Source organism: Streptacidiphilus melanogenes (assembly GCF_000787835.1).
In the GTDB taxonomy this organism is placed as follows: Bacteria; Actinomycetota; Actinomycetes; order Streptomycetales; family Streptomycetaceae; genus Streptacidiphilus; species Streptacidiphilus melanogenes.
This window is the reverse complement of the sequence record NZ_BBPP01000006.1, coordinates 191,548-249,218: the sequence shown is the minus strand read 5'-3', so window position 1 is coordinate 249,218 and position 57,671 is coordinate 191,548. Positions and strand designations below refer to the sequence as shown.

35 protein-coding genes (1 of these 35 running past the window's edge) are annotated in these 57,671 nt (G+C 71.8%); 16 read left to right on the top strand and 19 right to left on the bottom strand.

Features of this window, described 5'->3' with window-relative positions:
- The 5 genes in view from TR49_RS09770 to drmB are tightly spaced (at most 8 nt apart) and all read left to right on the top strand, a layout consistent with a single transcriptional unit that may run on beyond the window.
- Positions 1 to 827 carry the 3' portion of a hypothetical protein gene (locus TR49_RS09770; RefSeq protein ID WP_152627155.1) on the top strand. 1 nt of this gene lie to the left of the window's left edge, so only the last 827 of its 828 coding nucleotides appear in the window; the start codon is cut by the window's left edge — 2 of its three bases fall inside, at positions 1 to 2; the stop codon is at positions 825 to 827.
- A 4-nt stretch (positions 828 to 831) separates the two neighbouring features.
- On the top strand, positions 832 to 2,394 hold the full coding sequence (locus TR49_RS09765; protein WP_042379436.1) for a DISARM anti-phage system protein DrmE domain-containing protein: 1,563 nt from the start codon (positions 832 to 834) through the stop codon (positions 2,392 to 2,394).
- Positions 2,395 to 2,402: 8 nt separating this feature from the next.
- The gene (locus TR49_RS09760; protein ID WP_042379636.1) at positions 2,403 to 4,124 is read left to right on the top strand and encodes a DEAD/DEAH box helicase family protein; all 1,722 of its coding nucleotides are present in this window, start codon (positions 2,403 to 2,405) and stop codon (positions 4,122 to 4,124) included.
- Positions 4,125 to 4,126: 2 nt separating this feature from the next.
- Positions 4,127 to 7,651 (top strand): helicase-related protein, encoded by a 3,525-nt coding sequence (locus TR49_RS09755; protein ID WP_042379435.1) that lies wholly within the window; start codon positions 4,127 to 4,129, stop codon positions 7,649 to 7,651.
- Entirely contained in the window at positions 7,648 to 9,582 is a 1,935-nt protein-coding gene (gene drmB / locus TR49_RS09750; protein ID WP_042379432.1) for a DUF1998 domain-containing protein, read from the top strand. Before TR49_RS09755 ends, drmB begins: the two co-directional genes overlap by 4 nt.
- 366 nt (positions 9,583 to 9,948) lie before the next feature.
- On the opposite strand, the gene TR49_RS09740 is transcribed toward drmB, so the two are convergent.
- The 3 genes from TR49_RS09740 to TR49_RS46655 all read right to left on the bottom strand — a co-directional run bounded on the left by TR49_RS09740 (position 9,949) and on the right by TR49_RS46655 (position 14,215).
- Positions 9,949 to 11,274, bottom strand: a complete 1,326-nt coding sequence (locus TR49_RS09740; RefSeq protein ID WP_052434150.1) for a tyrosine-type recombinase/integrase — start codon at positions 11,272 to 11,274, stop codon at positions 9,949 to 9,951.
- A gap of 73 nt (positions 11,275 to 11,347) precedes the next feature.
- A complete protein-coding gene (locus tag TR49_RS09735; RefSeq protein ID WP_236653287.1) occupies positions 11,348 to 12,112 on the bottom strand; it encodes a YwqG family protein in 765 nt (254 codons plus the stop codon).
- 195 nt (positions 12,113 to 12,307) lie between these two features.
- The gene (locus TR49_RS46655; RefSeq protein ID WP_084724733.1) at positions 12,308 to 14,215 is read right to left on the bottom strand and encodes a DUF4419 domain-containing protein; all 1,908 of its coding nucleotides are present in this window, start codon (positions 14,213 to 14,215) and stop codon (positions 12,308 to 12,310) included.
- A gap of 239 nt (positions 14,216 to 14,454) precedes the next feature.
- Between TR49_RS46655 and TR49_RS09720 the strand changes: the two genes are divergently transcribed.
- Positions 14,455 to 15,144 (top strand): SMI1/KNR4 family protein, encoded by a 690-nt coding sequence (locus TR49_RS09720; RefSeq protein ID WP_042379431.1) that lies wholly within the window; start codon positions 14,455 to 14,457, stop codon positions 15,142 to 15,144.
- 583 nt (positions 15,145 to 15,727) lie between these two features.
- Complete coding sequence (locus tag TR49_RS09710; protein WP_042379428.1) at positions 15,728 to 16,210, top strand: WapI family immunity protein; 483 nt, start codon at positions 15,728 to 15,730, stop codon at positions 16,208 to 16,210.
- Positions 16,211 to 16,270: 60 nt separating this feature from the next.
- Here the strand turns inward: TR49_RS09710 and TR49_RS09705 are convergent, their stop codons facing one another.
- Entirely contained in the window at positions 16,271 to 17,221 is a 951-nt protein-coding gene (locus TR49_RS09705; RefSeq protein ID WP_439654092.1) for a hypothetical protein, read from the bottom strand.
- Between the two features lie 344 nt (positions 17,222 to 17,565).
- Between TR49_RS09705 and TR49_RS09700 the strand changes: the two genes are divergently transcribed.
- From TR49_RS09700 to TR49_RS42590, 3 genes are all read left to right on the top strand, one after another.
- Positions 17,566 to 18,486: a DUF2199 domain-containing protein gene (locus tag TR49_RS09700; protein ID WP_160311561.1), complete on the top strand. Its 921-nt coding sequence runs from the start codon at positions 17,566 to 17,568 to the stop codon at positions 18,484 to 18,486.
- A 2-nt stretch (positions 18,487 to 18,488) separates the two neighbouring features.
- Positions 18,489 to 19,046, top strand: coding sequence for an SMI1/KNR4 family protein (locus TR49_RS09695; protein ID WP_042379625.1), 558 nt, complete (start codon positions 18,489 to 18,491; stop codon positions 19,044 to 19,046).
- Between the two features lie 216 nt (positions 19,047 to 19,262).
- A complete protein-coding gene (locus tag TR49_RS42590) occupies positions 19,263 to 21,104 on the top strand; it encodes a HEAT repeat domain-containing protein (protein ID WP_152627153.1) in 1,842 nt (613 codons plus the stop codon).
- Here TR49_RS42590 and TR49_RS46350 read toward each other — a convergent pair.
- From TR49_RS46350 to TR49_RS09665, 5 genes are all read right to left on the bottom strand, one after another.
- Positions 21,095 to 21,229, bottom strand: coding sequence for a hypothetical protein (locus TR49_RS46350; RefSeq protein WP_268874060.1), 135 nt, complete (start codon positions 21,227 to 21,229; stop codon positions 21,095 to 21,097). The two genes, TR49_RS42590 and TR49_RS46350, sit on opposite strands and share 10 nt — an antisense overlap.
- 731 nt (positions 21,230 to 21,960) lie before the next feature.
- Entirely contained in the window at positions 21,961 to 22,980 is a 1,020-nt protein-coding gene (locus TR49_RS09685; RefSeq protein WP_042379423.1) for a hypothetical protein, read from the bottom strand.
- 308 nt (positions 22,981 to 23,288) lie between these two features.
- Positions 23,289 to 23,723 carry a PIN domain-containing protein gene (locus TR49_RS09680; RefSeq protein ID WP_042379421.1) on the bottom strand — a complete coding sequence of 145 codons (435 nt, stop codon included), beginning with the start codon at positions 23,721 to 23,723 and terminating at the stop codon, positions 23,289 to 23,291.
- Positions 23,720 to 23,959 (bottom strand): ribbon-helix-helix protein, CopG family, encoded by a 240-nt coding sequence (locus TR49_RS09675; RefSeq protein WP_042379420.1) that lies wholly within the window; start codon positions 23,957 to 23,959, stop codon positions 23,720 to 23,722. The genes TR49_RS09680 and TR49_RS09675 overlap by 4 nt, the downstream gene beginning before the upstream one ends.
- A gap of 842 nt (positions 23,960 to 24,801) precedes the next feature.
- Complete coding sequence (locus TR49_RS09665) at positions 24,802 to 25,737, bottom strand: NADP-dependent oxidoreductase (RefSeq protein WP_042379417.1); 936 nt, start codon at positions 25,735 to 25,737, stop codon at positions 24,802 to 24,804.
- Positions 25,738 to 25,922: 185 nt separating this feature from the next.
- Here TR49_RS09665 and TR49_RS09660 point away from each other — a divergent pair, with 185 nt between their 5' ends.
- Positions 25,923 to 26,546: a TetR/AcrR family transcriptional regulator gene (locus tag TR49_RS09660; RefSeq protein ID WP_042379416.1), complete on the top strand. Its 624-nt coding sequence runs from the start codon at positions 25,923 to 25,925 to the stop codon at positions 26,544 to 26,546.
- 40 nt (positions 26,547 to 26,586) lie between these two features.
- Here the strand turns inward: TR49_RS09660 and TR49_RS09655 are convergent, their stop codons facing one another.
- Positions 26,587 to 27,207 (bottom strand): MerR family transcriptional regulator, encoded by a 621-nt coding sequence (locus TR49_RS09655; RefSeq protein WP_042379414.1) that lies wholly within the window; start codon positions 27,205 to 27,207, stop codon positions 26,587 to 26,589.
- Positions 27,208 to 27,294: 87 nt separating this feature from the next.
- On the opposite strand from TR49_RS09655, the gene TR49_RS09650 reads away from it, so the two are divergent.
- Complete coding sequence (locus tag TR49_RS09650) at positions 27,295 to 27,708, top strand: DUF3291 domain-containing protein (RefSeq protein ID WP_042379413.1); 414 nt, start codon at positions 27,295 to 27,297, stop codon at positions 27,706 to 27,708.
- A 61-nt stretch (positions 27,709 to 27,769) separates the two neighbouring features.
- Here the strand turns inward: TR49_RS09650 and TR49_RS09645 are convergent, their stop codons facing one another.
- Together TR49_RS09645 and TR49_RS09640 are read right to left on the bottom strand one after the other, a co-directional pair.
- Positions 27,770 to 28,627, bottom strand: coding sequence for a hypothetical protein (locus TR49_RS09645; protein ID WP_052434149.1), 858 nt, complete (start codon positions 28,625 to 28,627; stop codon positions 27,770 to 27,772).
- A 2-nt stretch (positions 28,628 to 28,629) separates the two neighbouring features.
- Positions 28,630 to 30,036: a VWA domain-containing protein gene (locus tag TR49_RS09640; RefSeq protein WP_042379412.1), complete on the bottom strand. Its 1,407-nt coding sequence runs from the start codon at positions 30,034 to 30,036 to the stop codon at positions 28,630 to 28,632.
- 536 nt (positions 30,037 to 30,572) lie between these two features.
- Between TR49_RS09640 and TR49_RS41300 the strand changes: the two genes are divergently transcribed.
- Entirely contained in the window at positions 30,573 to 31,898 is a 1,326-nt protein-coding gene (locus TR49_RS41300; RefSeq protein WP_152627151.1) for a glycoside hydrolase family 16 protein, read from the top strand.
- A gap of 125 nt (positions 31,899 to 32,023) precedes the next feature.
- On the opposite strand, the gene ddaH is transcribed toward TR49_RS41300, so the two are convergent.
- From ddaH to TR49_RS09610, 3 genes are all read right to left on the bottom strand, one after another.
- Entirely contained in the window at positions 32,024 to 32,848 is an 825-nt protein-coding gene (gene ddaH / locus TR49_RS09620; RefSeq protein WP_369405302.1) for a dimethylargininase, read from the bottom strand.
- Between the two features lie 63 nt (positions 32,849 to 32,911).
- Complete coding sequence (locus tag TR49_RS41295; RefSeq protein ID WP_084724728.1) at positions 32,912 to 33,217, bottom strand: response regulator transcription factor; 306 nt, start codon at positions 33,215 to 33,217, stop codon at positions 32,912 to 32,914.
- Between the two features lie 38 nt (positions 33,218 to 33,255).
- Positions 33,256 to 33,930 carry a helix-turn-helix transcriptional regulator gene (locus tag TR49_RS09610; RefSeq protein WP_042379618.1) on the bottom strand — a complete coding sequence of 225 codons (675 nt, stop codon included), beginning with the start codon at positions 33,928 to 33,930 and terminating at the stop codon, positions 33,256 to 33,258.
- A 472-nt stretch (positions 33,931 to 34,402) separates the two neighbouring features.
- On the opposite strand from TR49_RS09610, the gene TR49_RS09605 reads away from it, so the two are divergent.
- The 3 genes from TR49_RS09605 to TR49_RS09595 all read left to right on the top strand — a co-directional run bounded on the left by TR49_RS09605 (position 34,403) and on the right by TR49_RS09595 (position 41,081).
- Positions 34,403 to 37,588 carry a type 2 lanthipeptide synthetase LanM family protein gene (locus TR49_RS09605; RefSeq protein WP_042379404.1) on the top strand — a complete coding sequence of 1,062 codons (3,186 nt, stop codon included), beginning with the start codon at positions 34,403 to 34,405 and terminating at the stop codon, positions 37,586 to 37,588.
- Between the two features lie 171 nt (positions 37,589 to 37,759).
- Complete coding sequence (locus tag TR49_RS09600; RefSeq protein WP_042379402.1) at positions 37,760 to 37,975, top strand: hypothetical protein; 216 nt, start codon at positions 37,760 to 37,762, stop codon at positions 37,973 to 37,975.
- Between the two features lie 145 nt (positions 37,976 to 38,120).
- Positions 38,121 to 41,081, top strand: coding sequence for a helix-turn-helix transcriptional regulator (locus TR49_RS09595; protein ID WP_042379400.1), 2,961 nt, complete (start codon positions 38,121 to 38,123; stop codon positions 41,079 to 41,081).
- Positions 41,082 to 41,166: 85 nt separating this feature from the next.
- Here the strand turns inward: TR49_RS09595 and TR49_RS09590 are convergent, their stop codons facing one another.
- The 4 genes from TR49_RS09590 to TR49_RS09575 all read right to left on the bottom strand — a co-directional run bounded on the left by TR49_RS09590 (position 41,167) and on the right by TR49_RS09575 (position 57,498).
- The gene (locus TR49_RS09590) at positions 41,167 to 42,432 is read right to left on the bottom strand and encodes an MFS transporter (protein WP_042379398.1); all 1,266 of its coding nucleotides are present in this window, start codon (positions 42,430 to 42,432) and stop codon (positions 41,167 to 41,169) included.
- A gap of 61 nt (positions 42,433 to 42,493) precedes the next feature.
- The gene (locus tag TR49_RS09585) at positions 42,494 to 43,723 is read right to left on the bottom strand and encodes a cytochrome P450 (protein ID WP_042379396.1); all 1,230 of its coding nucleotides are present in this window, start codon (positions 43,721 to 43,723) and stop codon (positions 42,494 to 42,496) included.
- Complete coding sequence (locus tag TR49_RS09580; RefSeq protein WP_084724749.1) at positions 43,720 to 51,027, bottom strand: non-ribosomal peptide synthetase; 7,308 nt, start codon at positions 51,025 to 51,027, stop codon at positions 43,720 to 43,722. The genes TR49_RS09585 and TR49_RS09580 overlap by 4 nt, the downstream gene beginning before the upstream one ends.
- A 27-nt stretch (positions 51,028 to 51,054) precedes the next feature.
- Positions 51,055 to 57,498 carry a non-ribosomal peptide synthetase gene (locus tag TR49_RS09575; RefSeq protein ID WP_042379395.1) on the bottom strand — a complete coding sequence of 2,148 codons (6,444 nt, stop codon included), beginning with the start codon at positions 57,496 to 57,498 and terminating at the stop codon, positions 51,055 to 51,057.
- Between the last annotated feature and the right edge of the window lie 173 nt (positions 57,499 to 57,671).

Here is a 57,671-nt window from a genome sequence, read left to right as displayed (position 1 = left end):
TGCCCGCCCTTGGATTTGCGGGGTCGCTGGTGGGCTGCGGAGTGGTCTTTGCTGCCTTCCGCCCGCAGCACAACCCACAGGTAGGCGGCTGCCAGTTCGAGCCGGCCTCGCGGCTCCCGGAGCACGAGCATGCGGTCCGCTTGGTGCCGACTGAAGGAACCGCCAGCTTCGTTGGCGTCTTCCAGGGCACGCTATTGGACCGCCAGCGTCAGCTGTTCCACGTCGGCGGATCGAAGTTTCCGGCGGACCGCTACCGGATCGACCTGCTTCGTTGGCCCGACGAAAGGGCCGACCTCGAGGCAAACAGGAAGTACTCGCACCCGCTCGAGATCCCCGACGGACTCGACGGCCTGCTTCCGGGACCTGCCGTAGATTTCTGCGGCTTCAGCGCGCTTCACTGCGTGATCGTCGGCAGCGGCGTGCGCACGGAGCAGGAAGCACAGACCATCGTCGCCGCCTCCTTCTCGTCCCCGGCGGTTCCGCTCGGCTCCTTGCTACGGCCCAGGGCTGTGCGCGATACCGGTCGCCAGTACCGCAGCCTGATCCTTTCCGCGCGGGAGGACCCCGAGGAGTACCGGGCGCTCGTTGCTGGTCGGCACCCGTCCGCCGTAGTGCTGGACGGTGCGGCAGCGGTCTGCCGGTGGCTCGGGGCAAATATGGCCCCGGTAACAGTGGCCTTGGTCGAACGCCTTGGGGCATCAGGCGAAGCTGCCGCTGACCTGCTCGAGAGCCGTCGCGGGCGAAGCCTGTGCGACCTGCCGCTGCCTTCGGACCTCGCCGAAGTGCCCAGCGGCATCGAAGTGCTCGCGTGGCAGGACAGGGGATGAACGAGTGACGGCGATCGACGGCATCGACCAGGTGTACGCCTGCTCTCTGGAATGCGAGATCTGGGACCAACCAGTCGAGCACTCAGGTGCGCGGGCGTATGTGACCGTTGCAACCCGGCTTCTTCGTGGTCTGGGCGAGACGGGAGCTTCCGACCTGTGGCGGCCCAGTGTTCTGGTGCTGCGCCGGACCCGCAGGCTCCTCTGCAACGTCCCGCTTTCGTTCGACGACCCGCATCTGCAGCTCAGCGGCGCAGCAGCCCAGCTCGCCGCCGAGGCGGTCCGGCTGGCCCCAGTCGCGGATGCCGACTCGGTGGACGGTCTGCACCGAGCTGCACAACTCCTCGCCTGGCTCGCCAGCTCCGATGACGATCCACTCGGCGACTGTGTGCGCGACTTCTTGACCCTGGACGACGTTCGGGCCGGCATCGTCGTCGTGCCAGATCGCCGGTTCCTCGAAGCAGTGTCCCAGGCAATGGCGCATCGGGGCGTGGCGGTTCAGGCGGGCACCGAGGCCGACCTGGCAGGAGGCGGGGTCCACGGATCAGCAGCGGTCGTCGGCCCGCCGCGCTGGCTAAAGCCGGGGCTCCTCAACGCGCCCCGGGCTCGCAACCTTGCCCTTGTCCACTACGACTTCTTCCGTGAAGAGCCGGCGGTGGAACCGATGCTCTACGGTCCCGCCGTGAGCACCGGCGTTGTTCGTCCGGTCCAGAGATCCGCCACCTTCTATAGCGGGGCGGGCCAAGAGCACTTGGACGAAGCCGGGGCTGAGCCCGCTGACCGGCTCACAGCCGATGAGTGCTCGCTCGGGGAGGAGATCCGGGCAGTTTTCCCCGCCTCTCGCTCCGAGAGCGGTCACGCCAACGCCCGTGACCAGGTCCGAGCACGTGCCGCTCTGCTTGCTGACGGCTCCCACGTGCTACTGCCCGTGGACGCCGACGCCCGCATCCTCACCCTGCGCACCCAGTTGTTGCCCGAAGTCCGGCTCGAGCAGGTCCCAGCTTCATCCGTCGGCTGCGGTGACTACCTGGTCCTGCGGAGCAAGCCGCACCACCAGGACCTCACGGAGCGTGCAGACGTCCTCCTGGGAGCAGACGCGAACTCATTGCGGGCAACGCAGAACATGTGGAAGGACAAGCTGTGGGAGCGCACTGAGGCGCATCCTCGCGGGATCCGCGGCGTTGCTGACGACCTGCGCCGGGCTGGGGCCGACACTGCCAACGTTAGCTACTGGATCAGCGGCTGGTGTATTCGCCCACGGAGCAAGAGCGACTTTGCCGTCGTCCTGCGCTACCTGCGGATCTTCGCGGACCTCGATGAGACCTGGGAGCACCTCCGTCGTATCGACAGCGCGCACCGCAGCGCCGGACAGCGGTACGCCGAGGACATTCTTCGGGCGGCCACCCCTGAACGGACCAATCGCCTGCTTGCCGCCGGGTGGTGCGCGGTCACACCAGGAGGTGTTGACCGCGAGACCGTGGTCATCACCCGGGTAGAGCACCTCCTCCCTGAGACCCTGGTCGTCCCGCTCAACGTCCTGTGCCGGCTCCGTGCCACGGAGGATTCCTGATGACCCGAATGATCCCGCCGCACTACGACCGCGCGAGCACGCCGCCTGGGGAGCGCGAGGTCTTCGAGCGGCTCCGCGACGACCCGGCCACCGGCGATTGGATCGCGTTGCACTCGCTGGCGGTCGCCGATCACCCGCGGCAGATCCAGGGCGAGGTCGACTTCGTAGTCCTGGTCCCTGGTGTTGGCATGCTCTGCCTGGAGGTGAAGTCGCACCTCAAGGTGGACCGGCTCTCAGATGGGCAGTGGAAGCTCGGCTCCCACCGCCCGGAGGCGCGCGGCCCGTTCGTACAGGCAGACGAGGCGAAGTTCGCCGTCGAGGGGCAACTTCGCAAAGCCAGTCCGCGGCTCCCGCCCCTGCCCGTCACCTCCGCAGTCTGCTTCACCCACGCCCGATTCCAGGTGCCTAACCCCACCGAATGGCACAGTTGGCAGTCGGTCGACGCCGTGGCTTTCCACCGCACCCCGATCTCCGCTCTGGTCCTCGGCATACTGAAGGGCTACCGCGATCACCTAGCTGCCACCCCGAATGCCCGCAGCTGGTTCTCCCCAGGATCTGCTGAGCCCACCGCGGCCACCTGCGCCCGCGCGCTGGACATCCTGCGGCCGTCCTTCGAGTTCGCCGAGCCGCCTAAGCTCCGCCGCTATCGCAGGGAGGAGGAGGCCCAGCAGTTCACTCAGCACCAGTACCGCGTGCTCGACATGCTCGCGGAGAATCCACGCTGCATCATCAAGGGCCCAGCTGGCACCGGCAAGACCTTCCTCGCAGTGGAAGCCGCGCGACGACTCGCCGCCGACGGCGCCCGGGTGCTCCTTTGCTGCTACAACAAGCTTCTAGGCGGATGGCTCAAGGAGGAGACAGCCGCCGAAGAGCTGATCACGGCCGGTACGTTGCACGGCTTCATGACCCAACTCCTCCCCGCATCCGAAAGGCAGCGCATCGTCGGCACCGATCGCGAGAGATGGTTCGACGAGGTGCTGCCGGAACAAGCTCTGGAAGTACTCCTGTCCGACGGCCCGCGCTTCGACGCGCTGGTCGTGGACGAGGCCCAGGACCTCATGCGGGACACCTACCTCGACGTCCTGGACGTCGCGCTACACGGAGGACTCGGCAGCGGCCGGTGGCTGCAGTTCGGCGACTTCACCAACCAAGCGATCTACTACTGCGACGGTGAAGGCATCGATCTCCTGCACCGACGTACCTCCAGCGCCCCAACTTCGATCAGCCTGACGGTGAACTGCCGCAACGTCCCCGCGATCTCCCAGTACGTTGAAGAGACCTCGCGGCTCAAGCCCGGCTACAGCGACACCCTGCGCGCTGAGAACAACCGTGAGACCCGCCGCGACTGGTGGAAGACCCCACAGGAACAGCAGAAGCTTCTGGTGCACCACCTGGACAGGTTGCAGTCAGATGGCTTCGCGGCCGACGAGGTCGTCGTCCTGTCGCCGCGAGGTACCACCGGCGCGGCAGCGGTCTGCACTGATCCGCGCTGGCGCACCCGCCTGGCCCCCCTGGACCAGCCCCGAAAAGGCTGCGTCGGCTTCGGTACCGCACACGCCTTCAAGGGCCTGGACGCCGCGGCCGTCATCGTCACCGACATCGAGTCCGTCAGCGACGAGACCGGCGAAGCCCTGCTCTACATCGCCACCTCACGCGCCCGCGACGACCTGACAGTGCTGGCCCGCGACACCGCGCGCGCCGACTTCCGCCGACTCCTTCTGGGAGAGTGACCGTGTCCGAGGACGACACCAAGCGAACCGCCGGCCGCGAGGACATCCTGGCAGCGCTACGCGCCGAACTGCTCGGACCCGCCCCGGCTGGAAAGCCCCTGGAGAAGACCACCTTCGCGGACAAGGACGAGTCCTACGGGCCGTGGACCGACGCCACCACAGGCGAGGAGATTCTGGACCGCGCCCCCCTGGTCCGCTACGGCGTAGGTGTCCTGTACCCCGCACTGCCGACCGCGACCGGCACCGGAGGAATAGCGGACGCCGACGTTGAGGAAGCGGCCCGGGCCATGGAGCAGGCAATCGCCGACGCTGCCCTCGTCCCGGGTCTGTCCGCAGACGAGCAGCAGGAGCCCGAGCCCGTCGGCTGGGAGGGATCCGCTGGACGGCTGGGTGCCACGGCCGACGACGCTGACTTCGACCTGTCTGGGGCTAATGAACGCCGCCCTACGGCCATGGGCATCTCGTTCTTGCTCGCGACACAACCCCAGGCTGGGCTGCGTATTGAGGTTGATGGCGGCCGGTACGAACAGTTGCGGATCGACCTCCCAGGCGGGGCCCAACGTACCTGGTGGAAGCGCGTACCGGTCAAAGCCGTCTGGAAGCTCTCACCCGAAGAGCTTCGGCGGATTCCGCACCTGCACCGGGACCTGACGCCAGAGTCCGAAGAGTCCACCGGCATCGAAGGCTTGGACCTGCGTCTCACCGCCAGCCTGCGCCAGCACAGCGGCGGCACAATGACGACCGTTGCCCTCGTCAACCGCACGACCCCCGGCGCCAGAGCGCTGGACGCCGCCTGCCTGTTCCAGACCGCCATCACGGCCACACCGCAGGACAGCTGGCTGGCACCGTACCCGGAGAACGCCGAAGCCGGAGCCCATCCCGATGACGCTTCGTTCCGCCTGATCTACCGCCACGCCCGCACCTATGCCATCGGCCACGGATGCTCTGCCGACTGGGCCGACCCTGACAGCGAAGGACGCTCCAGCTGGGCAAAGGCCGACCCGCTGCCCGAGTACGAGACGCCCAGCATCACCCCCGACATCGTCCTCGGCGACGGTACCGCCCTGACGGTCTCCATGGCGCAGCTCGCTGGGACGGAACCGGGACGACTGGCCCAACTCGAACGGATCCTCACCGAATACAAAGCTTGGATCGCCACAAAGCAGGCCGAGGCAGCGACCCTCGAAGGGGAGTTCCAGGCCACTGCACAGCGCCACATCGAAGACTGCAGTAGGGCGCTGCGCCGGATGCGAGAGGGCTTGGACCTGGTCCGCGACGCTGACAGCGACATCGGCCTGGCGTTCCGGCTGGCCAACGCGGCCATGCTCCGCCAACAGCTTCGCTCGGGAGCGAAGCTACGCACCACCACACTCGTCGACGGTCGATTCCAAGTGGAAGGGAACCCCCCTGACGAGAAGGCAGCCGCCAACAACGGGCGTGGCAACTGGCGTGCCTTCCAGATCGCGTTCCTGCTCGCCGCCATCCCCTCGACCGCCGATCCAGCCCACTCGGATCGCGAGGCGGTGGACCTGATCTTCTTCCCCACCGGAGGCGGTAAGACTGAGGCTTACCTGGGCCTGTCGGCCTTCGCCATGCTGCTGCGACGACTGCGCGACTGCGGGGACGCAGGCGTCACCATCCTCATGCGCTACACGCTGAGGCTGCTGACGGCACAGCAGTTCCTACGCGCTGCAGGCCTCATCTGCGCACTCGAGGACCTGCGGAGCAAGCACCAAAATCGCTTGGGCTCTGAGCGGTTCTCCATCGGCATCTGGGTCGGCGGCGACTCGACGCCGAATCGGAACGCAGACGCTGTAGCCGCGCTGCGCAAGCTGGCCAGCGACGGCGGCGAGAACCCCTTCCTGCTGCTGCGCTGTCCCTGGTGTGCGGCCCAGATGGGGCCGGTCAAAAGCGTCGAGAGCCCGACTGAAGCACCGGCCGGACAAGGCCGTGCCCAACGGGGAAAGCAGCGGGTCAAGCACAGCAGCGTTGCCGGGTATAGCGAGTACAGCGGCCGCGTTGTCTTCACCTGCCCTGACCCGGACTGTACGTTCTCCACCGACGAGAAGCCGCTGCCCGTCTACGTCGTCGACGACGACGTCTACGACTATCGGCCGTCCCTGGTCATCGGCACGATCGACAAGTTCGCCCAGCTCGCCTGGAACCCGCACGCCCGTGCCCTGTTCGGCCTTGGCAAGTCCGGGAACCGTGACTACTCGCCCCCAGGGCTGGTCATCCAGGACGAGTTGCACCTGATCGCCGGACCGCTCGGCTCGATGACCGGCCTGTACGAGGGCGTCATCGAGGAACTGTGCACGGGCCAGAGCAAGTCGGGTCCGATCAAACCAAAGATCATCGCCTCTACCGCGACCATCCGCCGTCACGAAGAGCAGGTCAGGGCCCTGTATGCACGTGACACCGTGCGCCTGTTTCCACCGCACGGTCTGGACGCCGACGATTCGTTCTTCGCTGTCTACGCACGCGACAAGACCGGGAAGCTCCTGCCGGGCCGCAAGTACGTCGGCGTGCACGCACCGGCCCTGGGCTCCATGCAGACCACGCAGGTCCGATCCTTTGCCGCCCTTCTCCAAGCAGCAAAGGACTCACCAGAAGAGCAGCAGGACCCCTGGTGGACGCTGATGACCTTCTTCAACAGCCTCCGCGAGCTGGGCAACTCGCTGTCGCTGATGCAGTCCGACATCCCCGACTACCTCAAGACCATCAACAACCGGTGCACGACCGACCGGGCCGATCTGCGCTACCTCAACCGGGTCGAGGAGATGACCAGCCGACTGCGCCAGGACCAGATTCCCGAGGCCATGGAGAAGCTCGCACAGCGGGCCGACGGAGGCAAGGCCATTGATGTCTGCCTCGCCTCCAGCCTGATCGAGGTAGGCATCGACATTGACCGCCTCTCTCTGATGGCTGTAGTCGGTCAGCCAAAGAGCACCTCCCAGTACATCCAGGTCACCGGCCGAGTCGGCCGCAAATGGGACAAGCGCCCTGGCCTGATCGTCACGCTCTACGGAGCAGCGAAGCCGCGGGACCGCAGCCACTTCGAACGCTTCCGCAGCTACCACCAACGGCTGTACGCCCAGGTCGAACCCACCAGCGCCACCCCATTCGCACCGCCAGCGCTGGACCGAGCTCTGCACGCCGCCGCCCTGTCTTACATCCGCCAGGCCGGCGAGCAGTCCCTGCCCCCGTACCCCTTCCCCGCGGCTCTCTTCGACAAGGCATCGCAAATCCTCCAAGACCGTGTGAAAGAGTGCGATCCCGACGAGGCGGACCGAGTCGCCGATGTTCTGGCCAAGCTCCGCAACGAATGGGAGAACTGGGAGCCCACCGCCTGGGGAACCCAAGGCACCAGCCCCGAACTCGGCAGCCTGATGCGCGCCGCCGGCCAATACGCCGCCGAGAATGTCGAGCTCAGTACCTGGGCCACGCCGTCCTCCATGCGCGGAGCTGACGCGGAGTGCCGCGCCGTCATCACCCAGCAGTACGCACTCGAGGGAGCCAAGCAGTGATCAGCGGGAAGGTACGTCGCTCGCAGTTCGTCGCCCCTTTCGGCCCTGGAGCTATGCAGGTCCTCGCTGACGGCACCTCCGTAGTCACCGCAGGGCTGGACCACTGGTTCCCCCCGACCGACAACCTTGACCAGGAGGAGTTCCGGATCCGGGAATGGCGTCTGGAACGCCACCTCGGCGTCGCCGCCCTCTACGCCCCGCCGGACTACCGCGACACCTACAAGGCCAACCGCGGCCAGTACAACACCGGTCTTCAAGTCCCCGTCCTGCGCTTTCCTGCGTGGAGCTTCTGTCCCCGCTGCCGCGCCCTGACGCGGAGCCCGCTACATGTAGCGGACCGCCCGCGCTGCATTAACCCGGCCTGCCCCCGGCAGAAGGCCTCCTGGGCCCCGTATCTTGCCCAGGTCCCCTTCGTTGCCCTGTGCGAACGCGGGCACCTCCAGGACTTCCCCTGGAACGAGTGGGTCCATCGCTCTGCTACGGCTTTCTGCCGCTCGCCCAAACTGAAACTCAAGACCCTCGGCGGAGGCACTCTCGCCTCTCAGCGAGTTGTCTGCGAGACGTGTGGCAAGGACCGTAGCCTCGAGGGCGTCACGTCCGTCGAGCGCGACCGCGAGAGCGGGGAGGAGACAACCTACCTCACGGCGAACCTCGACAAGGGGAACGAATTCTCTTGCCGCGGAGCCATGCCCTGGCTAGGTCTGGATACCCAGGGGCAGCCCTGCGGATCTCCGCTGCGCGGCAGTCTCCGCGGCGCCTCCAACGTGTACTACGCGCTGGTGAAGAGCTCCATCTTCATCCCCGAGGCGGGCACCGCTGGCGTTGATCGCGCGGTTCTCGAAGCCCTCGAAGAGCAGACCATCGCAAGGACTCGCGCGAACCTCCGGGATGTCCTGGACCCGGGGCAGCAGATGACAGCCGCGAGGCTGAGGAAGTCGGCAAAGAACAACGCCTTCCGCCTACAGGACTTCACTGACTCGCAGATCGAGGCTGCCCTCGCCCTGCTGGAGAACGCCGGTGACGTCACGGAAGCTGCGTCTGCGCCACCGCTGGCGGCGGATATGGTCGTCCAGGCTCCCTTCCGCCAAGAAGAGTTCGAATACATCCGGAACGCGACCGAATCGGCCGAACTCGTCGTCCGTGAACCGGAGACCGATTCATCTGACGAGATCACGGCACTCGTGCCCCGGGTGAGGCTCGTGGAGAAGCTCCGTGAAACCCGGGTACTGTCCGGCTTCAACCGGATCTTCGCTGAGTCCTCTAGCGCCGATACGGCAGCACGCATGGCTCTGTTGCGCCGCAGCGAGCCTGCCGACGGCATGTCATGGCTTCCCGCCTACACCGTTCTCGGGGAAGGTATCTACCTGGAGCTGGATCCCGACCGTCTTGCCGACTGGGAAGCGGGACCCGACGTCCAGCAGCGGCTCGACCCCATAGTGCGCCGTTTCCAGGCTGTCGCCGCTGACCGCCACCTCGCCGACCGCGACGTCACACCCCGTCTGGTTCTTCTCCACACTCTCGCCCATCTGCTTATCAATCAGCTCACTTACGAATGTGGCTACAGCTCTGCCTCCCTGCGCGAGCGCCTGTACGTCTCCCCAGGACGCGACGGCATGAGCGGAATCCTCATCTATACCGCCGCCGGGGACTCTGAAGGGACCCTTGGAGGGCTGGTCCGCATGGGTCAACCCGAACGCTTCGAGACCGTCCTGCGCAATGCCGTCAGCAACGCCCGCTGGTGCTCCTCTGACCCTGTCTGCATGGAGAGCAGCGGCCAGGGTCCCGACTCCTGCAACCTTGCTGCTTGCCATAGCTGCGCCCTGCTCCCAGAGACAGCCTGCGAGGAGTTCAACCGCTTCCTCGACCGCGGGTTGGTCGTTGGAACGCTGGACAAGACGGGTCTGGGCTACTTCGCAGACCTCTCCACCTGACCGGGGGCCCGTCATGGCTGGGAGGCCGTGACGGGCCTGCGCTGACACGGTGGTGGGAGCGGCGGCCCCGGTCTCGGGTGGCATCCGCCGGCACGTCTTGGTAGCCTCGCGGGCCTCGGATCGGATAGACTGGCACCGCTCGGACTGGATGACAAAGTCCGGCTCTTAATCAGCGGGTCCGGGGTTCGAGTCCCTGGCGGCGCACAAAGCACGGATTGCCCAAGTGGCAAGCTTGATAAGGCGGTTGGCCCTTCGTGGGTCGGCCGCCTTTTGCTTTGTCTGGTCTGTGATGGGTGCGAGGTGGGGGCCTGGTGGGGCGACCGGTGCTGCTGGTCCGCGCGCCTGCGGGTGCGCTGATCTGCGGGTTCAGGCTGCTCGGGCCTGCTGCAGGGGGTCCGCTTTCGGCGGCCGGGGGTAGTCCGGCTGCCGTCGTCGGCGGGTTCCTGGGACGAGGCTTCCGGCGGCGCGGATGAGGGCTGCGGTGTCGGCGGCTGCCTGGTGGGCGACTTGGGGCAGGACCGAGGTGTAGGTGTCGGCGGTCAGCACGATGCTGGAGTGGCCGAGCATGTCCCGCACGACTTTCAGGTCGGCGCCCGCGGCGAGTGCGAGCGTGGCCGCCCCGTGCCGGAGATCGTGAAGGCGAATCGGTGGCAAGCAGGCCGCGTCGTTGAGTTCCCGCATCAACTGGGTGAGGACTTCCGGGGATAGGAGTGTGCCGTCGGGCCGGGTGAAGACGTGACCGGTTTCCCGCCAGGATTCTCTTGCCAGCATTTTCTCGGCGTTCTGCCGGGTGCGGTGGGCGCGGAGGACTTCGATGGTGTCGGGGTCGAGGGCGATGGTGCGGTTGCTGGCGCGGCTCTTGGGCGGGCAGGTGACCAGGCGCCCGTCCTGGTACTGGACCTGCCGGGAGATGGTGAGCAGTCCGGCGGTGAGGTCGAGGTCGCTCCATCGCAGTCCGGTTGCTTCTCCGCGGCGCAGTCCGCGCAGGGCGATGACGTGGAAGGCGGCGTAGAGGCAGTGGTCTCCGATGGAGGTGAGGAACTGTGCGGTCTGCTCCGCGGTCCACACGGCCACGGCGGGGCGGATGCCGGTGCGTTCCCATTTCCGGACGCGCTCGTCCGTCCACACGACCGGGTGGGGACGGGTGGTCGGGGTGAGGCAGACCTGGCGGGCAGGATTCTGTTCGAGGAGTCCGGCGCGGACGGCGGCGTTGAGTATGGTCCGCAGCGCCGCCCGGACGCGGTGCAGGCCGACTGGCGAGACGGCGGATGTGCCGCCCGGACCGGGGGCGGCGAGCTGGTCGAAGGCGGCCTGGATGCGGGCGGTGTCGAGTTCGGCCAGGCGGATGTCGCCGAGAGCGGGGAGGAGGTGGAGGTCGAGATGGCTTCGGTAGTTGCGGCGGGTGGAGGCGCGCAGATTGGTCCGCCCGGTGAGCCACTGCTCCATCCACTGGCCAACGGTCAGGCCCTCGGACGCGATCGTGCGCGCCCGCAGCTCGTGGAGCGCGGCGCGGGCCTGGTCGCGGGTGGTGTATCCGCCGCGCCGCAGTGGACGACCCTGACCGGTGGGCAGGGAGAAGTACCAGCTGCCGTGCCCGCGCCGAGCCAGCTTCGGGCAGTGCCGCCCGAGCTGCCGACGGCTCCCTGCCTCCCGGCACCCGCACCGCTTGTATACCGAGCCCGGAGCGGACACACGCGCCTGCCTTCTTGCTTACTGGGTCTACCGCACTGATCATGGCGGATTCCAGCGGCACTGAACGCGGGTGTCAGCAGCACTGCCAGGTGAGCTTGGCCTCCTCGAACCGGCGGGCGGCGAGGTCCTCAGGGCGGATGAGCCAGTAGAGGGTGCCGCAGTCGCCCCACATCATGTTGGCGTCCGCGTCGGTGTCGATCTGAGCGAGCAGGGTCCAGCGCTGTGCTTCCTCGTCCAGTCGCGGATCGGTCCACCGGGTCTTCGGCCCGAGCATGGCGTGGGCGATCTCGTACTCGACGGGGCCTTGGACGGGGCGGGCGTTGCCGCCGATCTGGTGGCCGATGGTGTTGTTGCCGCTGTAGACGGCGTCCATGAACGTCTTGATGTGCGGCGGGATCTCGCGGGGATCCAGCGGTGCGTCGCCGTCGGTCAGGGCGTCCAGGGCGCAGGGATGCCATGGGTCCGGGACGCTGCATCGCGCGGAAGCGGTGAGGTCGACGCGGGGGTAGGGCTCCAGCCCGGCCGGGGTGGCAGCTGTGGCGGTCTCCGACCCGGCGGGGACGTAGAGGACGCGGGCGCCTGCCCAGGTGTCCGGGTCGGCTACCCAGACCATGGCGTCCCCGTCGTCTATCTGACCGTCGAAGAAGAAGAGCAGCAGGGTGCCGTCCTCCGGAAAGGCTGGGTCCAACCCATTCCGGGGCAGCGCCGCGCAGTCGATGGAGGCGATGAACGACAGCGGGCCGTGGTCCGGCCACTCCGGCCACGGCGTGCCCACGGGCAGCTGCGGCTCGCCACCCAACTGCGTCGCTGTTGGCTCGGCCTCTGAAGCCTTCCTCATGCGGACGCACGGCCGAAGGAGCGCGGTCCAACGCACTGCTGCGTCGGGCGGCAGGTGCTCGGCGGCCAAAGCCTCATACGACTGAAGAGATGCGGTCACGGCGCTGATGATGCCGTACGGCACCGACAGCCACCGGGCTCGGGAGCGCCGCCCATGCATCGCCTATCCGGTTGTCGCCTCACTCCGGATGTGGGATCAGACGCGGCGCAAAGCCTCGGTGAGGTCGGTGCCGAGTCGGTCCCACACGATGACTTCTCGGCTGTCGTCCAGCAGGTTTCCGACGTACCAGATGCCGTCGGCCGCGGAGCGGATGTAGCAGTACATGGCGACTTGGATCGCGTGGGTGGGATGGATTTCGGCGGGCCATCCGTCCTGGGACGGCACCAGCACTGTCAGGTCGAGGGCGAGCGCACGAGCGGTGGAGCAGCCGGTGGCTTCCCGGAGCCGACTGTGCGTCCACCCGTCTGGGAGGAGGTGGTCCGATGGATGCGGTTTGCTCGGGAGCAGTTCGGTGACCGCGTGGGCGAGACGGGGTCGAAGATAGTCGCCGTCGCGCTCGATGCCTAGGACGCCGGCCATGAACTGCATCTCGCGGATGCCGTCGGGGCTGGTCCACTGGAAGGGGACCTTGGAGACGTGGGAGGGGAAGACGTTCTCCAGGTAGCGCTCGCCGCGGCGCCAGCGGAAGGATTCCTTGGGCTTGGGGCCTGCCGGGGTCTGGGTATGGGCGAAGAGCACGGTGATCCAGCCGGAGACGTAGTCGCCGCCCGACTGTGACTCCCACTTGTAGAGGGAGCGCCAGAAGGCTTCGTCGACGGGGCCTCCGGCGGCGGTTGCCGCTATCTCGTCGAGCACTGGACGCAGTGCGTCGAACCAGGCGCTCAGCCCGTCGAACCACGGAGCGAGCTCTCGGACCCGTTGGGACAGCAGCCGCCAGTCCTCGGCTGTGCCCTCCAGGCGGATCCGCGGGATTCCGCAGAGGGACAGCCATTCGAAACGGTAGTAGGGGCTGACCACGGACATGAGCGCGACGAGCGCCGAGGAGACGTCGTCGTCCGTCGTCGTGCTGAACCGGGTCAGGAAAAGGTCGGTGATCTCCAGTCCGAGGTTCTCGCGCAGCGGTTCTAGCACAAGGCGAATGGACCGGCTCCAGTCAGGGGCCGGATCGAGCAGGCTGTCGTCGCGGACCTGGATCGTTCGACGATGCCCAGGGGTGTCGGTGAACAGGCCGGCGTACTGGTCGGCGTTGAGCCTCACGTGGATGGCGACTTCGTGCACGACCGCGAACCACAGCACGTCGGGCGAGAGGCTCAGCGGGAGGTGGGCGGCGAAGCTGAGGTGGATCGCGCGCAGCAGCAGGCTCCACGTTGGTTCGGCGGCCGCCTCGAGCGCGTGGCTGTGCGGTTCGGACACCAGCGTGGCAACGCTGCGGTGGTGCAGCCGCACTGGCCGAGCCGAAACGGCCTGCAGGAAGTGCGCGTTGTCCACCGCCCCGAGCGCGGAGGCCAGCTCCTCGGCACGCTCGTCGTCGGGGATCGGGAGGTCGATCACCGCCGCGGAAGGGTACCGCGCGCCCGCGTCCGCCGAGTCGGCGTTCCACCGCTCGGGGAGTGCGTGCCCGCAGACGGCGCACGTGTACTCCTCGTCCTTGACCACGTTGCGCTGCCCGCACTCGGGGCAGAGCCGGAAGACGAATCGCTGCGTGAACCCGTCGGGCCGGCCGATCCCGACCCGGCCGAGCGCGTCGGCGACGGCTGGCCAGGAGTCAGGGTCTGGACAGTATCCGGTGGAGAGGTTGCTGATCTCGGTCACGTCCCAGCCGCCGTCGCCCCCACGAGCGAGGGTGATCTCGCCTGCCGCGAGCACCCCCAGCCCGCCCGCGCAGGCCACGTGCTCGCTGCGGCGCGGTGTCAGTCGCAGCGTGCCGTCCGGGGTTACCACGAAGGTGAACGGTTCCTTGAGCTCCGACCGGTCGATCGAAGCCGCCCATCGGTCCACGTCGGCGAGGGTCCGGATGTCGCATCCCGCTGTCCCCACGCGCAGGGCCGTCGCCGCCAGCTCCGGCGGTCCGACATAGCTGAACGGCGACGGCTTTTCAGTCATCCCGACAAGGTAGGTCCCACCCCGACAGAAAGTCACGGAGTTTCCGCCGGTCAAAGGCACCTCGTCACGGCCGGCACGCGGACCAGCGATGTGCACAGTGCTGTCGTCGAGGGAGACACGGTTCGGCTGTCGGTACGGAGGGGGAGCCTCTGCGGAACCGTGCTGGGAGGGGAGCGCCTCGCCCGGAGCGCGGAGGCCGTCCCGGTGGATCTGTCGGAGGCAGCCCGTAGGGTCTCCGCATGGTTGATCAGGATTGGACCGGGGTGAGGAAGCGCATCCTCGAGCTGGGGGCGCTCCCGCCGAGCCAGAAGGTGTTCGGGGCGCTCGGACATCGGTGGATGCTCGAGGACCCGCTTGGCGAGGACGAGATCGCGGAGTTGGAAGCTCAGATAGGTGTGCGGCTGCCTTCGGAGTACCGGGACTTCCTGGCAACGGTCGCCGCAGGGGGCGCGGGTCCGTCCTACGGTGTCTTCCCGGTGCGGCGCGTTCAGGGCCGCTGGCGCTGGGAGGGAGACGGCGCAGACCTGGCAGATCTCTCCAAGCTCGCCGAACCGTTCCCCGACAAGGGCCCGGATCCTGAGGTCCTCGACCGGCTGCTGGCCGAGCGTCCCGAGGAGGAGGACTTCGAGGAGATCGAGGACTTCGACACTGCTATCGAGTCGTGGGACGAGCGGTGGGAAGCCGTCATGTTCGCCCCCGAGCGCACGGCTGGTGCCATTGTGATCTGCCACCACGGCTGCGCGCAGCGCGAATGGCTGATCCTCAGCGGCTCCCGTCGCGGCACCATGTGGTCCGATCGCCGATCCGACGACGTGGACCTCAAGCCCCTCGTCGACGCGGACGGGAACCCCGTCACGTTTGCCCGCTGGTTCACCGACTGGCTGGACAAGGCCGAGCAGACCGTCCAGCGGGCGTCCGCTGGCTTCTGAAATCGTGTGCTTCCGCGAATGCCGGCGTTCGCCGTTGCCGAGGAATCGAGGTGCGCGGTCGAGCGGTCTGCGATTAGAACGGAACCCATGACGGTCTTCTACTGCTCCAGGTGCGGCAAGGCGCTCACGACGGGCTTGACGGCGCTGGCCAGCGTCCCGGATGTCCCGGACCTCGACGGTGCCCGACCCAAGGGAGCCCGTCAGGCGACCGCCACGGTGCCTCGCCGCAGTTACGCGATCGACCGCGAGCCATGGGGAGCACCGTTCGTCCCGCAGCAAGACCAGGACAACCCCGTACCGGCCTTTCCTCGCGGGCCGCTCATGGCCACCGAGGAGGGCTTCGTAGTCTCGGCCGGCCCCCGCGACACGGTCATCGTTCACCCCGATGACGCGCCCGACCTGCAGCCCCTGCCGCAGTGGGAGAACAGCACCGGATGCTGCGGCCCGAACGGGACCGAGGGGCCCAACCGGGCCTGCCCGTGTGGGGCTCATGTTGCGACGCTCGCTGCGGACTGCTTCGGCCCATACGAACTGCACCTTGACCCGGTCCGCACATACGCCTTCGACGAGGAAGGCCGTGACAGTGCTGCTCAGTGATCACGCGAGCAGCGTCGAGCTGAATCCACTGCGCTATCAGTTCCCCGCAGCCCGAGGCGACTCCTACGACGACAACTGGCTGGTCATCGGTGGCACGGTGGTCACTCCTGACGGCAGTTGGTCCTTTGCTGATCCGTGCCTGCTGGCCGGCGAGGCCCGTCAGGTCTCCGCGTGGCTGCGGGCGGTGGCCGCCGGGACGGTCGCGGTGACCGGACCCGATGCTGAAGGCTGGCTGTCCCCGGACACATGGTTCGTCGAACCGATGCTGGCCGTAAGCCTGGCCAGCCGGGACAAACGGGGGGCGGTGATTCGGGTTCACCTCTTCCTGGAGGCGGCGCCCCCGTGGAAGCAGGGAGGCGACAGCGCGGACATCTACCAGTACTTCCTGGAGGTCCGCATGAATGAGGCGGCACTGCTTCACGAAGCCGACAAATGGGACCTTACCTTGGATTCTTTCCCGGCTCGCTGAAAGGCTGACGACTCAGCGGCACCGCGGGTGTGCGGTGTGGACGTCACGGCTTCTGACGGCTCACCATCCTTGGTCGTAGATTGCCCGCAGCCACGGCTCCCTGACGGCGGGCAGCCGCGCCAACGTGTAGCGGAACGCCTCCCGGGACGGCTGGAACGGGTACCACGGGTGCGGCGGCAGCGGATCGTCCCGTTCCACGCCTGCTGGCAGCCCGCCGACTACCGGCAACCGGGTCCGGTGGGGTGGGAAGGCGAGCTCGGCCCAGAGCGCGGCATCCACAGGGACTGGTACCGCCCCGCCGTGGGGCTGCCAGATGTCTCCGGTCTGTGGGTGGACCGGCACCAGCACCAGTTCAGCGGCTGGCTCGCCGAATCCTGGCCCCGCCAGGTCAAGCCGCTTCGCGCCTTCCCCGGCGGGTAGCAGCGCGCCGAGCGCCCGGCCGAGGAGCTCGGCAACCGGCCCGGGCGCCACCTCGACCGGCGCGCCCCCGGCGGCCACCACGACCTGGGCGAGAGCAACGCCCGCCGGGATGTCCCGGTACTCGCCCAGCCGGTGCCACAGCGCGCCGGTGGCCAGCAGCTCCGCCCAGTCCATGACCGGCCGCTCCGGCGGGCCGGGCAGCCGCACCACCGCTTGCGCGTCGAGCCGGACCACCTGCCAGCACCCGCAGTCGTCCATCCTCGTTCCGACCGGCAGATCGCAGGCCAGGCAGGCAAGGTTCGGCCCGTCTCTCCCGTTGATCCCCATGCAGTAGCCCCCGGCCCGCTCCAGGATCAGCCGGGCGCCCCGCAGGTCGCCGGGCGCGAGGAGGACGGTGCCCGACGGCCCGTCGGACAGCGCGCCGAACGGCGCGAAGCGCCCCCGCTCCGCTGCCTCGCGCGCCCCGGCCTCGTCCCACTGCCGCCATGGCGGTCCGTACGGCTCCGGGTCGACGGTGTAGGACCCGGCTTCCAGCAGTGGCGGGTGCAGCGTCTCCCAGTGTGTGTCGGCCAGGTGGATTGGCAACGCCACCTCCGACACCGCCGCGGTCAGTACCGCACCGCAGCCTGCACACCCGAACACGGCCAAGCCGTCGCCTCCCACCGCCGAAACCCCCGCATCCCACCAAGCAGGCCGACCGGCCGCAAGGGGTTTTCGGACCGCGCTTGCCGTCCCGTGCTTCGGTGTCAGCGGGTCCGGCTAGGGCCTCTCTTATGGATCATGTCGGGCGCGCGCCGCCGGAGCACGCACCTCGCTGCGTTGTCGTCGGTTGCCTATGCTCCGCATGGACTCCCTCCTCCGCCTTGCGATGCACGCACTCCAACGCCGCGCGCTGATCCGACCTGATCCATAAGAGAGGCCCTAGGCTGCGCGCCGTGATCAGCCATCCAGTACCGGCTTGCTCCTGCTGCGGTGCCCCCACGCCGGACGACAAGCGCATCGATGTGAGGTTCGGCCTTCCCGACGCGGTGTTCGGCGGTGACGAGCAGGCGCGGCGGCATCCCGAGGGCCTGCAGGCTCTGTTGCAGGCGGACGGGCACGGCTCCTTCGTCCGTTGCCTGCTGCCGGTCCGCCTCACGGACGGGATCGAGCTGGTGATCGGCACCTGGCTGCGGATCACTGACGCCGACCTTGCCCGCGCCGCGGAGGCGTGGGAGACCCCTGCCTATCGCGACCTCGTGTTCGAGGGCACCCTGGCGAACGCCACCCGCCCCTGGCAGGACCGCCGCCTCGACTCGCGGGTCACCGCCACCGTCCTGAACGAGGGCGAGATCCCATACGTGACGGCGGCGAAGAGCACGGCCGTCTCCGAAGTCCTGACCGACGAGTGGAACCGCGACTACGTCCTGAGCCGCTTCGGCCACGCGCTTCCGGTGCCCGTTCGTACCCGCGTCGACGGGCGTTGGTCCATCGAGCGCACACCCGGCCTACAGGGCCGAGTCGTCGACGGCAGCCACCGTTTCTACGGCCCGGGCCGCACGGTCTTCCTCGACGCCCTGACACGGCGCGAGCCAGACGCCGACCTTGAAGCCCAGCTCGCCGCGCTTCTCCAGGGCGCTCCGTCCGTACCGGCCGAGCAGCAGCTCACCGAACGCGAACCGGGCTGCCTGCGGCATGCGTTCTGGACGACCACCGTCCGGGAGGGCAAGGAGCAGCACACGCTCTACGGCTTTGTCGTGGTGCCTGGCGCGGCCTTGGTCACCGGCTGCGTCTTCGACGAGACCGCGGACCTGGCGTGGGCCAGGCACGTCTGGCGCTCCATCCGCGTCGAAGACGGAGAGGAAACCACCCGGTGACCCTGAACACCGAACACGCCTCCCCGGCCGACCTGAAGTTGCTCCGAGAGGAGTTCGGGGACGGCGGGCCGGAAGATGCTCTCGGCTGGGAGGCGGTCCACGCATTCGAGGGCCGCCACGGCGTCGTGCTGCCCGAGCCCTACCGGACCTTCGTCGCCGAGATCACCGACGGCACATCGCTCGGCCCCACCGACTACGACGGGATCCTCCCGATCGGCGACCTGCCCGCCGACTGGCCGGACGCCCTCGGAGAGCGCGACCTGAGTATCCCCTTCCCGCTCGCCGAACGATGGATCTGGGAGGAGGACGAGGAGGAACCCGACACGGACGCTGTCTTCCTGAACGGCTCCATCGTTCTGGGGACTGACGGATGCGGAATGAACTGGCATCTGATCGTGACCGGCGAGCACCGCGGTCACGTCTGGTTCATCTGCGGCGAGGGGGCCTCTCCCTTCGGCGCCGAATTCGGCGGCACCACGGGCCAGTCGGGCTTCGCTGGCTGGGTTCGTCACTGGGCCGAAGGCAAGCCGTGGTGCGACGTCATCGAGGACGGGTCCTGACCAACACCTTGCCCGTGCCGAGCGATTGGAGGCCAGCGAGCAGAATGCGCGAGTCAGAGCACGGACCCGGCACCTGCTCACCGTCAGGGCAGCCCGAATCCGGTTGCGGAACCTGCGTCGACTGGACATGATCGGCCGTATGACGACTTTGTTGAAGGGCAGTGCCCTTTCCAGCCGGTGACCCCCGGCGGAACGGCCTTCGAGCCGGACCAACTCGTGGACGCATGGCTTGCCGCCGCACTCGCCGACCCGAGGGGGAGCGCTTACGGTGACGCCCGCAGCGCCCTGTTCACCGCCGTGCGCGAAGAACGCAACGGCCCGGTGGCCCGTCTGCTCTTCGGCTACTTCGAGCACCCTGATGCCGAAGCCCGCTGCCGGACCCTGCAGCTTCTGACCGACATGAGCTGGGGTGCGCAACCCTGGCACGCGGCCGCGGAGCGCGCCCGATCGTGCCTCGCTGATCCGGACGGAACCGTCCGCCGCAGCGCGGCATGGCTCCTCGCGACCGCCGACCCGGAGCATGCCTTCGACATGGTCCGGGAACCGGGCTCACCCCTTGACCCGGTGGCTCGTCTCGCCCTCGTGGAGGCAATGTTCAGCTCGCACGGGGACCTCACCGGCGACGCGGCAACCACGCTCGCCGAAAGCCTGCGGACCGACCCGGACGACGCAGTCCGACTCCGCGCAGCCCTCGCAGCGGTCCGAGTTGCTCCAGAGGAGCAGTGGCCGATGTGGGAGGACCTCGCACTGTCCTGCCTGCCGTCGGCTGGAGAGCGCCTGGGAGGCCCAGGCTCCAAGCTTGCCGTTCGTCCCGGCTGGTGGTGGTCGCTCGCGCTGGTCCGGCAGGACCGCGAGGAGGCGGCCTACAACTGGGCGTCGCAGCTCCTGGTCCACCCGTCCCCGGTCGCTCGCCTGGCCGGCGTCGACATTGCCCGTGGGGCGCTACGTCGTTGGCGTGGCGCGCCCGACCGGCTCAGCCTGCCTCTGAGCGCGGCTCTCGGTGACGCCGACGCCGAGGTGCGCGGCGAGGCAGTCAGCAGTGTCTGCGCGAGTCTGGATGCCTCCCGGCTGTGCGCCGACGTTCTGGCCGCGGTGCTGGAGGACCCGGGGATTCGGACCGAGGCCGCCATGGGTCTCGGACGGGTGGGGGATCAACGCGCTGCCACTGTACTGAGCGGTCTCGTGAGAACAGGCTTCATTTCGCGCGGTTTCGTTGAGGCCGTCGAGGGCGTCATCCCGCCAAGCACCGACCCGGCGTTGTGGGTGGACGCTGTACGCGAGGCCCTTCGCGCGGCTGACCAGCACTGCCCCGAGGACCGGTGGCACACGGGCTGTCTGCTGGCCGGGGCCCTGGCCGCAGCCGTGAGTCTGGGGCCGGCAGCCGCGCCACTGGTTCCCGACCTCGTGGCACTGGTGGACACGTCGGCGCCTTCGCCGCAGACGTGCCGCGTGTGGGTCCGCCGCCGGGCCCTTGACGTCCTCGCGGCTCTGGGACCAGCGGCTTCCTCCGCCGGACCGGCGCTGCTCCGCTGCCTGGAGCGAGAAGACCTGGCCGACACGTGCGCGGCCGTGCTCCTCTCGGTGACCGGAGAACGCACCCACGCCGAAAGCCGGCTCGATCAGCTCCCGGACACCGTCCGGGCAATGCGCCGCGTCCTGCCGCTCATGGAGTGCCTCCACGCGCACGGCGGACTCACACCCCGGCACGCGGAGCGGCTGAGCCGGATGGCGGAGGACCCAAGGCGTCTCCATCCACGCGCGATGCGCCTGCTCTGGAACGTGCAGGGCCCGAGTGTCGCGCCCCTGCTCCTGGAGGTCGTACCGGACTACGTCACCGACGACGTCTTCGGCCTGGATGCCTGTGATCTGCTCGCCGACATGAGTCCGTTCGCTCAACAGGCGGTTCCCGCGCTCGAAGCGCTGGCGTACCGTCGCACACGGATCGGGGTGAACACGGGCGATGAGGACGAGGAACTCCGGAGAGACGAGCGCCTTGCCCGCGCCGCGAGGTCGGCGCTGGAGCGGTTGTCTCCTGCGCAGAGCGCCGGTCAGTGCTGACCGATGCCCTGTCCGTCCAGATAGTCGATCAACGCGGCTTCCTTCCGGAGCAGCCGGTCTCGGTCATCGGCAGGCAGCGATTCAAGGGCGTCGACCAGGGCCCGCTTGCGGGGAAAGTAGACCATGTTGCCCGAGTAGATCTGGCATCCAGAGCACCAGACGAACCCGATGCAGCGCCCGAAGCTGGAGGACCCGGGAGAATGGAAGCGGTACTGGTAGGAGCGGACAGGCTCGTGGCATACAGTGCAGATCCAGCGGTCACCGTCGCGGACAGACCAGCCGTGGCCTGTCTTACGCCAGGACTTCCGTCCGGATGGTGGTCTTCAAGTCGCCATGCGGCCATTCTGCACGGCGGCGTTGCCGAGGGACACTCAATTGCTTGGCGTCGGCCGTCGGCGCGAGCCGCGATCGACCGAGCCTGAAGCGGCTCACTTCGACGTTACTGCTTCGAGCTGTCGGTCGGACCGAGTGTCCGCTGGATGACGAGCTCGGAGCGGGTGAGCTCCAGGAGCCGCCCCATCCAGTTGCGACCGCGGTGGTCCGGGACGTCGCGCCAGAACGGGTAATCAGCGGGTCCGGGGTTCGAGTCCCTGGCGGCGCACCACCAAGGTGGTATCTGACCTGCGGCTTCATGATTGATCATGGAGCCGCAGGTCTTTTTGTGCCCGTGGCGGGAGCGGGGTGGGAGCACGGGCTCGGGTCGGATGTGAACGGCTCGCATGAGTTCGCCCTGCCGGGCCCCGCGCCGGGAGAAGGCCGACCAGTGCCGCGTGAGCGTTTTGGCGGGCCTGCGCGACCGAGGCCGCAGGCCAGCCTTTCTGGAGCAAGCGGCCTCGCATCCAGCGCTGATGCTGGGTCAGGTGAGGCCCCGGATGATCTTCTGGGTGATGGCCTGCAGGTCCTCGTCGTTGCTGATGTTGGAGAATCGGCCGCCGCGCCGGGGGAGGGCCAGTTGGGAGCGGAGCAGGGGCAGGGCGGGTCGGGCAGCGGTGCCCATGCGGGCGAGGCAGGCCACGGCGCATGGGACGCGGACCCACTCATATTCGTGCGTCAGGAGGGAGCGCAGGCGCGGTAGCGCTGCTGCGGCCGGAGCGCCGATCTGGCCCAAGACCTCGGTCGCGTCCGAGATGCGGAAGGTGATGGTGTCGTCCAGCAGGTCAAGGAGGAGCGGCATGATTTCCTCGTGGTCGCGGCCGACGGCCCAGAGGGCGGCGACGGCGGCGGGCCGGACGTGGGCGTCCGTGGAGCCGGTCAGGGCGCGGATCTCGGCGAGGGCCGGTGCCGCCGCCGGACCGAAGGCGCGCAGGGTCTCCAATGCCGAGCAGGCGATGCCCCACTGCGCGATGCCCACCGCTGTGGTGAGCGTGTCGTGGACTACCGGCAGCGCGGCCGGATCTCCGAGTGAGGCGAGGGCGACCAGCGTGATCAGTGACGTGTGGTCACCGCGCCAGGCCCGCATCAGGTCCCCGCTCATGCGCAGGGCGTCCAGCCGCGCGCCGGGGTCGGGGTCGCGCACCTGTGCTGCCAGCAGCGCCGTGCGCGGGTGCACCCTGTGCGCCAGGGCCTGGTGGAAGGTGTGCAGCAGGTCGGTGGTGGGGGAGTGGACGCGCCCGTGTCCTTTAAGGTCCTCGAACGCGGCGAGGATGTGCGGCGGTACGGCGTTCGCCTTTGACTTTGGGGTCTTCTTGCGTGGCAGGTCCGCCCACGCGGAGGCCGGGACGTGGACCTGTGCGAGCTCGCTGAGCAGCTCGATCGCGGTGGGAACGACGTCGAGAGCGATCCGGTCCGGAGCACACCGGGCGCGCTGGACCACGGCGGCGAGCCGGGTCTCGGGCGCGACCGACGGGTCCGAGGCAAGCTCGGTAAACCACGCCATCGCCTCGTCCGATGCTGCCGGTAGACGCAGGGTCAGCTCGGCCATCGCCCAAACGAGTGCGGCTGACGCCGACACAGGGCAAGCTCGTCATGGCGGCCGTCAGTAACAGCGGAAACACGGGAAACCCGGTGAACTACCCGGCCGCTTACCCGGCGGCGCCCCTGCGCTGATCAGGTTGTTGTGATTGGCTGCCGGTCTCTAGCCCTGTCTTGGCTCCGCGGTCTGGACCGTGCGTACCGCTGACTCCTTCGAGCAAGCGGTTCGTGTGGCTCTTGATGTCGGAGGCGACACGGGCACCGTTGCTCGCGTTACCGATCGTCGGGGAGCAGGCGGAAGCCGTGTTTCCCGGTCAGCGGCATGAGGGCGCGGAAGTCACGGCGGTCCAGAGTGAGGATGGACTCGGTGTCGAACTGTTCGGCGAGGACGACGTTGACGGCGTCGGTCAGGTCCAGCCGCAGGCCCGCGTATCGGTCCTGCACTTTGCGGGCCTTGCGTAGGGTGTCGGCGGACAGGCCGGGAATGGCCACCCGGCCCGTCTGTTCCTGGCTGAGCAGCCAGTCGCTGACCGAGAGGGCGGCCTGGCGGCTGACGTTGCGCGTGGTGATGTGCTCGATCTCCAGGAGAACGAGTGGGGAGACCACGGTGAGGGCGGCTTCGCGCAGGGCGGCCCGAGCAGCCTCGTGTTCGGGGTCGGCGACGTTCAGCGCTGCGACCAGGCCGGAGGTGTCGCCGATGACGATCACTTCTGGTCCGGCACTGCGTCGGACACGGTCTCGTGGATTTCCTCGGCGCTCACGGGGTGGCCGAAGTCGAGACGGGGGATGTCCCAGTCCTCGTCCCAGCGCTGGGTGCGGAGTGCGGCGAGGTGGAAGGCCTCGCGGAAGTACTCCGATTCGGGGCGGCCTTCACGCTCTGCTGCCGCTTTGATCAGCGCGAGATCCTGTTCGTCCACCATGACGGTGGTCTTCTTCAGTGCCATAGGGTTATGGTACCTCCACCATATGCATGGCGGCTGGGCCCGGCTTCGAAGCGGTCAGACGGCTCGTCGCCGCGCCGCTCTGTTCCACGCCCACGGCGTGTGGATGCCTGAGCTGTCTGCAGCCCTCGGTGTGCCGAGGTCGAGGAGACTTGGTTGGCACCGGTTGTGGTCGGCCAACGCAGTTGGACGGATCGTCCTCCCAGAGCACCCGGCGAATCCCGGACGACCCGTGCGGCTGGCCGTTGATTGACGTGCCGTCATGGAACGCCACCGAAAGGCCTGCGCACATGCCCAACATCAGCGCGGCGACCTGTGGGGGCCGTTGTCAGGAGCGGCCGCTGGGGTGACGCCCGTTCATCACCGGTTGGGCTCTGCATCCGGAGTTTCGCCATGGCGTGGACGAGGAGCTGTGCGGCGCCGGGGACTTGTCGGGGTGGGTCGTCGGCGTGTGCGTCGACGGTCCGGGTGGCCAGGCAACGGGCGTCGCCCCCTTCCGTAGCTGCTCATCCACGCCGCCACGGATCGTGTCTCGATGCCCGTCGCACTGTCCGCGCTGGCGGAACTAGCTCATTCGAGCCTTCGCGGACCCGGCCGCGCCGCCCAGGACGGGCTCGCTGCCGTGGCCGGGGGGCTTCGGCGCGTCGGACTTCGCGCCGGGGTGGCGATCCCCGGCACGGTGTCCTCGGAGGCGGCGGGAGCAGTCTGGGTGGATGCCGCACCCCACTTGCTCGTCGGCCTCGAACTGCATCAGGAGGTCCGCACCTCCGCAGGCGCCTGAGCCGCGCGGCCGGACGAGCGCGGACGAGCGCAGACGGAGGAGTGCGGCTCTCGGTGCCCGCCGGTCAGGCCGGGATGCGGATGACGGTCTTGCCGCGGGCGCCGCCGCGCTCGACCTTCTGCAGGGCGTCGGCGGTGCCGTCCAGCGGGAAGGTGGTCTCCAGGAGCGGCTGGAGTTCGCTGGAGGCGACCAGGGAGGCGAGGCGGGTCAGCTGCTCGCCGTGGGGGCGCATCATGAAGGCGCGCGCGTCCACGTTCCACTCGGCCTTCTTGGCTTCGGCGTCGGCGATCGGGACGATCGACACCAGGGTTCCGCCGGGCTTGAGGACGCGGAAGGAGCGGTCCTGGGTGGCGCCGCCGACGGTGTCGAAGACCACGTCGATGTCGCTGAGGACCTCGTCGAACTGCTCGGTGCGGTAGTCGACGACCTGGTCGGCTCCGAGCTTCCGGACGAGGTCGACGCCGTCGCCCCCGGCGGTGGCCACGACCTCGGCGCCGAGGTGCTTGGCGAGCTGGACGGCGACCGAGCCCACGCCGCCGGCGCCGCCGTGGATGAGGATCCGGGTGCCCGGCCCGACCTGGGACTGCTCGGTGAGCGCCTGCCACGCGGTGAGGCCGACCAGGGGCAGCGAGGCCGCCTCCTCGAAGGAGAGCGTCTGCGGCTTGGCGGCGACCAGCGAGCGGTCGACGGCGACGTACTCCGCGAAGGCGCCGCCGACGCGCGGGTCGACCCGGGCGAAGACCTCGTCACCCACGGCCAGGTCGGTGACCTCGGCGCCGACGGCGGTCACGACGCCGGCCACCTCGCTGCCGATGACCAGCGGCTGGGCGAGGGGCCCGGGGCTCATGAAGCCCTTGACGATCAGGTGGTCCACCGGGTTGACGCCGGCTGCGCGGGCCTCGATCAGCACGTCGCGCGGGCCGACGGTGGGCGTGGGGACCTCGGTGACCGTCACGACGTCGCCGACCTGGCCGTACTCGTTGATGACCGCTGCCTTCATGGGGAACTCCTGGATCGTGGCTCTGCTCTGGTGTGCGGGTTGTGGTGCGGCGGCCCGGTTTCGCGCCGTTCGGCTCGGTAGTCCCAGGGACTAGTTCCGGACCGCTCGTTCCATAACGTACGCGTTCTGGAACGAGCGGTCAAGTAAATGCTGCTTTCGTCGGTCCCGTTCGCTACCGTGGAGCCATGGCCAGACCCCGCACATTCGACGAAGACGCGATCCTCGATCGCGCGATGCTGCTGTTCTGGCGCAAGGGCTACGAGGCGACGGCCATGAGCGACCTGGTCGAGGAGCTGGGCCTCGGGCGCGGCTCGATCTACGCCGCGTTCGGCGACAAGCACCAGCTGTTCGTGCGCGCGCTCTCCCGGTACCTGGGCCACCAGGACGCGCTGCTGGCCACGGCCTTCGACGCCGACGGTCCGGCCCTCGCCCAGCTGCGGGACGTTCTCGACCGCCTCCTCGCCGCCGACGCGGCCTGCGGCAATGCCGGATGCTTCAGCGTGAACAGCATCGCCGAGCTGCTTCCCCATGACGGGGAGGTCGCCCGGCTCGCGCAGCGCAGCCTGCGCGTCGCGGAGGAGGCCTTCGCCCGCCAGCTCGAGCGGGCCGCGCAGGAGGGAGAGCTCTCTGCGACGATCACCCCTGAGGCGGGCGCGCGGCTGCTGCTCACCTTGGTCCAGGGCATCCAGATCGTGCGCAAGGTCGACCCCGACCCCGCCCGCACCGCCGCCGGGCTCGACTCCGCCTTCGCCCTGCTGTCCGGGGACGCGTCGAAGCAGCCCGCCGCCTTGGCGCCCGCCCCCGCGTAGGGCTCAGGGTCGCCCGGCCCGTTCCAGGTTCGGGCGGGCGTCAGTCGCCGTGCCGCGCCGCGGACTCGTTCTCCTGGGCCATCCTGCGCAGCGCCAGCAGGGCCGGCTCCAGCAGGACCGTCAGCAGGAGGGCCCGCTCGGCCTGCTCGACCGAGTCGTCGGTGTCCTCCAGTTGGTCGAGATCGAGTACGGCGGTCTGCCGGGCGAGCTCCGCGTACGGGAGCAGGGTGCGCCAGCTGTAGTCGGCGCCGAGGGAGCGCAGCGACTCCAGGGTCTCCGCGATGACGCGCCGGGCGGGGGCGTGCGCGGAGACCTGCCAACCCATCTGTTCCACCAGGGCGTTCACCTCGGAGCTGCCGAGCCCGCCCTGGGGCTCCTCCTCCCTGTTCACCGGCCTGGCGCCGAGGACGAGACCGAGCACCTGGTGCAGGTCTCCCTCGTGTTCGGAAACCGCGGTCAGCACCTCCCTGGTGGCGTTGACCGTCAGCCCGCGTACGCCGATCAGGGCCCGGATCAGCCGCAGTCGGCGCAGATGCACCTCGCTGTACTCGGCCTGGGTGGCGGCCGTGGCGCGCCCAGGGGGCAGCAACCCCTCGCGGAGGTAGAACTTGATGGTCGCGCCCGGAACCCCGCTGCGGCGGCTCAACTCGGAGATTCGCACTTCGTCCCGTCCTTGACAGGCAACTGGATACCCGTACTGTCTAATATAGATACTGCTACTCACCAATTATGAAGGCGGGGGCCCGCGGTGCCGACTCTTCCCTGGACGATTCCGAACCCGGCCACACCCGACACCCAGGCGTTCGTCATGGCGTCGCGCTTCGAGGTGCGGTCCGCCAAGGACGTGCCGCGCTTCTTCCTGAAGTCGCTCTCGGCGTGGCGTCAGGTGCGCACCGCTCCGGGCGCGTTGGGTGCGTCCCTGATCGCCCGGCCGCTTCGGCGGACCTTCTGCACGCTCTCCGCCTGGGAGGGGCGCGACGCTCTCTACGCCTACGCCAGGACGGAGCCGCACCGCAACATCATGAACGGCCTGCGCTCCACCATGCGGCACTCGACGTTCGCCTTCTGGGAGGCGCCGGTGGAGGAGTTGCCGATCACCTGGGCGGACGCCGAGAGGCGACTCGCCGAGCAGGCCCGACTCGACGCCGCCAAGGGCGACTAGACACCGCGACCTCCCCAGGGTCCGCTGGACGGCGCACCCTGGGGAGGTCGGAGGCGTCGGCTCAGGAGAACCAGCGGCGGGGGTGGCGCGTGAGCGTGAAGCCGATCACGGCGGCGAGGCTTGCGGCGATCGCGCCGCCGCCCGTCCACCACCAGCGGGCGTTGCCGCCGGAGAAGAGTCCGGAGAAGGGTCCGGAGGACGATCCGGCGGCGGCCGGGGCCGCCGAGGCGGACGAGCTCTGTGCCGGGTCGCCGTCCGTGGCCGTGGCTGCGGGCGTGGCGCTCGCGCTCGGGCCGGCGGTCGGCAGGGAGAGCGGTGTGGAGAGCGAACCGTCGCCGGGCGAGTCGGAGCCCGCCGGTACGGCCAGGCTCAGCTGGGCACTGACCGGCAGCCCGAGGTCCTGCTCCGGGAGGTCGCCGACCGTGAGCCGGACGTAGTACGTGCCCGGCAGCGGGTCGTTCGACCACGTCTCGGCCGAGCTGCGGACGGTCGGCAGGGTGCAGCTGAGCTGCACCGAGCCGGAGCCGGGGTCGGCCTGCGCCTGCGGGGAGCCGCTGACGCAGGGTTGCGCGCGGCGCAGCCCGTCGTAGAGGTCGAGCCGCCAGCTCTCCGCACCCTGCTGCGGTGTGCCGGACGGCAGTTGGACCGTCGCCGTGACGTTCGGCTGCCGGCCCGCCTGGGCCTGGAAGGACCAGTAGAAGTAGTCGCCCACCGCGCCGGACGCCTGGCCCGTCTGGCCGGGCGCGAGCGCTCCCGCCGTACGGAACGAGGTGCCGGCCGTGGCGGAACCGGTGCTCGCCGAGGGCGACGGGGAGGCGGACGGTGCGTCCGCGTGCGCGGCGCCCCCGAGCAGGGGGACCGTGGCGAAGGGGACCGCGAGCAGGATCGTCGTCCCTGCCGCGCGCAGAAGTCGGGGCATGGTCACGGAGCCCTCCACACGGCCACGCGCCAGCGCGCGAGCCAGCCGAAGATCAGCCCGCTGACGAGGCCGATCAGTGCGAGCAACCCGACCAGCGCCCAACCGGAGCCGAGCCACAGCGCGCCGCCGCCCGTCGCGGACGCGCCAGGGACGACGTCGATGCTGAGCTCCACGGGGAAGCCGGGCTGGTTGCCCGTGCCGACCGCGGTCACGCTGAGGGCGTTCGCGACGGAGAGGCAGATCATCCCGTCCGTCGGGCCGCCGTCCGTCCCGTTCGTCGGGCCGCCCGTCGTGCCGTCGCCGGCACCTGCGGACGGGGCGGTGTCCGTCGGGGTCGACGTCGGGGAGTCGGCCGAGGTGTCGGCGGACGATGCGGCCGTCGCGGACGACGTGGTCGCGTCCGCGACCGGGGCCTGGGCGCGCAACCCGGTGGAGACGACGTCGTTGCGTCCGCTCGAGGCCCCGGCGCCGCGGGCCAGTTCCCGGCCGTCGCCGGTGGTGGCGAGCATGGTGATGTCGTAGTGCGGCGCGACCGCGCGGTCGATGGATATCGACGCCGAGGCGCGCAGCTCCTGGCCGGCGGGCACGGCCACGCGGTACCAGTTCTCCTGCTGCGGGTTCTGCCGGTCGGTCCAGACACCGGGCGTCAGCACCGGGGCCGTCGCGCACGAGGAGGTGCCCGTCGTGGGCGCCGGCGGAGCGGCGGTCTGTGTCGTGCCCGACTCGACGAGCTGGGTGAGCCGGTGGCTGAGCTGGCCCTCGGTCCGGACCTCGGTATAGGTGCCGCCCGTGGCCTGGGCGATGCAGCTCAGCTGTCGGCGGACCTTGTCGTCCTCGGTGAGGCCGAGGGTGTCCACGGTCAGATGCGTGCCGTCGGCGGCGAGGGCGCGGGCCACGTCGCAGGGGTCGGGCGGCGCGCAGTCGTCCTCGCCGTCGGTGACCAGGACGATGTGGCGGCTGGAACTGTCGACGCCCAGGTCCTTGGCGGCGGCGCGCAGCGCCAGGCCGATCGGGGTCCAGCCGAGCGGACGCAGCGTCGCGACGTCGGTCTTCATCTCGACCCGGTTCAGCGGGCCGATGGGCACCGCCAGCTGCGTGTCCTTGCAGCCGAGGGCCTTGTCGTTGCCGGGGTAGGTCGCGCCGATGGTGCGCAGGCCGACCTGGTCCTGGTCGGGCAGCGCGTCGACGACGTCGTCGAGCGCGTGCTGCGCGGCCGAAATGCGGCTCATGCCGCCGATGTCGGCCGTGCGCATCGAGCCGCTGACGTCGAGGACGAGCTCGACCTTGGGCGGGGGTTGGGCGGTGGTGTCGGTGCTGTCCGCGCGGGCGGTCGTGGGGAGACCGCCCAGCAGGGCCAGTGCGGCGAGCCAGGCTGCTGTCCCGGCTGCCGCCCTTCGGAGGATGATCACCGCCCGATCGTACTGATCTTCGAGCGAGCTTGATCACGACCGGTGGTCGGGCCAACTGCTGCGCCCGCAGCCGCATTCACGCTTGCCCTCACGGCCGCCGCCCCGGCCGCATTCGCTGACGCGGCGCCAGCGTGCGGGCCGCACGGACGGGGTGGGCATTCGTCGCTAATACAAGCAATTGGGTTGAATCGGACAAAAAGGCCACGCCTTGCCCTGACGGCCAGTCGGTTCTGTGGTGGTTCTATGACCCGGCTCACTTGTGTGCGAGGTCACAGCGCAGACGAAGCCGCGCCGAAAATGCGCTGCCACCAGGCATCTTGCGTGGACTGTCACGAAATGGAGTCCGCTGTCCGTCCGCGGGACGGGTGGGTGGAGGTTGCGCCGGTCCGGGCTCGTCGCGCAGGCTCCACGGCATCGGGTCACCCATTCCGCTCCTGTCCGCGGTCGGCCCGGAACGTCGGGGGGGACACGAAAGGTTCTCCCACGCCATGCGCAATCAAGCGAAACACCGCATCCGTCCGGCCAACCGAATGAGGATGCTGACCGCCACCGGGCTGGCCGTGGCCACAGTGACCGCGGTTGCTGTCGGCGGCGCCAGCGCAGCGACGTCGCACACGACGAACAGGGTCGTCGTCGACTCCCTGTCCCTTACCCCGTCCTCGCCCACGACGAGCACGTCCGTGACCGCCACGGCCAAGCTGCACGCGACGCGCACCCTCCAGGTGCAGGCGCTCGCGGTCGGCGTCCGGTCCGCGAGCGGGGCCCACTTCGACTTCAAGGCGTCCGGCCCCACCACGCTGAGCAGCTCCGAGACCGTGTTGACCCCGGCGAGCCGCACCTTCGCGGCCGGTGCGTACAGCTACTTCGTGGAGTACGAGAGCGGCAACACCTGGCACCGGCTCGCTCCGACCGGCTCCTTCACCTCCAACGGCAGCACCGTCACGCCGACCTCCCCGGCGACCCCCGCCACGAGCGCCACCCCGTCGTCCTCCCCGTCGGGTGCGCCGACGACGCCCGCCGCCACGAGCACGCCTTCGGCCTCCGCCTCTGCCTCCGCTTCGGCCTCTGCCTCGACGCCGGTTTCCCCGTCGGCGACCGCGACCACGATCCCCAGCCAGATCCCGACCACGACTCCGGCCACGACGCCGGCGTCGACCTCGACGTCGTCCGCGGCGGGCCCCGCCCCGGTCGGCATCGCGGGCTCCTGGCACGAGGTGTTCGCCGACGAGTTCAACGGAAGCAGCCTCGACACCTCCAAGTGGACGCCGAACTGGCTCGGCTGCGGTACCTGCACCACCCCGCCGGTCAACAGCGCCGAGCAGGACGCGTACGCGCCCTCTCAGGTCACCGAGAGCGGCGGCTCGCTCCACCTGACCCTGGCCCAGCAGTCCACCACCGTGAACGGCAAGACGTACCCGTACAAGTCCGGTCTGGTCGAGTCCAGCGGCAAGGCGCAGTTCACCTACGGCGCCTTCGAGGCCCGCATCTACCTGCCGGCCGGCGGCGGCGGCGTCGCCAACTGGCCCGCCTTCTGGACGGACGGCCAGAGCTGGCCGACCGACGGTGAGATGGACGTGATGGAGGGCCTGAGCGGCGATGCCTGCTACCACTTCCACTCCCCGTCCGGCGGCCCCGGCGGCTGTGCGTCCGGCGACTACAGCGGGTGGCACACCTACGGCGCCGACTGGGAGCCCGGCTCCGTCACCTACTACTACGACGGCAAGGAGGTCGGCAAGATCACTACCGGCATCACCTCCGCGCCGCAGTACCTGATCCTGAACAACGGCCTCTACTCCTCCGACGCCCAGCCCGTGGCGCCGTCGGACATGCAGGTCGACTACGTGCGCGTCTGGCAGCACTGACCCCGAGAGGGGACGGACGGGCGCGGCCCCCGGGGACTCTCCCCGGGGGCCGCGCCCGTCCGCTTTCCTGCTTCGGGGCTTCGGGGCTTCGGGGCTTCGGCGCTCGGGCTTCGGCGCTACCGCGCTCAGGCGGATGCGCGGAGTTCGAGCGTGCAGCACTTGACGCTGCCGCCGCCCTTGAACAGCTCCGAGAGGTCGATCGGGTGCGGCGTGAAGCCGTGTTCGCGCAGACGCCCGGCCAGCGCGTGGGCCGACTGGGCTAGGAAGACGTTGCGGCCGTCGCTCAGGGCGTTGAGGCCGAAGGCCTCGGCGTCGTCCGGGGTGGCCAGGATGGCGTCGGGGAAGAGGCGTTCGAGGGTGGCGCGGCTCTCGTCGGAGAATGCGCCGGGGTTGTACATGATCTCGTCCCCGTCGAGCACGGCCAGAGCGGTGTCGAGGTGGTAGAAGCGCGGGTCGACGAGCTCCAGGCTGATCACGGGGCGGCCGAAGTACTTCTCGGCCTCGCGGTGTCCTTCGGCGGTGCTGCGGAAACCGTGGCCGGCCAGGATGTAGGAGCGCGTGGTCAGCAGGTCGCCCTCGCCCTCGTTCAGGTGGCTGGGCTCCAGGGTGTCCGTGAAGCCGTGGTCCCGGAACCAGTTCAGGTAGGCGGCCCCCTCCGCCGCCCGCTCCTCGTTGCGGAAGCGGGCGCCGAGGACCTTGCCGTCCACGACGGTGGCGCCGTTGGCGGCGTAGACCATGTCCGGGAGGCCGGGGAGCGGGTCGATCAGCTCGACGGTGTGGCCGGCCTCCACCAGGGCGCTGTGGAGTCGCTCCCACTGGGAGACGGCGAGTCCGGTGTCCACCGGCTCGGCCGGGTCCATCCACGGGTTGATCGCGTAGGTGACCTCGAAGAAGTCGGGGCGGCACATCAGGTAGCGGCGGGGCCGGGGGGTGCGGGAGACGACGGACACGGTGGGACTCCGGGTTTCGGGTTGCGGGGACGACCGGTGACGGCAGGGGTGTGGAGCGAGGGCTCAGATCAGGCCGTGGCGCAGGCCGTGGGCGACCGCGTGGGCGCGGTTCCTGGCCTGGAGTCGGGACATCAGGTCGTAGATCGTGTTCTTGACGGTGTGTTCGGAACAGCTCAGCGTCCGGGCGATCACCGCGTTGCCGTGGCCCTCGGCCATCAGGTCGAGCACCGCTGTCTGGCGGGACGTCAGAACCGGTCTGCTCGTGGCGTGCTGCCGCATGTGCGACGGTTCGAGCGTGCGCGCGGTGACGGCGGAGCCGTCCTCGCCGGGCCCGTTGGCCAGGAGCTGGGTCAGCGCCGAGTACGGCATGCGGACGGCCCCGCAGGGCGATCGGTGGGAGGTCGGGTTCACAGCATCCCCGCTCGGAGTGCGTAGGCGACGGCGTGGGCGCGGTTGCGCAGCCGGAATCTCTGGGTGATGTCGTGCAGCACGGTGGTGACCGTGCGCGGCGAGTAGGCCAGGTGGGTGGCGATCTCGCTGGTCTCGTGGCCTTCGGCGACCATCTGCAGCACGGCGCGCTCGCGGTCCGAGAGTCCTGACACGACGCCGGTGCGGTCGTCCCGCGCGTGCGGGGAGGCGTCCGCGGAGCGGCCGAGGACCTGGTCGAACAGGTCGGGCGAGAGGGTGCAGTCCCCGTGGGCCGCGGCGAGAACCGCTTCGCCGAGGCGCGCCGGGTCCGCCTCACGGCGCAGCAGCAGCGCACGGGCGCCGGCCGCGAGGGCGTGGAGCGCGTCGGCGGCGGCGAGCTCCCCGGCGACCAGCACGACGGCGGGTCGGGCGGCCGTCTCCCGGGCCGCGCGCAGCAGCTCCAGTTCGGCGTGACCGAAGCGGTCGACCGTCAGCACGACGACGGCGGGTGCGAGGGAGGCGGTGTCCTGGACGGCGGGGTCCTGGGCGGACGGACCGTCAGCGGCGGCCGTGGGGACGGTCCTCAACTGCGCGTTGAGGCCCAGGGCGCTGAGCGTTCCCGCTTCGAGCACCGGGTCGAGGGCGACGACGCGGACGGGTACGGGTTCTGCCATGGGGTCCTCCAGGCTGATGGACCGACGTGCGGACGGACGGGTTTCGCGCCCGGCGCACGCTCGGACGTCGATGGCCGGGAGCCGGCGGTTGGTGGTGCCGGGCACGACACCCAGCCTGCGGCCCGGGCGGACGACGGGCATCCGTGTCCACCCCCCACCTTTGCGACGGGCCCGCGGGGCGGGGGCGGGAAGCAGGGGTCACGCCCTCATCCGGACCACTTCTTCGCAGGTGGGGGGTATGGGGGAACCGGTCGGACAGTGGGGGGCGGGTCGGTGTCCCCGGACGGCTGCGCGGCCTTCCGCGCTCGTCGGCCCGTTCTGGGAAGGCTCGGCAGATCCGCAGTTCAGTGGGGGTGGGCGGAGGTGCGGCCGCCGCCCATGGGGAGCCGACCCCCACCCGCTCGAGGACTGCTTGAGAATATGGGGGCCGGACCCCCATGTGGGGGCCGCGCGGCTCTGCGACGTTGTTCCTGTGACCGAACGCACCGCATTCCTCGAATCCCGGATCGCCGGCCTGCCGCAGTGGTGGTGGGCACGGGGCCTGACCCTCTGTGAGCGGCTCGCCGCTCCGGGCGCCCCGACGGTGGACCGGACCGCGCGCCTTCGCCTGGACGCGCTGCGGACCGTCCCGTGGGCCTCCGCCCACACGGACGGGCTCGCCGCCCGGCTGGCCGCGCTCGGTCTGGGGGACGAGCTGGCGCGGGCGCTCGGTGAGGAGCAGCCGGAGCGCCTGGCGGCGCGGACCGCCAAGCCCCGCTGGGCGGAGACGGTCGAGCGCGCCCTCGAGGCGGCGCCGGAGTGGCCCGAGCGGCGCGACGGCGTCGCCGACGCGGACGGCGCCGAGGTCTTCGTGCCCGCCCTGCGGTCGCTGATCGCCTGCGCCTGGGCCGGGGTCGAGGAGCAGGCCGCGCTGACGGCCGAGGAGTGCGACGTCGTGCGGGTCGCGTTCGAGCAGCGCCTCGGCGCGCAGCTCGCCCGCCTCGCGGCACGCACCCTGGTGACGGAGCTGCACCGGGCGCGGCGCGCCGGTGAGTTGGACGGGGCGACCTCCCGGGAGCGCTTCGCGGCCTTCACGGCCGAGCTCGGCACCGGCGCGGGCCTGGCTCGCCTGTTCGCCGGCTACCCGGTCCTGGCCCGGCTGCTGGGGCAGACCTGCCTCGACGCGGCCGACGCCGTGGCCGAACTGACGGCCCGTCTGCACCGTGACCGCAAGGACCTCGTCGCCGACCTGTTCGACGGCGTCGACCCGGGCCCGCTGACCCACCTCGACCTCGGGCGCGGCGACGCGCACCAGGGCGACCGCAGCGTGGCCGTGCTCACCTTTGCCGACGGCCGCCGCGCGGTCTGCAAGCCGCGTCCGCTCGAGCAGCACGCGCTGCTGGACGAGCTGGTCGGCTGGCTGGACGGCAAGGTCCCCGGCCTCGGCCTGCGCACCCCCCGCACGCTGCGACGCCCCGGCTACGGCTGGCTGGAGTTCGTCGAGCACCGCTGGTGCGCCACCACCGCCGAGGCCGACCGCTTCTACCGTCGGCAGGGCGCGCTGCTGGCCCTGCTCTACGCGGTCGACGGCGCGGACATGCACTACGAGAACCTCATCGCCTGCGGCGACCAGCCCGTACTGGTGGACGCCGAGACGCTGCTGCACGGCGGCCTGCCCCAGGCCACGACCGTCGGCCAGGACCCGGCCGCCGAGGCGCTGCGGGCCTCGGTCCAGCGGACCTCCCTGCTGCCGACGCTGCTGATCGGCGACCGGGGCGCGCTGGACATCTCGGCGCTGGGCCGGGTCGACTCCGGCGCCTACCCGAGCGCCTGCCTGCGCTGGGAGCACGCCGGGACCGACGTAATGCGGGCCGTGCGCGGCGGAGCCGACAGTCCGGCGGCGCAGAACCAGCCGCTGCCGCAGGGCCTCGCCGCCGCCTCGGCCGACCACCGTGCCGCGCTGCTCGCCGGGTTCCGCCTCGGCTACGACGCCGTCGCCGCTCACCGAGACGAACTGCTTGACGAAGACGGCCCGTTGGCGCACTGGGCGGACGCGCCGGGACGGCTGATCGTGCGGGCGACCCGCCTCTACACGACGCTGCTGGAGGAGTCGACCCACCCGGACCTGCTGCGCGACGCGCTGGCCAGGGACGCGGTCTTCGCGGTCCTGTGGACCGAGTCGGCCCAGGACCCGGCCCGGCAGCGGCTGGTGGAGTACGAGATCGCGGACCTGTGGCGCGGCGACGTGCCGCTGTTCACCCACCGTCCCGACCGGACGGCGGTGTGGACCTCCGGCGGCGCCGGGGTCGACGCGGTCCTGCCGGTGCCGGCCCTGACCGCGGTGCACGCCAAGATCGCGGCGATGGGCGAGGTCGACCGGTACGACCAGGAGTGGGTCATCGCGGCCTCGTTGGCCGTCTCCGCCGGGACCGCGGGCTCGGGAGGACCGCGGTCCCAGCTGCTGACCCCGTCGGCCCCGGCCGTCGCACCGCCGACCAGGGGCCGGCTGCTCGCCGCCGCCTGCGGCGTCGCCGACGAGCTCGTCGCCCGCGCGGTGCACGCCGGGGGGCGTGCCAACTGGCTCGGTCTGGAGCAGGTCGTGGACGCGCACTGGGCGGTGCTGCCGATGGGCGCCGGGCTCGCCCAGGGCTACACCGGCGTGGCCCTCTTCCTCGCCCAGGCCGGGCGGCTGGTCGACGCCGACCGCTACCTCGACCTTGCCTGCGCCGTGCTGCGCCCGCTGCCCTCACTGCTGCGCGCCCTCGCACTGGACCCGGAGCTGAGCCTGGCCGCCGGGCCGGGCGCGCTCGACGGGATCGGCGGCATCGTCCACGGGCTGCTGCGGCTGCGCGAACTGCTGGGCGACCGCGCCGGGTTCGCGGACACCGCGCCGGACGACTCCCTGGAGCTGGCGCTCGTCGCGCTCACCCATGCCGTCGCCGGCCCGGCGGAGACTCCGGTCGTCGACGGGATGGCCGCCGGTCTCGCCGGGGCGCTCGCCGCAGCGGTGGCCGCCTGGCAGGCGACCGGCTCCGCGCAGGCGGCGGAGCTGGCCCGGGCCGTCGCCGACGCCCTGCTCGACCGCGTCGCCGCCCGTCCCGCCGCCGGGGCCACCGTGCCGGGCTTCGCCGAGGGCGACGCCGGGATCGGCTGGGCACTGCGGCGCTTCGCCGCGGCGCACGGTGACGCGCCCGCGGTCGCCCGGCACGCCGCCGCGGGGGCGGAGCTGCTGCGCGCAGCTCTGACGGCGGCGAAGGCGGACGCCGAGGACGCCTCCTGGCACTCCGGTCTGTCCGGTGTCGTCCTCGCCGTCGCGGACCCCAGCGACGCCCGCGACCTGGACGAGGAACTGGCCGAGGAACTGGCCGGGACCGTGGACGCCGGCGCCGGCCGGCTGCTCCCGGAGGACCAGAGCCTGGGCCGGGGAGCGCTCGGCCCGCTGGAGGCGCTCGGCGTCCTGGCCGGACGCGGCAGCCGCACCGCCCGCACCGCGCTCGACCGCCGCAGCGGCGAGCTGCTGGGCGCGGTGGAACTGCTCGGCCCGCGCTGCGGGACGCCCGACCAGGTGCCGACCCCCGGCCTGCTGAACGGCCTGGCCGGCATCGGCTACGGGCTGCTCCGCCTCGCCTGTCCCGACGACGTGCCCTCCGCGCTGCTGCCGTCACCGGCCGCGCCCTGAACCGCACCGCACCGCACCGCACTGCTGCACTGCCGCATCGCTGAACCGCACCGCTGCACCGAAGCGCATTGCTGAACGAACGCACCGCCCGCTGGACCGCACCGCCCGAACCGTGCTCCGCCACCGACCTCTGCCGCCGTGACCGCGCAGAACCCACGAAAGGGAACCCCGATGAACCAGATCTCCACCGCCGCGATCGTCGAGACCGAGCTCTCCGCCGAGGCCGTGGACGCGACGGAGCAGGACCCCGCGGGCGGCATCACGCTCTCCGGCCGCAACCGGGTCTGCGCCCGTGCCCGGGTCCTGGCCGGTCTCGTGCTGACCAGCGGCATCGTGGTCGCGCTGAGCACCATCGACACCTCGGTCTCCGCGCCGCACGCCTCCTGATCGGGAATCAGGTAAGAACTCGACATATCGCGTGAGAGTGCGGACCTGCCTGTGCAGGTCCGCACTCTTGTTTCGTCACAGGTCCTCCACAATGACCGCGCGAGGTCTGCCGTGGACGTGCACCTATCAACTACGATCAGCGATCATGCGTTCTCAGACGGCACGCGTCATCGGACGCGATACCCAACTGGGGCACCTGCGGCAGGCACTCGAGGATGCCCGCCAGGGCCGGGGCGGAGCCGTCTTCATCGTCGGCGAGGCGGGAGTTGGTAAGTCCCGGCTCGCCGCGGAGGCGGCGGGGGAGGCGTTCACCGCCGGCATGCGCGTGCTGCGCGGACGCAGCACCGCGACCGGCCCCACCGTGCCCTTCCGGCCGCTGACCGAGGCGCTGATGTCGCTCTTCCGCGGCGGCGAGCCGATCGACGACCAGGCGCTCGGCCCCTACCGGCCGGTCCTCGGCCGCCTGATACCCGAGTGGAGCGTCGGGGACCACGAGAACAGCTCCATGGTGATCCTCGGCGAGGCCGTGCTGCGCCTGCTGATCGCGGCCGGGCGTGGCCGCGGCCAGCTGCTGCTCCTGGAGGACCTGCACGAGGCCGACCCGGAGACGCTCGCCGTCGTCGAGTACCTCGTCGACAACCTCGAGTACACGCCCGTGACGCTGCTCGCGACGATCCGCACCGAGTTCAGCGACGCCCTCGACCTCGCCTCCGCCGCCCGGCGGCGCGGCACCGGCACCGTCCTGGACCTGCCGCCGCTGACCCGGCCCCAGGTCCAGGAGCTGATCGCGGTCGGCCTCGGCGTCGAGCCCGCGCAGGTGCCGCCGCCGGTCCTCGAACGCCTCTGGGACGACAGCTCCGGCAGCCCCTTCCTGGTGGAGGAGCTGCTCCAGTCGCTGGTCGGCGGAGGCGCCCTGGTGCAGGGCCTGGACGGCTGGCGGGTCGTCGGCGACCTGCGCAGCGACGTGTCCGGCTCGCTGGCCCGCGGCATCCTGCGACGGATCGACCGGCTGGGTCCGCAGGGCCTCGCCCTGCTCTCGGCGGCGGCCGTGCTCGGCCGCCGGTTCCCGCTGACCGTGCTCCAGCGGATGACCGGAGTCGACGACCGGAGCCTGCTCAGCCACCTGCACGCGGGCGTCGCCGCGCAGCTGGTGCTGCCCGACGAACCCGCACCCGACTGGTACGCCTTCCGGCACTCGCTGACCCTGGAGGCACTGTTCACCCAGCTCACCCCCGACAACCGGGCGAAGCTCGCGCACCGGGCGGCGGACGCGCTCGAGGAGCTGCACCCGAGACTCACCGGCGAGTGGTGCCCCCTGGCCGCCGAACTGCGCCTCCAGGCCGGGGAGGAGGCCGAGGCCGGCCGGCTCTACGCCGAGGCCGGACGCCGCGCCCTGGCGGACGGCGCGATCGGCTCCGCCGTCGCCCTGCTGGACCGGGCCGAGCGGCTGCTGGGCGGCCTGGACGACGCGGTCGCCCGCGCCGAGGTCCTGGAGTCGCTGCTGCCCGCCCTCGCCGAGGCCGGGGAGTTCGGGCGCGCCTTCGACCTGGCCGAGCACCTGCGTGAGCTCGGCGGCGCGGACCTCAGCCGCGCCCGGATCGCGGCGCTGCACACCCGCCTCGCCAAGGTCGCCCACACGGCCGGACGTTGGGTCGACGGCAACCGGCAGGTCGCCCTCGCCCGTGAGGCCCTCGGCCCGCGCGCGGAGGAGGCCTACGTCGCGCCCGTCGACGTGGTCGCGGCCTACCTCGCACTGGACACCCCGGGGCCGGACCGCACCCAGCTCGCCGAGAAGCTCGCCCGGTCCGCGGTGGAGGTCGCCGAGCGGCACGAACTGTCCATCGTGGCCTGCCAGGGCTGGGAGCTGCTCGCCGTCGTCGCCAGGGAACGCGACCCGGAGGAGGCCCGCGCCGTCCTGGAACGCGCCCTGGGCGCGGCCGAACGCCACCGACTGCCGCTCCAGCGCCTCTACGCGCTCACGCGCATCGGCGGCAACGGTTGGCTGGCCGAGACCGACCCCACCGGGCTGCGCACCGCCCGGGAGGAGGCGCTGCGCCTCGGCGCGGCCACCATCGTCTACACCATCGACGGCATCCTGATCCTCGACTCGGTGCTCCGCGGCGAGTTCGGCCACGCCCGCGAGGCCGCGGAGGAGTGCCTGACCGTGGTGCGCCGCCTGCGCCTGGCCCCCGCGATCCGCTACACGCTGATGGCCAAGGCCAGCGCGTCCGCGCACCTGGGCGACCGGGCGGGCATGGAGGAGGCGCTGAGCGCCTTTTCGGCCTGGGACGGCGCGGGCTCGCAGGAGGAGGTGCTGGCCGTCGGCCTCGCGCGCACGTTCTGCGCGCTGATGGAGGAGGACCGCGAGCTCGCTCTGCGCGAACTCGCCGAAGTGGCCCGGCTGGAACGCGACAACCCCAGCACCTACTACCTGAGCGGCCGGCTCGGCATCGGGGTCCTGCTGGACGTCCTCGACGGCCGCGCCGACCAGACCGCGCTGAGCGCGGCCGCGGCGACCGCCCCCGGCCGGATGCGCTGGAACCGCCAGTTCCTCGCCCTGGCCGACGCGGTCCTCCTCGGCCGCGAAGGCCGCGGGGAGGCGGCCTCCGCGGCGGTGGCCCACGCCGTCCGCGAGGCCGAGGCCTACCCCGTGGCCCAGCAGTTGGGCCTGCGCCTGGTGGCGGAGTCGGCGCACGCCGACGGCTGGGGCGAGCCGGTCGCCTGGCTGCGCGGCGCGGAGAACTTCTTCCACCAGCGCGAGGTCCCGTCCGTCGCCAACGCCTGCCGCGCCGCGCTGCGCGCCATGGGCGCGTCGGTGCACCAGCACCGCAGCGGCGCGGACCGCATCCCCGAAGGCCTTCGGGCCCAGGGGGTGACGGTCCGCGAGTACGAGGTCTTCGTGGTGCTGGCGGAGCGGCTGGGCAACAAGGACATCGCGGAGCGGCTGTACATCTCGCCGCGGACGGTGGAGAAGCACATCGCTTCGCTGATCGCGAAGACAGCCGTGGCCAACCGGGCCGCACTCTGCGCGCTGTCGGCCTCCACCCTCCAGGGGCGCGGGGAACCGCGCGAGAAACCACCCGGGGCGGATGGCCCTGCGCGCTGAGGGCCGTCCGCTCATCGGATCGGGGTACCTCCCGGCCGAAGGCTGGGGAATGTCGCGCAGTTCCTCGCGCCCCTGGGCGTTGTAACTACTTCATCGAACGGACCTGCGCGGAGGAGAGGGTCGCCAGCGCCGTCAGCGCCAGGATCACGGCCGGCAAGGCGAACAGCGCTGCCGTGCCCGTTCGCGCCAGGGCCCCGCAGGCGACGAGCGAGATCGGCGCGGCCGCGTAGCCGAGGACCATGTCCACCGAGACGACTCGGCTCAGCACCTCGCCCGGGATGTTGCGCTGGATCCAGCTGAGTCCGAAGACACCCTGGAACCCGATGCCGAAGCCCATCGCGAGAACCGTCGCCACCGCCGCGACCGGGCTGCCGACGAAGCCCAGTGCGCCCATGCCGATGGCGAGCCAGCCCGCCAGGGCGGCGACCATCAGGCCGACGCGGGGGCTGCCCTTGACCGTGCCGCCGACGAGGGTGCCCAGCATCGCGCCGCCGGCCAGTGCGCCGTTGAGGAGGCCGAGGGTGGTGGAGCCGCCGTGGCCGGCTGCACGCGCCAGCGTGGCGAAGCCGACCGTGAACGGGCCCGCGTAGGAGAAGTTGACCGCCGTGTCGAGGGCGAGGATGGTGCGGATGCGCGGGTCCTTGAGGGCGAAGCCGATGCCGACGCGGATGCGGGCGCCGAGGCCCTCGCCCTTCTCCCCGGGGCCGGACGGCTGCGGACGGCTCGTCAGCGGCCGGATGCGGGAGACCAGCAGGCCGCAGAGCGTGAAGCAGACCGCGTCCACCACGAAGGCGACCGACGGCTGGGTGACCGCTACCACGACGCCGCCGAGGGCCGGGCCGAGGACCGCGCTGATCCGGGTGCCGGTGCCGAGCAGCGAGTTGGCCTGGGTCAGCATCGCCTTGTCCACCACCGACGGCAGCACCGTCACGCGGGCCGGCTGGAAGAAGGCGTCCACCGCGCCGAACAGCCCCGCAGCACCCAGCAGCAGCCACAGGCCGAGCCCGCCGCTCAGGCCGGCCACGCCGACCGCGCCCATGACCACGGCGCGGGTGAGGCTGGAGGCCGTCATCAGCGTGCGCGGGGACCACTTGTCACTGAGCGAGCCGCCGACCAGCGTCAGCAGGGCGCGGGGGACGGCCTGCAGGGTGAGCACGTAGCCGAGGTCGAGGGTGGAGTGGGTGATCGCGAGCGTGATCCAGGAGAAGGCGATGGTGCTGAAGCCGTCGCCGAGGAGGGAGAGGGACTGGCCGAGCCAGAGCAGTCGGAAGGAGCGGAGCCGCAGCGGCGCCCAGAGCGTGGGTGCGGGGGCTTCGGCGACGGGCGCGGGTGCGGAGGCGGTGGCAGCCATGGCGAGGGGAGACCTTTCGTGCGGGGCGCCGTCCGGGAGGACGACGCCCCGGTCGGTGGGATCAGTACTGGACGGGCAGCGCGGTCAGGCTCCGGTTGAGCAGCGACGGCTGCCAGGCGAGCCGTCGCGCGTCCAGGGCGAGCCGCGGACGGGCGCGGACCAGGACCGAGACCACGACGCCGGCCACCAGGCGGGCCAGCGCCGCGCCGATGCAGAAGTGCGCGCCGAAGCCGAAGCCGAGGTGGGTGCCGTCGGTGCGGCGCAGGTCGAAGGCGTCCGGGTCGGGGAACTTGGCCGGGTCGCGATTGGCGGCCGCGGTGACCAGGAAGATCCGGTCCCCGGCGTGCACGGTGTGGCCGTCCAGCTCGAAGTCCCGGGCGGCGTTGCGGATCGACATCTTCGACGGTCCGTCCAGGCGCAGCGTCTCCTCGACCGCCACCGCCGCCAGCTCCGGATCCGCCTGGACGGCGGCCAGCAGCTCCGGCTGGGCGAGCAGCGCCAGCATGGTGTTGGCGATCAGGTTGCTGGTGGTCTCGCCGCCCGCGAAGGCCATCTGGGTGAGCATGCCGACGAACTCCGCCTCGGTGACGGTGTCGCCGATGCGGCCAGCCGCCAGCACCGAGCTGATCAGGTCGTCCTTGGGGTCCGCCTGCCGCTGGGCGACCAGGTCGGCGAGGTAGTCCTCGAGGCTGCACAGCGACTGGAGCGAGGTGCGGTACTCGCTCTCCTGCTGTGCGGTGCCCAGCACCAGGTCGGCGACCTTGGCGTTCCAGTACCAGAAGGACGGCCCGTGGGCCTGCGGCACGCCCAGCCAGCGGGCGAAGACCAGCGCGGGCAGCGGCTTGGCGAGGTCCGCGTAGAGGTCCCCGGTGCGGCCCGCGGCCGCCTTGCGGGCCAGCATGGCCTGGGTGGCCCGCTCGGTGAAGGTGCGGTAGCGGGCCACCGCCCGTGCCGCGAACTGCTCCTGGAAGACCTGACGCAGGCGCCGGTGGTTGGGCGGGTCGTTGAAGACCATCCAGCTGGAGAGGATGCCGAAGGCGCGCTCGGCGTCCTCGCGGGCGCCCTCGGGGACGGCGTCCATCAGCGGGCGCACCCGGTCGGCGGAGACCGCCGGGTCCCGCAGGCAGCGCATCACCTGGTCGTAGCCGGTGACCAGCCAGGCGCGGTGCATCGGGCTCCAGAAGACCGGATCGTGCTCGCGCAGCGCGTTCAGGTACGGGTAGGGGTCGGCGTTGACGGCCGGGTCGAGCAGGTAGCGCTCGGTGAAGCGCGTCAGTGTGGTCGTGGTCATCGACGGGCCTCCTGCCCAGTGGCGGGGGTGAGTTCGGTCAGCAGCGCGGCCAGGCCCGCGACCAGCGGATCGGTGAGCATGGTGCGGTGGTCGCCGGGGAGGGTGTGCACGGTCAGGCCGCCCGTAGCCAGCTCGCGCCAGCGGGCCACGTAGGTGGCGTGGTCGACGTCGAGACCCGGCATCGGCTCGCCGTCGGGGAGCTCGGCGCAGGCCTGGCTGATGACCAGGTGGACCTGGCCGGGGTAGGGCCGGAGCTCGTAGTCGGCCAGTGCGGCCAGCAGCGAGTGCCAGACCTCGATCGGCGCGTCCGCGACGAGCGCGGCCTCGCTCGTCGCCATGCCGGCGGCGAGCAGCCGGTCCTGGAGCACGGCCGCGGCCTTCGCCCGCTCCGGGGAACCCTCCGGGGTGGCGCGCAGCTCGTCGCGCAGGCGCAGGGCGTCGGCCATGTCGGCGACGAAGCCCGCGAGGCGCTCGGCCGCCGCCGGGTGCGGCAGGTACGGCTCGATCAGCACCAGCGGAGCCACCGGCCGTCCGGACTCGACGAGTTGGGTGGCCAGTTCGAGGGCGATGTTCGCGCCCATGGACCAGCCCAGGATCCGCTGCGGTCCCGCGTCTCCGTGGGCGGTGATCTCCGCCGCGTAGTTGGCGGCGATGCCCGGGACGGTCCGCGGGTCGACGCCGCCGACGAGCCCGCGCGCCTGGAAGGCGGCCACCGCGCTGCCCTCGGGCAGTGCCCGGGCCAGCGGCACGTACCAGGTGGCGGAGCCGCCGGTCGGGTGCACGCAGTACAGCGGCGCGCCGTCGCCCGCGCGCAGCGTCACCTCGGAGCGGACCTCCGTCGGCGCCGTGCCCGCCCGCGCCGCGAGTTGGGCCACCGTCGGCGCCTCGACCAGGTCCCGGACCGTGACCGGGACGCCGCGCGCGAGCGCCTTGGCGGCGACCCGGACCGTCGACAGCGAGCTGCCGCCGAGCTCGAAGAAGTCGTCGTGCACGCCGATCTCCTCGACGCCCAGCACCTCCTGCCAGACCTGCACGAGCGCCAGCTCGGCCGGTGTGGTCGGGGCGACGTAGGCGGCGCTGAGGTCGGACCGCTCCAGGGCCGGGGCCGGCAGCGCCTTGCGGTCGACCTTCTCGTTACTGGTCAGCGGCAGCGCGTCGAGGAAGACGAAGCGGCCGGGGACCATGTAGGCGGGCATCCGGGTGCGCAGCGCCTGACGGATCGTCTCCGCGGTCAGCGTCCCGCCGGACGTCCCGCCGGACGTCCCGCCGGACGTCTGACCGGGCGTCCCGCCGGGCTCCGCGACCACGTAGGCGACCAGGCCCGGGCCGCCGGGCAGGTCGGTGCGGAGCAGTACCGCGGCCGAGTGCACCCGGGGCAGCTGCCGTACCGCCGCCTCGACCTCGCCGAGCTCGATCCGCAGGCCGCGCAGCTTGACCTGCGAGTCGCGCCGGCCCAGGTACTCGACCGAGCCGTCGGCGCGGTGGCGGCCCAGGTCGCCGGTGCGGAACAGGCGGGCTCCGGGCGGACCGAAGGGGTCGGGCACGAAGCTCGCCGCGGTCAGCCCCGGACGGCCCAGGTAGCAGCGGACGACGCTCGGGCCGCCGACGTAGATTTCGCCGGGCACGCCGACCGGGACCGGCTGGAGGTCGCGGTCGAGCAGATAGGACCGGGTGTTGCGGACCGGTCCGCCGATGGCCGGGCGGCCGTCGCCCGGGTGGCACTCGGCCAGGTGGGACCAGACCGAGGTCTCGGTCAGGCCGTAGCCGTTGAGGAAGCGGCGCTCCGCCGACCAGGCGTCGGCCAGCTCGGCCGGGCAGGCCTCCCCGGCGACCATCAGTGTGGCCAGCGCGGGCAGGTGCTCGCCCGGCATGACAGCCAGCGCGGTCGGCGGCAGCACGGCCGCGGTGACGCGCTGCCCGCGCAGGGTACGGGCCAGGTCCGGGCCGGCCCGCAGCGCGTCCTTGGGTGCGGTCACCAGGCAGGCGCCGTTGGCCAGCGCCCAGGTCAGCTCGAAGACGCAGGCGTCGAAGCTGGACGAGGCGAACTGGAGCACCCGGTCCTGCGGCGTCGGCCGCAGGCCCTCGCGTTGCGCCTGGAGCATGTTGGCCAGGCCGTCGTGGTGCACGGTGACGCCCTTGGGGACGCCCGTCGAGCCGGAGGTGTAGATCACGTAGGCCGCGTGCAGCGGGTCGACCGCCACCTCGCGCGACTCCGTGGCCGGTTCGGCGTCGGCGGGGTCGTCGACGAGCAGCACCCGTCCGTCGAACGGCACCGCGTCCGCCAGCCCGCGCTGGCTGATCAGCACGGTCATACCGCTGTCCGCGGCCATGAAGGCGAGGCGCTCGGTCGGGTAGGCGGCGTCCAGCGGGACGAACGCGCCACCCGCCTTGAGCACTGCCAGCACCGCCCGCACCAGCTCGGGGCCGCGGTCCAGGCAGACGCCGACCGTCGTCTCCGCGCCGACGCCGAGCTCGCGCAGGCGCGCGGCCAACCGGTCGGCGGAGGCGTCGAGTTCGGCATAGCTGAGCACCGTGTCGCCGTGCGCGACGGCCGGGGCGTCCGGTCGCAGCCGGGCCTGTTCCCGGACGCAGCCGTGGAAGGTGAGCGCCGGGTTGACGGCCGTCGGCCCCTCCGCCCAGGTGACCAGGGCCTGTTCGCGGGCCGTGCCGCGCAGCGCGGGGCGGGTGGCGGGGGCCTCCGGGTCGGCGAGCATCGCGTCGAGGCACTCGCGCAGCAGGTCGGCGAGCTGCTCGGTGGTCGCGGTGTCGAAGCAGGCGGCGTCGGTGTCCAGGGTGAAGCCGCCGGGGCTGGCGTTCAGCGCCAGCGGGAAGGTGGTCCGGGCGACCTCCAGCGACTCGTCCCAGCTGTCGCCCTCCAGCCGGTGGAAGTTCACGTAGTTGAAGACCGCCTCGACCAGCGTGCCCGCGCCGGGGCACAGTTGCTGGATCCGGGCCAGCGGGACGCGTCGGTGCGGCATCAACTCCTGCTCGGCCGCGAACACGTGGCGCAGCAGGTCCAGCCAGCCGGCGCCCTCGGGCGAGGCGGGCAGGCCGAAGGGCACGGTGTTGAGGAAGAGCCCGCGCATCCGGTCCGCACCCGCGTACTCCGGGCGGCCGTTGACGACCATGCCGACCGCGTGCGGGCCCGCCGCGTCGTTCTGCTCCGCGAACATCCCCATGACGTGGTGGAACGCGGTCAGCAGCACCGTCCGCAGCGGCACCCCGGCGCGGCGCGCCAGCTCACCCAGCGGGCCGGTGAGCTGTGGGAAGGTGCGCCGGGCCTCGTAGAGGGAGCCGTCCTCGGTGGCCCGCCGGACGAAGTGGACCGGCTCCAGGTCGGCCAGGGTGCGCCGCCAGTAGGCGAGGCTCTGCTCGCTGCCGCTCGCGGCCCGCTCCAGAGCCACGTAGTCGGCGAACGCGGGCGCCTGCGGCAGAACGGGCGTGGTGCCGTCGACGACGGCCCTGCGGTGCAGGTCCAGCAGGTCGGCGATGAGCGAGGTCAGGCTCCAGCCGTCCAGCACGATGTGGCAGTCCGTCAGCACCAGCCGCAGTTCGGTGTCGGCGACGTGGAACAGGTGGATCCGCACCAGCGGTGCGGCGGCGAGGTCGAAGCGTCGGTCGAACTCGCCTGCCACGTAAGCCTGCAGGGCGGCGCGCTGGTCCTCGCGCGGCAGGCCGCGCAGGTCGCGGTAGCCGACGGGGAGTTCGGCCGTCGGGTGCACCAGCAGCGTGGGCTCCGCGTAGGAGGCCAGGTCGACGGAGGAGCGCATGATGGTGTGCGCGCGCACCACCGCGTCGGCGGCGGCCTGGAAGGCGGCGAGGTCGAAGCCCTCCGGGACGTGGACCTTCAGGTCGGTCACGTTGTGGTACGCGCCGCGGGTCGGGTCGGCCAGCATCTCGTGCAGCATCCCGGCCTGGAGGGGGGTGAGCGGGTACGCGTCCTCCAGCCCCTCGGGCAGCCGTGCGGCGTCCGCCGGGTCGAGCTGCGAGAAGGGGGCGACGGGCGCGGGCGCGTCCACGGCAGTCGTGGCCAGCCGGGCGAGGTCGGCCAGTGTGCGGGCGCGGAACACGTCAGCGACACTGAGGCCCAGCCCGCCGGCGCGGGCGAGGCCGACGACGCGCAGCGCCAGGATCGAGTCGCCGCCCAGGTCGAAGAAGTTGGCGCCGCGGCCGACCCGCTCGGTGCTCAGCACCTCCCCCCAGATCCGGGCCAGCGCCTCCTCGGTGGCGCCGACGGGCGCCTGGTAGGCGGCTCCGGCCGTCTCGTCGGCGCCCGCGACGGCGGCGAGCGCGTTGCGGTCGACCTTGCCGTTGGCGGTGATCGGCAGCTTCGGGTGACGCACGAAGAGCGCCGGGACCATGTACTCGGGCAGGTCGATCCTGAGCCGGTCGCGCACCGCCGCCGGGTCCAGCGGGCGGCCCTCGGTCGTCACCACGTGCGCGACCAGGCGCGCGCCGCCGTGCCCCTCGGTGCGGGCGACGACGCAGGCGTCGGCGATGCCGGACTGGGCCTTGAGCGCCGTCTCGATCTCGCCGGGCTCGATGCGGTAGCCGCGGATCTTCACCTGGTGGTCGGCGCGGCCGACGTAGGCCAGCTCGCCGTCGGGCAGCACGTGGACCAGGTCGCCGGTCCGGTACATCCGCCGACCGGGCGTGAACGGGTCGGCGGGGAAGCGCTCGGCGGTCAGCTCGGGCCGTCCCCGGTAGCCGCGCGCCACGCCGCCGCCCGCGACGTGCAGCTCGCCGACGGTGCCTCGCGGCGCGAGGCGGCCGTGGGCGTCGAGCACGTAGCCGTGCTGGCCGGTCAGCGGGCGGCCGATCGGGGAGCGGACGGGACCGTCCGGGTCGGCGGCGGTGACGGTGCGGAAGGTGACGTGCACGGTGGTTTCGGTGATCCCGTACATGTTGACCAGGGCCGGCCTGCCCGCGGCGCTCTCGGCGCCGCCCGCGAACCAGTCGCGGTAGTCGCGCACGTCGAACGCCTCGCCGCCGAAGACCACCACGCGCAGCGCGAGGTCCGCGACGTCGGTTCCGGCCTGGGCGAGATGGGCGCGCAGGCCCTTGAAGGCGGCCGGGGTCTGGTTGAAGACGGTGATCCGCTCCTCGCGCAGCACCCGCACCACGGAGGACGGGTCGCGCACCTCGTCCTCGGTCAGCACGACGACCCGGCCGCCGCTGGTCAGCGGGCCCCACAGCTCCCAGACGGAGAAGTCGAAGGCGGGGGAGTGGACCAGCGTCCACGCGTCGTCCGGGCCGAAGTCGAAGTGCTCGTCGGCCGCGCCGAGCAGCCAGGCCAGGTTGGCGTGGGTGAGCTCGACGCCCTTGGGGCGTCCGGTGGAGCCGGAGGTGTAGATGACGTAGGCGAGATCGTCGGCGGCCGGGGAGGCGTCCGCCTCGCGCTCGCCCTCCGGCCACCCCACGTCGCCGTCGGCGCGCAGCGGCACGATCTCGACGGGCAGCCCCTCGACGGCCGCGCCGCCGACCTCGTCTGCGATCACGTAGCGCACGCCCGCGTCCTGGACGGTGAACTCGCGGCGGGCGCGCGGGTGGTTGGGGTCCAGCGGCAGGTACGCGCCGCCCGCCCGCCAGACCGCGAGCAGCGCCACGGCCAGGTCCACGGACCGGCCGAGGCAGACGCCCACCAGCGACTCCCGGCCGACCCCGAGCGCGCGCAGCCGCCGGGCCAGCGCGGAGGCGGCCTCGTCCAGCTCGGCGTAGGTCAGGGTCCGGCCGCCGCCGCTCACCGCGACGGCGTGCGGGGTGCGGGCGACGTGCTCGGCGACGCGCTGCGGGGCGGTGCGCGGGACGGCCGCGAGCCGCGCCTCGGGCTGCGCCGGGCCCTGCGCGCCCAGCAGCCAGGCGCGTTCGGCGGACGTGAGGAGCCGGGCGGTGCTCAGCGGCGCGTCGGGGGCCTCGGCGAAGGCGCGCAGCACGGCGAGGGTGTGCGCGGTCAGCGCCTCGGCGGTGGCGGCGTCGTACAGGTCGGGGCGGTAGACCAGGACCAGCTCCAGCCGGCCCTGGTCGTCGCGCAGCTCCAGGTGCAGGTCGAACTTGGCGCTGGTCAGCTCCACCGGGAACGGTTCGGCCTGCGCGCCGCCCAGGGCGAAGCCGACCCGGCCGGCCTCGGCATGCGTGAACAGCACCTGGAACAGCGGGTTGCGGGCCAGGTCGCGCTCGGGGCTCAGCGCGTCGACCACCTGCTCGAAGGGCAGGCCCTGGTGCGACAGCGCGCCGAGGACGGCGTCGCGGGTGCGGGTCAGCAGCGCGGCCGGGGTCGGGTCGTCGGACAGGTCGGCGCGCAGCACGAGGGTGTTCACGAAGAAGCCGACCAGCTGCTCGGTCTCGGCCCGCTCGCGGTTGGCGACGACCGTGCCGAGCGACACGTCGCTCTGCCCGCTGTGGAAGGCCAGCGCGGCCTGGAAGGCGGCGGCGACGGTCATGTAGGAGGACGTGTCGGTGCGGCGGTTCAGCGCCGCCAGCGAGACGCACAGCTCCTCGGGCAGAGCGAGGCGGTGCACGGCGCCCTCGTGGCAGGGCGTGGCGGGACGTGGCCGGTCGGTGGGCAGCTCCAGCGGCGTCAGGCCCGTCAACCGGCCGCGCCAGTAGTCAAGTTCGGCGCTCTGGTCGGCGGCGCGCTGCCACACGGCGTAGTCGGTGTAGTCGATCGGCAGGGCGGGCAGCTCGGCGGGGGAGCCCTCGATACGGCCCCGGTAGAGCTCGCGCAGGTCGCGCACCAGCAGGTCCAGCGACCAGCCGTCGGAGACGATGTGGTGCATGGCGAGCACCAGCACGTGGTCCTCCGCCCCCGCGCGGACCAGGGTGGCCCGGAAGGCGGGGCCGGCGGCCAGGTCGAACGGGCGGGTCGCCGCCTCCTGTACGGCCGCGCGCACCCCGTCGCCCTCCGCCTCGACCACCGCGAGCGGCAGCCCGGTGGCGTGGACGCGCTGCATCGGCAGACCGTCCTCGGCGGGGAAGGTGACACGCAGCTGCGCGTGCCGGGCCACCAGGTCGTCGACGGCGGCGGCGAGCGCGGCCGCGTCGAGCGGGCCGGTGAGCCGCCAGGCGGCCGGCATCAGGTAGGTGGGCGCGCCAGGGTCGATCTGGTCGAGGAAGTACAGCCGCTGCTGTGGCGCCGAGAGCGGCACCTCGACCGGGCGCGGGTCGAGCCGCGGTATCCCGGTGGGCGCGACCTGGGCCGCGAGCCCGCGCAGGCGCTGCTCCAGCAGCTTGCGTGCGGCGTCGGACAGCATGGGACGGGGCTTGGCGCCCGGAGCCGAGATCGGCCGGATCTCCGAAGTGGTCATGATGCTCAGGTCCAATCCGATGTCAGGTCAGTCGGTCCACGTCAGGGACAGGTCGATCTCGTCCTCGCTCATGGCGGAGATCAGTTCCACGAGCTGCCGCTCGACCTCGGCGGCCAGCAGCTCGACGGTCGGGTGCTCGAACAGGTCGCGTACCTGGACCGGGCAGTCGAAGGCGGTCCGCAGCCGGGAGGCGGCGGAGACGGCGCGCAGCGAGTGCCCGCCGAGGGCGAAGAAGTCGTCGTGGACGCCGACCTTGGCCACGCCCAGCACCTCGGCCCAGATCTGCGCGATGACGATCTCGGTGGGCGTGCGCGGCGCGGTGAACGCCACGGGCGCCGGCGGCTCGGGCTCGGGCAGGGCGGCGGTGTCGAGCTTGCCCTGCACGGTCAGCGGCAGCTGGTCCAGCAGCACGAAGACCGACGGGACGAGGTAACCGGGCAGCTCGGCGCGGCAGTGCGCGGCCAGCTGGTCGGAGGAGAGCCCGCTGCCCGCCACGTAGCCGACCAGGGTCGGCTCGCCGCGCAGCTCGCGCACCAGCACGGCGGCGGCGTGCACGCCCGGGTGGCGGCGCAGCACGGCCTCCGCCTCGCCCGGCTCGACGCGGAATCCGCGGATCTTCACCTGGTTGTCGCTGCGGCCGACGAACTCCAGCTCCCCGCTGGGCAGTCGGCGCACCAGGTCGCCGGTGCGGTAGACGCGGCCGCCGCCGGGGCCGAACGGGTCGGGCAGGAACCGCTCGCCGGTCAGCGCCGTGCGGCCCAAGTAGCCGCGCGCCAACTCCGGTCCGCCGACCAGCAGTTCGCCGGGGATGCCGACCGGGACCAGCGCGCCGTGCGCGTCGGCCACGTAGGCGCGGCGCGAGCCGAGCGGACGGCCGATCGGGACCCGGCCCTGGACCGGCGCGTCGATCTCGTGCGCGGTCGCGGAGATGACGGTCTCGGTGGGCCCGTAGGTGTTGACGACGTGGACCTCCGGCAGGTGCCGGAACCAGGTCGCCAGCGGCCCGGACGGCAGCACCTCGCCGCCGGTGACCAGCAGCCGCAGCGACGCCAGGTCGGGTCCGACCGCTTCCAGGCGGGCGACGACCTCCTCCCAGTACGACGGCGTCAGCTCCATCACGGTGACGCCCTCGTCGCGCACGCGGGCGGCCAGCTCCTCCACCGACCACACCTCGTCCGGCCGGATCACCACCCGCGCGCCGACGCTCAGCGCGGGCAGGATCTGCTCCAGGGAGGCGTCGAAGGAGAGCGAGGCGAAGGTGAGCACCCGGTCCTCGGGCGTCAGCCGGAACAGCTCGCGGGCGGCGGCGACGTGCGCGGCCAGTGCGTGGTGCTCCACGCCGACGGCCTTGGGGCGGCCGGTGGAGCCGGAGGTGAAGATGGTGTAGGCGAGGTCGTCGGGCGCGCTCGGGTGCCGGGGTCCGTCCGCGTCCGGCCGCACCTCGTCCGCGCGCAGCAGCGGCACGTCGAGGCCTGCCAGGGCGGGCGCGGTCGCCGCGTCGGCGAGGACCAGGCCGACGCCGGCCTCGGCCAGCATGTAGCGCAGGCGCTCGGCGGGCAGCTGCGCGTCGAGCGGGACGTACATGCCGCCCGCGCGCCAGACGGCGGTCATCGCCGCCACCGACCCGGTGCCGCGTCGCACGCAGACGCCCACCGGCGTGCCGGCGGTGGCCCCGGCCGCGGCCATCGCCGCCGCCAGCCCGCCCGTCAGCGCGTCGAGCTCGGCGTAGGTCAGCCGCTCGCCCTCGCAGACCAGCGCGACCGCGTCCGGCTCGCCCGCGAGCGCGAACGGCGGTGCGGCGGCGGCCTCGACGCCCGCGGCGGCGACGAGTTCGGCGCGCTCCTCGGCCGTTAGCAGGTCGATCCGGTCCACGACCGCGTCCGGGTCCTCCAGCACCGCCTCCAGCACCCGGCCGACGTGCGCGGCGAAGCGCAGCGCGGTCTCCGGGTCGAACAGGTCGGCGGCGAACTCGACGTTGAGCGCGAAGCGGTGCGGGTACAGCAGGAAGGCGGCGGTCAGGTCGAACTTGGCCGAACGCCAGGGGAGGGTGAAGTCGCTCGCCGCGAGGCCCTCGATGCCGGGACCGCCGGTCGCGGACTCCTGCACGTCGACCATGACCTGGAAGAGCGGGTTGCGCGACAGGTCACGCTCGGGCCGCAACTGCTCCACCACGCGCTCGAACGGCACCTCCTGGTGGTCGAAGGCGTCCAGCACCCGGCCCTTGACCTGCTCCAGCAGGGCGGTGAAGGTCGGCTCGTCGGCGAGGTCGGTGCGCAGCACCACGGTGTTGACGAAGAAGCCGACGAGCCGCTCCAGTTCGGCCCGGCCGCGCCCGGTCACCGGGGTGCCGACGGCCACGTCCGTCTGGCCGGTCCAGCGGGCCAGCACCGCCTGGGTGACGGCGAGCAGCACCATGAACCGCGTCACGCCGTGCTCGCGGGCGAAGGCGTCCAGTCGTGCGCCCATCTCGGTCGGCAGGGTGAGCTCCACCGCGCCGCCCCGGCCGGACCAGCCGGCCGGACGCGGCCGGTCGGTGGGCAGCTCCAGCACCGGCACGCCCCGCAGCGCCTCGGCCCAGTGGGCCAGCTGCTCGTCCAGCGCGCCGCTGTCGGCGCGGTCGCGCTGCCAGACGGCGTAGTCGCCGTACTGCACCGGCAGCGGCGGCAGGACCGCCCGCCGACCGGCCAGCTCGGCCCGGTAGAGCTCGGTGAGCTCCTGCAGGAACACGTCCTTGGACCAGCCGTCGGTGGCGACGTGGTGGAAGACGACGACGGCGACCTGGTCCTCGGCGTCCAGCTGCCACACGCCCGCGCGGAGCATCGGCGGCCGGGTCAGGTCGAACCGGCGGGTGGCGAGCGCGTGGGCCTGGCGGCGGATCTCCTCCTCGCCCAGGCCCTCCTGGGCGTCGAACCACTCCAGCGGCACCGGCACCGGGTCGCAGACCTGCTGCACCGGACGCCCGTCGACCTCCAGCAGCGCCGTGCGCAGCACCTCGTGACGGGCTGTCATCGCATCGAGAGCGGCCTGCCAGGCGTCCTGGTCCAGGCGGCCGCGCAGCCGCCAGGAGAACCAGAGCACGTACTCGTCGCCCTGGTCCGAGGTGCGGTCCAGGAACCACAGGCGCTCCTGGGCGAAGGAGAGCGGCAGCGGGCCCGAGCGGTCCACCGGGACCACCTGCGCCCCGGCCGACTTGCGGGCGGCGGCGACCAGCGGGCCGAACTCGCGGATGCGCGGGTTCTCGAAGAGCGCGCGCAGCTCGACGTCGCGGCCCAGGCGCTCCGCGACGCGGGAGACGGCCATGGTGGCCAGCAGAGAGTGCCCGCCCAGCTCGAAGAAGCTGTCGTCGATGCCGATGCGTTCGACGCCCAGCACGTCGGCCCAGATCGAGGCGATGAGCCGCTCGTCGTCGGTGCGCGGCGCGGCGTAGCCGGCGCCGGAGGCGGAGCGGTCGGGGCGCAGGTCCGGCAGGGCGGCGCGGTCCAGCTTGCCCGAGACGGTGACCGGGAGCGCGTCCAGCACCAGGAAGTCGGCGGGCACCGCGTAGTGCGGCAGCCGTTCCGCGCACCACGCACGCAGCGCGGCGCTGTCGACGTCCTCGCCGACGACGTATCCGGCGAGGCTCTGCCCGGTGGCCGCGTCCGGGCGGACGGCGGCCGCGGTCACACCGGGGGCCGAGCGCAGCACGGCCTCGACCTCGCCCAGCTCGACCCGGAAGCCGCGGATCTTGATCTGGTCGTCGCGGCGGCCCAGGAACTCCAGGTCGCCCGAGGGCAGCCACTGCACCACGTCGCCGGTGCGGTAGAGACGGCTCCCGTCGGCGGCGAAGGGGTCCGGCACGAAGCGCTCGGCCGTCAGGCCCGGACGGCCGAGGTAGCCGCGGGCCACCTCCGGCCCCCCGATCAGCAGCTCGCCGGGGACGCCGACCGGCACCGGCTCGTCGTGCGCGTCGACCACGTACGTGCGACGCCGGCCGAGCGGGCGGCCGATCGGCACCCGGCCGTCCGCCGGTCCGGCCACGTCGAAGGTGGCAGCGGTGACGGTCGTCTCCGTCGGGCCGTAGGCGTTGCAGACCCGCACCTGCGGCACGGCCTCCCGCCAGGCGGCCAGCGCCCCGGACGGGACCGCCTCGCCGCCCAGGATCAGCAGGCGCAGCGTGGTCAGCTGCGCGGCGCTGCGCCGGTCCAGGCTGAACGCGAGCTCGGTCCAGAAGGTCGGCGGCAGGTTGACGACGGTGAGGCCGTGCCGGGCGACGGCCTCGGCGACCTGGGTGGGCAGCCACGGCTCGTCCGGGCGGATCACCACCTGCGCACCGCAGCCGAGAGCGGGCAGCAGCTGGTCGAGCGAGGCGTCGAAGCAGAACGAGGAGAAGGCCAGCACCCGGTCGTCCGCCGTGACGGCGAACCGCTCGCGGGCGGCCGCGACGTGCGCGGCCAGCGCCCGGTGCTCGACACCGACGGCCTTGGGGCGGCCGGTGGAGCCGGAGGTGAAGATGACATGGGCGAGCTCGTCCGGATGCGGGGCGTGGCGCGGCGCGTCGGCGTTCGCCACGACGGCCTCGACCCGGACGACCGGCAGCGGCGTACCGCCCGCGGCGCGCGCACGCGCGGCCGGAGCGGTACCGGAGCCGTCAGCAGGCGTCGGCGAGCCGACCGGGGCTGTGATCGCCCGATATGCGTCGGGCACGGCGTCGCCGGGCCGGAGACCGGGGTGGGCCTCGTCGGCAGTGCCCTGCGCCGCCAACTCCTCGGCGAGGAAGGCGGTCTTCTCGTCCGCGACCAGCGCGACGAGACCCGCCTCCCGCACCATGAACGCGAGCCGCTGTTGCGGCAGGTCCGCGTCGAGCGGGACGTAGACGCCGCCCGCGCGCCAGGCGCCGCCCATGGCGGCCACCGACCAGACGCCGCGCCGGACCAGCACGCCGACCGGGCCGCCCACCCCGACGCCCGCGTCGCGCAGGGCATCGGCGAGACCCCCCGTCAGACCGTGCAGCTCGCCGTAGCTGAGCGTGTTCCCGCCGCAGACGAGCGCGACCGCTTCGGCGGGACCGGCGAAGGCCACCGGGGCCGGCTCGCCAGCGGGCCGGTCGGCGGCGCGGCTCCACTCGTTCACGACGGTGTCGACGTCCACGCCCTCGCCCGCGCCCGGCAGCAGGGCCAGCCGGGACGCCAGTTCGCGTACGGGGGTCTGCGGATCGGCCAGCACCGCGCGCAGCAGCTCGACGTAGGCGGCGCTGAACCGCTCCATCGTCGCCGCGTCGAACAGGGCCGTCGCGTACTGGAGCCGGGCGGCGACGGTGCCGTCCGGGCAGAGGTTGAGGTCGAGGAAGACGTCGAGCGCCGTCCCGCCGAGCGGCGGCGGCACCAGCTCGACCTCCAGACCGGGCAGGCGCAGCTCGTGGTGGGCGGTGTTGAGCAGGGTGAACGAGGCCTGTGCCAAGGGGTGCCGGGACAGGTCGCGCTCGCCGCCGACGGCCCGCACGACGGTGTCGAAGGGAGCCTCGCAACGGGAGAGGTCCTGCAGCACGCCGGCCCGCACCCGGTCCAGCAGCGCGTCGAAGCCGGGCCCACCGGAGAGGTCCGCACGCAGCACCACGGTGTTGACGAACGGGCCGATCAGGTCGGCGACCTGGGCGCTGCCGCGGTCGGCCAGGGTGGAGCAGACGGCGATGTCGGTGCGGCCGGACCAGTGGCCCAGCAGCGCCTGGTAGACGGCGAGCAGCAGCATGTAGCGGGTCGCCCGGTGCTTGCGGGCGAGGACGTCCACCTCGGCGACGAGGTCGGCCGGGAGCCGGAAGCGCACCACGTCGCCCGCGCCGTCCCAGAAGCGCGGCCGGGGCCGGTCCGTCGGCAGGGCGAGCGGCGCCAGCCCGTCGAGGCGCTCGCGCCAGTAGCCCAGCAGCTTCTCCATCCGCACACCGCTGAGCCGCTCGGCCTGCGCGGCGGCCACCTCGCCGTACTGCAGCGCCGGGGCGGCGACGGCCTCGCCCTGGTAGCCGGCCGCGAGTTCGCGCATCAGCACGTCCCAGGACCAGCCGTCGACCGCGATGTGATGGATCGTCACCAGCAGGACGTGGTCGTCGGCCGCGAGCCGCGCCAGGACGGCGCGCATCGGGTGCTCGGTCGCGAGGTCCAGCGGACGGGCCAACTGCGCCGCGAACAGGGAGGCGACGTCCGTGGCCTCGACCCGCTCCAGCGACGAGCCGCCCGCCGGGTCCACCTGCGGCACGGGCTCGCCGCCCACGGCGGTGAAGCGGGTCCGCAGGACCTCGTGGCGGTCGGCGATCCCCGCGAGCGCGCGCTCCAGGGCGTCGGCGTCGAGGGGACCACGCAGCCGCAGGGCGAGCGGCAGCAGGGAGCCGGAGGCGTCCTTGGCGAGTTGGTCCAGGAACCAGAGCCGGCGCTGCGCGAAGGACGCGGTGCGTGGGCGGTCGTCGTCGTGCGCCCCGTCGGGGACGGCTGAGGTTGCAGTCACGGTGGGCCTCCAAGCGGTGTTTCCTGCAGACTGCCGCTCGGGCCTCACCGGCCAGTAGGGAAGAAGACGCAGCGCTGCGCGCAACCCACGCTGCGCACTCAGTTGGACCACCCAGGGGCGCGGGGGACTGCGCGAGCAACCACCCGGGGCGGATGGCCCTGCTACAGCGGGAC

Excerpts from the sequence above, each read along its gene's own strand:
- TR49_RS09760 (WP_042379636.1), top strand. The coding sequence starts at position 2,403 with ATGATCCCGCCGCACTACGACCGCGCGAGCACGCCGCCTGGGGAGCGC.
- TR49_RS09735 (WP_236653287.1), bottom strand. The coding sequence starts at position 12,112 with ATGAGGAAGGCTTCAGAGGCCGAGCCAACAGCGACGCAGTTGGGTGGC.
- TR49_RS46655 (WP_084724733.1), bottom strand. The coding sequence starts at position 14,215 with ATGACTGAAAAGCCGTCGCCGTTCAGCTATGTCGGACCGCCGGAGCTG.
- TR49_RS09720 (WP_042379431.1), top strand. The coding sequence starts at position 14,455 with ATGGTTGATCAGGATTGGACCGGGGTGAGGAAGCGCATCCTCGAGCTG.
- TR49_RS46350 (WP_268874060.1), bottom strand. The coding sequence starts at position 21,229 with ATGGTCTACTTTCCCCGCAAGCGGGCCCTGGTCGACGCCCTTGAATCG.
- TR49_RS09685 (WP_042379423.1), bottom strand. The coding sequence starts at position 22,980 with ATGGCGTGGTTTACCGAGCTTGCCTCGGACCCGTCGGTCGCGCCCGAG.
- TR49_RS09675 (WP_042379420.1), bottom strand. The coding sequence starts at position 23,959 with ATGGCACTGAAGAAGACCACCGTCATGGTGGACGAACAGGATCTCGCG.
- TR49_RS09665 (WP_042379417.1), bottom strand. The coding sequence starts at position 25,737 with ATGAAGGCAGCGGTCATCAACGAGTACGGCCAGGTCGGCGACGTCGTG.
- TR49_RS09660 (WP_042379416.1), top strand. The coding sequence starts at position 25,923 with ATGGCCAGACCCCGCACATTCGACGAAGACGCGATCCTCGATCGCGCG.
- TR49_RS09645 (WP_052434149.1), bottom strand. The coding sequence starts at position 28,627 with ATGCCCCGACTTCTGCGCGCGGCAGGGACGACGATCCTGCTCGCGGTC.
- TR49_RS41300 (WP_152627151.1), top strand. The coding sequence starts at position 30,573 with ATGCTGACCGCCACCGGGCTGGCCGTGGCCACAGTGACCGCGGTTGCT.
- TR49_RS41295 (WP_084724728.1), bottom strand. The coding sequence starts at position 33,217 with ATGCCGTACTCGGCGCTGACCCAGCTCCTGGCCAACGGGCCCGGCGAG.
- TR49_RS09610 (WP_042379618.1), bottom strand. The coding sequence starts at position 33,930 with ATGGCAGAACCCGTACCCGTCCGCGTCGTCGCCCTCGACCCGGTGCTC.
- TR49_RS09600 (WP_042379402.1), top strand. The coding sequence starts at position 37,760 with ATGAACCAGATCTCCACCGCCGCGATCGTCGAGACCGAGCTCTCCGCC.
- TR49_RS09595 (WP_042379400.1), top strand. The coding sequence starts at position 38,121 with ATGCGTTCTCAGACGGCACGCGTCATCGGACGCGATACCCAACTGGGG.
- TR49_RS09590 (WP_042379398.1), bottom strand. The coding sequence starts at position 42,432 with ATGGCTGCCACCGCCTCCGCACCCGCGCCCGTCGCCGAAGCCCCCGCA.
- TR49_RS09585 (WP_042379396.1), bottom strand. The coding sequence starts at position 43,723 with ATGACCACGACCACACTGACGCGCTTCACCGAGCGCTACCTGCTCGAC.
- TR49_RS09580 (WP_084724749.1), bottom strand. The coding sequence starts at position 51,027 with ATGACCACTTCGGAGATCCGGCCGATCTCGGCTCCGGGCGCCAAGCCC.